Source organism: Psychrobacillus sp. NPDC093200, from assembly GCF_050280345.1.
Lineage (GTDB): Bacteria > Bacillota > Bacilli > Bacillales_A > Planococcaceae > Psychrobacillus > Psychrobacillus faecigallinarum.
Map to the genome: position 1 here is coordinate 1 of NZ_JBNNVC010000005.1, position 56480 is coordinate 56480.

Sequence of the window (56480 nt, forward strand, 5' to 3'; positions counted from 1 at the left end):
CAGCGTTCGTCCTGAGCCAGGATCAAACTCTCCATAATAGAGAACTTAAAAAGCTCATTTTGTTTTGCTGGCATCATCATTAAATGATGTCAAAATTGTTTTGCATCAACATAACCGAAGTTATTTGATGCTTTATGTCTTAACGTTTTGCATGTTCAGTTTTCAATGTTCATATAATGTATTTTGTCGTTTTGTTTTGGCGACCTTTGTATCTTACCATCGTTTAAACATGAATGTCAACACTTAATCATAAAATTTATTAAAACAAATTGAAAAGGTGTGTGTTTCTTTGAAAACAAAGCTTTTAATAACCATCTCCTCTGTACTGTTATTCATGCTTTTACTCTTTATGCCCAATACTTATTCTACTCTTCTTCCCGTCTTTCAAGTGACAGAAAAACCAAGCGTTATCTCCAAGGGTACCTATGGAAACACTGTCACTATAGATCTGACATTTGGCAGAGAGGATGTAGAAGCATTAGTAAAAGATTTAAAAGCACCTTATCCTCATTTTTTTATTAGCATTGAATGGATCGAGCGCTCTGAGCCGATTGTTAAATTGATGCAAGACAAAAAAATTCCTATTAGCCTGTTAGGGAAAGAGGGTTTACAGTATACCGAGGACCGCAGTCTCTTTAAAAAAGAAGTAGATAGATTTGAAAAAGCGATTGGTGAGAAGCCTAATTGGTTTAGAACTTCTGATTATGAGTTTCCAATGGAGCTTCAGAAGGATGCTTGGAAGGAGGAAATAAATCTGCTGGGATCTTCTTTAGTTTTAGGAGATAGCATTCCTAAGCTTGGTAAAGGAGATATACTTACCGTTCCCTTACACCAAGAGGAACGAATCGACACGGTCCAACTTGCAAAATATTTAAAATCTCAACCTTTTGTTACTATTGAACAAAATATATTTAATTTAAAAATGAAAACAAAAAGCATTCCTGATTAAAGAAAACTGCTCCGACTAATTAGTCAGAGCAGTTTTCTTATTTACCCTTCACAACTGTTGCTGCTTCTCTTCTCGCTTTTCTGCGAGCTTCAAGTTTTAAACGATCTTCATCAGATTTAGCGTTGTACTTCGGTAAGGCCAACAATTGGTATGCATTAACTGCAAGTATGGGAAACAATAATAAAGTAACCCAGCTATCTACTTTGTCAGCATTAACCATTAAGACTGGAAGCCACTCTAACGTGGAAACTACTATCATAAAGAATACAGCCGAAATTAGCGCATGCTTTTTTGTTTTATTTGCTTTTATTATACCCACAACTACAGCCGTTATTATTAAAATTGCCAACAAGATTCCGTATAACCAAACTTGTCCCGTCGTTTCAGCATTTGGACGAAAGCGGAACATTATCAAATCGAATATCACAAACGCAATAATTAATAATTGTACCCAATTCCATAGTGTTAGGGTTCTAAATATATTTACGCCCATTTGATGAATGGTTAAATAAGCGAAGAATCCCATTTGGGCAATTACACTAATAGTGAAACCCATTACTACCATAAAAACAAATGCAGCAATAAATTCACTCCATTGTCCTGCTTCAAAATATTTTGCAAAGGCATCATCCCAACGGATGAACAAACCTAAAACTCCTGTAATGAGGCCGCCGATAATCATTGAATTAAGAAAGAATTTAAACCAATTTCGAATTGTCACAGCAAGATTTCCTCCATCTACTCTATTTCCTCTTACGATTGTATCAACGATTTGGGAAAAAATCTATTTCTTCATAAATGCAATACATATTTCTATTTTAAATGTGAACAATAATTGAAAGGATGGTGAGGCTTAAATGAAATATTTTGCCCTATTATTATTGAGTATTGGGCTCCTAGCTGGTTGTAGTGAATCTTCTAGCACTCCTTCATATGAAGAAAACAAAAAAATGTTAATCGATGCATTGCAGACTGAGGACGGGAAGAAAGCTATACGCACCCTTTTAGAGGATCCTCAATTTCAAGAAATGCTTGTAATAGACAGTGAACAAGTAAAAAAATCGGTCGAAGAGACTATGCTTTCTAAGCAAGCGGAGGATTTTTGGAAGGAACTTTATCAGGACCCTAAATTTTCTGAGACTATGGCAAAGAGTATGCTGAAACAACAAGAAGATTTGATGAAAAAAATGATGAAGGATTCAGAATACCTTAAGGACTTAGAGAGTTTCTTTGGTTCTGCTGAGATGAAAAAGGAATTAGAAAAAACACTAAAATCAAGTGATATGCGTAAAGAGATCCAAAAGGTTGTAGAAGAAACTATTCAAAGTCCAACGCTACAAACAAAATGGCAGAAGCTAGTAGAAGAAGCGGGCGCCTCAAAAGAGGAAAGTGGCGGTGGCTCTAAGGAAGAGGAAAGCAAGAAAGAGGAAGAAAAATAAGGCCGCTCCTATTAGGAAACGGCCTTTTTTTTTTATGCTTTTTCTATAATTTTTTCAGCGATATCCAAATATATTTTGCCCGTCTCATGGGTTTCAGAATATACGGAAGGAGCAAAATCGATATCATTCCAGTCAGGCTGACCAAGAGGAATCTGACCTAGAAGCTCTGTGCGAAGTTCTTCCGCAAGTTTAGGGCCTCCGCCTTTACCAAAAACGAACTCCTTCTCACCAGTAGACTTAGATTCGTACCATGACATATTTTCAATAACTCCTAAAATCTCGTGATCCGTTTGTAAAGCCATAGCACCCGCACGAGCTGCTACGAAAGCTGCTGTTGGATGCGGTGTAGTGACAACGATTTCTTTAGAGGCAGGCAGCATTTGATGAATGTCTAATGCCACGTCTCCTGTACCTGGTGGTAAATCTAATAGCAAGAAGTCTAACTCTCCCCACTCTACATCTTTAAAGAATTGGTCCAAAACTTTCCCTAACATTGGTCCGCGCCAAACTACAGGAGTGTTGTTTTCAACAAAGAATCCCATTGATATTACTTTAACTCCTTTGCGCTCTACTGGAATAATACGATCTTCTTTGATTTGAGGAACGTCTTTTACTCCCATCATATCCGGTACGCTAAAGCCGTAAATATCTGCGTCTACTAAAGCAACCTTTTTCCCTAATCGAGCAAGGGCCACAGCCAAGTTCACGGATACCGTAGATTTACCTACGCCTCCTTTACCAGATGCGATAGAGATAATCTTCACTTTACTGTTTGGAGAAAGAATATCCTCGCTATCGCTCTCTTTTCCTTTTCCGCGGAACTGCTCTAATACTTCCTTAGGAAGCTCTTCAAAACGAATACCAACCGTGTTGGCACCAGCATTTTTCAATATTTCTACTACTTTAGTTTGTAACTGCATTTGCTCCGCTGAGTTAATCTTTGCAATTGCCAATTTAACACTAACATGATTTTTCTCTTCCTTTATCGAAACTTGAGAGATACCATTCGTTTCTTCAAGAGTTCTATGTAAAAACGGATCGTTTAATTCCCCAAGTAATGTACGAACTTGTTTCTCATTAATCATTGTGCAGACACTCCCCTTTAGTTAACTATTCGCAATATAGTATACCATATACGAGTGTCTACAATCCCTTCATCGGCTCAATAAACGCTTTCTTCTACGAATACTCTAATTCCATTTGCGATAGCATTTACCATATCATTTTGATATTTGTCCGATGTAAGCAATTCTCTTTCATCTGTATTGCTTATGAAACCAGTTTCCACTAAAACTGCTGGTGCTTTTGCTTTCTTTAAGATATAGACTTGCTTGATAGCGAGTGCCTCTCTTTCAGTATTGCCAATATTGCTTTTAATGGATGATTGGATGGATTTAGCTAGTAGCTGTCCGCCCTCGTGTCCATCTGCGTGATAAAAAACTTGAGCGCCTCTCCATCTTTCCTCAGGAACAGCGTTGACATGCATACTAATGACCATATCCGGCTCAGAGTTATTCATAATCTCTTCTCTTAGCAATAAATCTGCACGTTTTCTCGCACGAGTTGTCGGGTAATCCTCATCAGGTAAATGCTCTGCCACAGCATCCCCCTCTTTTGTGCGTGTCATAACAACCGTTGCCCCTTGAGACTTTAAAATTTTTTCTAGTTTAAGAGACATAGATAGAGTTATATCTCTTTCCACTACTTCCCCATAACTCGCCCCGCCATCTATCCCTCCATGCCCTGGGTCGATGACAACCTTTACCCCACTTAATGGTTCTGGCAGGAAAAAACCAACATCACTTGCTCTTGTGCTGTAAGTTACCGCTAGTAGAGTGACAAAAAACAAAACACCGATTATTAGCCATTTTTTCAGGTTAATCGCTCCTTTTTCACTCATTATACGTAAGAGGGACAAAGAGTATGATTAGATTCTAGGCTTCATTTTAGAACTTATAAAAAATGATGGGACAGATAAAATAGTAATGAAAGATATGATAAAGAATACTGCTGCTCCACTTCCTACATTATCTAATAATATTCCTCCCAAACTTGGGCCTATAATTCTTCCAACAGATTTTACACCTGTAAGAGCAAAATAAGTCCCTTTTTCATGATCCTCACACATACTATCAATATGTATATCTACCATTGTAAAAACCAGTACTTCTCCTGCTGTAAAGATAATCATCGCTACAATTAACACAATAATATTTGGACTTTGCCCGAAAATTAGTAATCCAATAGATAACATTCCACTTCCAATCATTAGTGATGAAGTGGTACTGATCCGCTCTCCTAGCTTATAAACAAAGTATTGTATGATTAAAACCGTTATTGCATTTGTCGTAATCAACCATGAAAAATATGTAACTGCAAGCTCCGCGTCAAATGTCTTACCTAAGTACTGACTAAAAGTCGAATCAAACTGACTATATCCAAAGGTTATAAAAATCAAGGCAAGCACAAAAATACTGAAAGCATAATCTTTTTTAAATACATGGAAAGACTGAAAAATAGATGATTTGGAAGAACTAGCTGCAGGTTTCTCCATCGGATACTTCTTGAATAACACCATAAACGTAATAATATTTACTAGAAAGATAAAACCGACACCGAAAAATATATTCTCAAGCCCGAACCGCTGAAAATAGACGGAAGTGAGCGGTGCTACAGCAGCAGAGATATTAATCAAAAAATATCGTATATTAAAGATTAATCTTCTATTCTCTGGTTCTGTGTAAAGACTTAATAGTACACGATAGGTTGGCTCAACTATTGATTGACTCATCCCTAGTAAAACCGCAAAAACAATAAACCCTGCATATTGATCGATAAATGGAAAATAAATATAGCAGGCTAGATATCCGCTTAAACCAGTTAAGATAACTTTGTTTTTTGGAAATTTATCAATATAGGGACCTACAAAAAAACTCATGAGAAGACCAGAAAAAGCCAAGGTGGATAATATAGCTCCTATCTGCACACCCGAATAGTCAAACTCATTTAACAAAAACAAAGTAAGATAGGGAATTACCAAAAACGTCCCAAACCTCGCTAAAAAAATGCTTACCAAAATGGTAGAAGTAACTACATTAAATTTCTTTCTCATCTCAACCCTACTTCTCTCTATTTTTCATATACATATAAGCAAACCTGCTTATCGCTTAATATTATTTCTCTTTCTAGCTGCATACCTATTTTTTCTGCTACCTTTCTAGACGCTAAATTTGGCTTTTGAATAAGCGATATAAACCTTCCCACTCCTAGCTGGTTTAGACCTCTTTGTAACAAAGTCTCCGCAGCCTCACTCGCATAACGATTTCCCCAATACTCTCTAGCAATCCAATAGCCAATTTCTAATTCCTCTTGTCCCTCAATTAATTGTGGAACAATACCAGCATGGCCAATTGTCACTCCATCTTCCTTACGTACCAATAACTTTAACCCATACTCGTTGTTTTGCTCATAATGTTGAAAAATCCACTGTAAAAAATTTAAGGTTTCCTTACGATTCCTTGTCTTCCCGTTCCCTATAAATTCTGTCATTCTTTCGTCTGAAAGCATGGAATATAAAAAGTCTAAGTCAGCCTCTGTATAGAAACGAAAATCTAATCTTTCTGAAGAAAACATTCTCCCACCCCACTTTATGTATAATTGCTTACTTAATATACACTTACGCAATTTATGCTACAATCCCTTTTTCGGTAGAAGATAAATAATTCTTAATAATTTGTCATTAAATAAGATGTCCAGGTAATTATTTTTTTCAAAAAATAATAAGGTAGATTAGAGTCTAAGACCCAATCTACCTTTAGCTAACCCATTCTTTTTGCTAAGTAATACTGTTTACTATCCTTCGTAGGAAAATCATCGACGATACCAATTACTTCATAACCAAACTTTTGATAAAAATCAGGTGCTTGAAAGCTAAAGGTATCTAATTGTATAAGCCTACAGTTATGCTCTATCGCAAACTCTTCTATTTTAGTTAGCAATTCTTTTCCGTAACCTTGACCTCTCAAAGACTCATCCACCCATAGGAAATCAATATGAAGATGATACCAAAAAATTGTACCCGTAATTCCTCCGAGAATCTTTTGGTTTTCATCACGCAGTACGAAACTGATTTGTTTTTTCGGGTGTTTCACTTCCTCAGGAATATTAGCCATATTATGCTCAATAACCTTTTGTCGTATATAATCACTATCCACCTGATTCCATTGCTGTGTTATTTTCAAGCCCGACACTCTCCTATCCCTATTTTTTCCTTTACTATTATAACTTAAATACCTTTTAATACCATCTGTTATTTTTAAATTAGTTACGTTAGTATATACGGCATTTCAATTAGTTTTTTGAAATAAAAGAATCCCTTCTTTGACATCTAGAAAGGATTAATAACTAAAAGTGAGAATGTTTGAATAAAAATAAAAAAACTCCCAACCATAAAGGTTGAGAGTCTTTGTAATCTTGTAAGATTAACGTTTTGAGAACTGAGGTGCACGACGAGCGCCTTTAAGTCCTGGTTTTTTACGTTCTTTCATACGTGGGTCACGTGTTAAGAATCCTGCAGATTTTAAAGCCGGACGGAAATCAGGATCTACTGTAAGTAGAGCACGTGCAATACCGTGACGGATTGCTCCTGCTTGACCTGTGAATCCACCACCATTAACGTTTACATGAACATCATAGCTACCTAGAGTTTGAGTAGTTACTAATGGTTGTTTAATGATTTCACGTAAAGTTTCGTATGGTACGTAATCTTCTACGTCACGTTTGTTGATAACGATTTTTCCTTCGCCTGGTACTAAACGTACGCGTGCTACTGAGCTTTTACGGCGACCAGTGCCGATATATTGAACTTGTGCCAAGTGTATGTCCTCCTCTTAATTATTATCCGCGAAGCTCATAAGCTTCTGGTTGTTGTGCTGCATGTGGATGTTCTGCTCCAGCGTAAACGTGAAGTTTTCCGAACATTTGACGACCTAAAGTGTTTTTAGGAAGCATTCCTTTGATCGCTAATTCGATCATTTTTGTTGGGTACTTAGTACGCATTTCTAAAGCAGTACGTTGTTTAAGTCCACCAGCAAATTGAGTGTGACGGTAGTAAATTTTGTCATTTAACTTGTTCCCAGTTAAATGAATTTTTTCTGCATTGATGATGATCACGTGATCACCAGTGTCAACGTTCGGTGTGAAAGTTGGTTTGTTTTTTCCACGTAAAATAGCTGCTACTTCAGAAGCAAGACGACCAAGAGTTTGGCCTTCAGCGTCGATAACTAACCATTTACGTTCTACTTCGTGACCTTTAGCCATGAATGTTGTACGCATGTATTTTGTCCTCCTAATTCAATCATAATCGATCTATAATTTTCTATATCCTCATACCAATAAGTTTCGGGGCTTATATTGTGGGGTTAATGAAAATACCATACATCATCATAACCCACACACTGTTAATAGTCAAGTATTTTCCCATAAACACCTGGAAAAGTTGCTACATCATGAATACTCTACTTTTTCTAGATATAAACCGTGTGCTGGCGCGGTTTTACCAGCATTTTTTCTATCGCAAGATTGAAGAATTCCTGGTAGCTCGTCCACATTTTTTTTTCCTATTGCAACTTCCCATAAAGTACCTGCAATAATTCGAACCATGTTATATAAAAAACCATTACCGCTGATAACCATATGCAGCTGATTAGAGTCTTCTTTCCATTCAAAATCTATTGACCTTACTGTTCTGACAAAGTCTTTTATACTAGTTTTAGATGCACAGAAGCTAGAGAAATCATGCGTCCCTAAAAGGTGTACGGAAGCTTCCTTCATCAAATTTACGTTAGGCTTATATCTATCCACATGGACAGTATAATTACGCTCAAATGGGCTCTGAATCTCATTTAGCGTCCATTTGTATCGATAAGTTTTGCCCTCCGCATGATATCTTGCATGAAAGTCTGCAGCAACTTCTTCTACGGAATGTATTCGGATATCCTTTGGAAGTTGAACATTTAAAGCAGTTCTCCAGCGATCCATAGGTAAGTTGAAGTGACTATCAAAATGAATTACCTGACCTGTCGCATGCACCCCTGCATCCGTACGACCACTTGCTACTACCTTCACTAGTTCACCTTTATGGATTGTTTGTAGAACTCGTTCAAGCTCTAGCTGTACTGTTCTTTTTCCCGGTTGAACCTGATAACCAGAAAATTGACTTCCATCATAGCTGATGATAGCTCTTAAACGCATACCGTTACCTCCCATTACTGTCTAAAATAAACAAGTATAACTGCTAAGAGGACAAGTACAACTAGAATTGCCGTATCCTTTTTCCTCCACTCTAGCTTGCGATATCTTGTTCTACCTTCGCCACCTTTATAGCCGCGAACCTCCATAGCTGTCGCCAAATCCTCAGCTCGTTTAAAAGCACTCACAAATAGCGGAATCAGCAACGGCACAATAGCATTCATTCGCTCTTTCATACTTCCTGAAGTCATATCCGACCCTCTGGCCATCTGCGCTTTCATAATCTTATCAGTTTCATCCATAAGTGTTGGGATGAACCTTAAGGAGATTGACATCATAAGCGCTAATTCATGCACTGGGAGCTTCCATTTCTTTAAGGGGTTCAGAAGTATCTCTAAAGCATCAGTAATCGATATAGGCGTTGTAGTGAGCGTTAAAATGGATGTTAGTATAACGAGTACGAAGAAACGGATAGATATGAATATCCCCTGCTTCAAACCCTCCTCATAAATTTTTATAAACTTCCATTCAAAAATAAGAGCGCCCTCTCGAGTGAAAATTATATGCAATAAGAATGTAAAGATTATCAAAAAAACGACAGGTTTTAAACCATTGATTAGAAAGTATAATCTTATTTTTGACATACGGATTATTAAAAAAGTAAATAACACCAATATTCCATATGTGATCCAATTATTCGCGATGAAAACCACGGCGATAAATAAGAAAACAAAGATTAATTTAGCTCTGGCATCTAAGCGGTGAATTAATGAATCCCCAGGTATGTAACGACCAAAAATCATTTTTTCTAACATTCGTCCTCACACCCCTTTTTTAACAGGTGCGCCATTTCTTTCGCCAATACTTCCTCTGTTAAACAGAGAATCGGTAGCCTTCTGCCCATCATATGTTCTAATTTCCTTTGAAATTTTACTGTTTGTGGCAGCTCCAACTGATAATCTTTTAAACGAGTTTCATTTTCAAAAACCTCTTCCGGAGTGCCTTGCAACACACATTTCCCTCTATACATGATTGCTATTCGATCTGCGTATCTAGCTGCATCTTCCATGCTGTGCGTCACGAGGATAGTCGTTATTCCCTTCTCTTGATGAATGCGATAAAAGAGGTCCATGATTTCCTTACGACCCCTTGGATCTAAACCAGCGGTCGGCTCATCCAGTACTAGGACTTCTGGGTTCATAGCTAGAACTCCTGCTATAGCGACGCGTCTCATTTGGCCACCAGATAAGTCAAATGGAGATTTTTCCATGACCTCTTCAGGTAATCCTAGTAGCTTAACCAATTCTACTGCACGTGCCTTAGCTTCAGCCTCTGGTACACCATAGTTCATAGGACCAAACATAATGTCCTTGAGTACTGTTTCGTCAAACAACTGATGCTCTGGAAATTGAAACACTATGCCTACTTTTTGGCGCACTGCACGTAATTGTTTATTTTTCTTTTTACCTTGGACCTCTATCTCTCCTATCCTAACGGTACCTTCCGTAGGCTTTAATAAGGCATTCAAATGCTGCAACACAGTAGACTTTCCTGAGCCAGTGTGCCCTATAATAGCTTGATAAGAGCCAGAAGGTATATTCAAATCCACATCAAACAAGGCTTTTTTTTCAAAAGGGGTATCTTTTGCATAAGCATAGCTTACTTGTTGAAGTGTGATGTCCATAAATCGTTCACCAACTCTTCTTCTGACATATGTTCTGCGATTAGGGATATCCCTTGAGCTTTTATAAGCTTGGACATTTTCATCGCAAATGGCAAATCTAAACCTAAGTCCACTAATTCTTGCCCACGCTCGAAAATACCTTTTGGAGTATCCTCTACATATTTCTCACCCTGATTCATCATAATAACTCTATCTGCAAGCAAGGTTTCCTCTAAATCATGCGTTATGGAGATAACCGTCAGATCCGTTTCTTCTCTTAGCTGACGAACCGTTGACAGCACCTCTTCCTTCCCTTGCGGATCTAGCATGGAGGTTGCTTCATCTAACAATAAAATGCGTGGCTGCATCGCAATAGCACCCGCTATAGCCACCCTTTGCTTTTGGCCACCTGACAGATGATGTGGCTCGCTATTCATAAAATCCTGCATATTGACCTTTGCTAATGATCGTCGTACTCGTTCTACCATTTCCTCAAAGGGGATCCCATTATTCTCTAGGGCAAATGCTACATCGTCCTGGACAGTAGCCCCAACGAATTGGTTATCGGGGTTTTGAAATACCATGCCCATTTTCGATCTAGTTTCCCAAAGATTTTCCATCGTTAACGTCTCACCAAAAATACGCACCTTTCCCTTCTGAGGAAATAGAAGACCATTCATTAATCGGGCTAACGTGGATTTACCAGATCCATTGTGACCTACAATAGCAACCCATTCGCTTTCACCTATAGAAAATGACACATTATGTATTGCGGGTTTGATATTAGTATTTTCTTCGGAATAGGTATATGTTACATCCTGTAAGGAAATAATTTCTGCTTTCATGCCCTTAACCTCCCTTAACTAAACTCTGCTCAGCTTAACTCCATATTAACAAATTTATAGACAAATTAAAAAAGCGCGCACCTCATTTGGAGAAATGCGCTCTTCTATAACTTATTTCTAGACTGGTTGCTCAAGACCAGTCAGAAAATGAGGTGCGTAGAGCTAGACGAGACGCTACTAATGAAAGTCCGCTCATCATAACACTCAGCTTTTATAATGTCGTATAAATCTGTTTGAAAAAAGAAGAGGGTGGTAGCAACACCAACATCCCTCTTCAGCTTTGAATTTTAACTTAGCAATCGAATAAACGACTGATCCATTAAATTAAACTAACTCAATTACTACAACTGGTGCTCCGTCTCCGCGACGAGGTCCAACTTTCATAATACGAGTATAACCGCCTTGGCGATCTGCATAACGTGGTGCTACATCATCAAACAATTTTTGCAAAGCAAAAGTTGTTGATTCTTCGCCTTCTTCATCAGTAGTAGTAACTACTTCACGACGAATGTATGCAGCTGCTTGACGACGAGCGTGCAAGTCTCCGCGTTTACCTAAAGTGATCATTTTTTCAACAACAGAACGTAATTCTTTTGCACGTGCTTCAGTTGTTTGAAGACGCTCATGAATAATTAGGTCAGTTGTTAAGTCACGTAACATCGCCTTACGTTGAGAACTTGTACGTCCAAGTTTTCTGTAACCCATGGATGTTTCCCTCCTTTGGTGAATAGTTCATATCTAGCTATATCAAAAATCGCTTAGTCTTCTTTACGTAATCCTAAGCCAAGCTCATCTAACTTAGCTCTTACTTCTTCTAAAGATTTACGTCCAAGGTTTCTTACTTTCATCATATCGTCTTCTGACTTGCTAGCAAGTTCAAGTACTGTATTAATACCTGCACGCTTCAAGCAGTTATAAGAACGAACAGAAAGATCAAGTTCTTCAATAGTCATCTCTAAAACTTTTTCTTTTTGATCTTCTTCTTTTTCGACCATGATTTCCGCAGTTTGTGCCTCATCTGTCATCCCTACAAAAATGTTCAAGTGCTCTGTTAGTATTTTTGCTCCAAGCGAAATCGCCTCTTTTGGACCGGTGCTGCCATCTGTCCACACATCAAGAGTTAATTTATCGTAGTTAGACATTTGTCCAACACGAGTGTTTTCCACTTGAAAATTAACGCGTGAAACTGGAGTATAAATAGAGTCGATCGGGATTACGCCGATAGGAAGATCCTCACGTTTGTTTTGATCAGCAGGAGTGTAGCCACGGCCTCGCCCTGCGTACATACGCATACGGAAATGACCATTTTTGCCGATTGTAGCAATATAAAGCTCCGGATTTAAAATCTCCACGTCACTGTCATGAGTAATGTCAGCTGCTGTAATAGTTCCTTCTCCTTTTACATCTATCTCTATGACTTTTTCTTCATCAGAGTAGATTTTAAGAGCTAGTTTTTTCACATTCATAATAATAGATGCTACATCTTCCACTACGCCTTCAATAGTTGAAAACTCGTGTAAAACGCCATCAATTTGAATAGAAGTAACTGCGGCTCCTGGTAAAGAAGACAGAAGGATACGACGTAAAGAATTGCCCAAAGTATTTCCATAGCCACGTTCAAGCGGTTCTACAACAAATTTACCAAACTTGGCATTTTCGCTGATTTCTACACTTTCAATCTTTGGTTTTTCAATTTCGATCATTCCAATTTACCCTCCCTCAAAACATCGAATGTATAGGTTCTTTCCATCATGAATTCGATCGTTTAACTGATTGCTGTGTTGCACAACCTCAGTCTGTACAATAAATGATGTTCTCAAACATATTGAGGATCACCTATTAAACGCGACGACGTTTTGGTGGACGGCAACCATTATGTGGTACTGGTGTTACGTCTTTAATTGCTGTAACTTCTAGACCTGCAGCTTGAAGTGCGCGGATTGCCGCTTCACGACCAGCACCAGGACCTTTAACAGTTACTTCTAAAGTTTTTAAACCATGTTCCATTGAAGTTTTAGCAGCAGTTTCAGCAGCCATTTGTGCAGCGAATGGAGTAGATTTACGAGAACCTCTGAATCCAAGAGCTCCAGCACTTGACCAAGAAAGTGCGTTACCTTGCATGTCTGTTATAGTCACAATAGTGTTGTTAAATGTTGAGCGAATGTGAGCAATACCGGATTCGATATTCTTTTTCACACGACGCTTACGTGTTTGTTGTTTACGTGCCATGTTAAGAAGAAACCTCCTTTACCGATTATTTTTTCTTGTTAGCTACTGTTTTACGTGGACCTTTACGAGTACGTGCATTGTTCTTCGTATTTTGTCCGCGTACTGGTAAGCCGCGACGATGACGGATTCCTCGGAATGAACCGATTTCCATCAGACGTTTAATGTTTAGTGATACTTCACGACGAAGGTCACCTTCTACTTTGTATACACCGATTTGTTCACGGATTTTGTTTAGCTCGTCTTCAGTAAGATCACGAACGCGAGTCTCTTCAGAGATACCAGCTTCCGCTAATACTTTTTGTGACGTAGTTTTACCAATTCCGAAAATGTATGTTAATGCAATAACAACGCGTTTATCGCGTGGAATGTCAACACCAGCAATACGTGCCATATGTGTCGTGCACCTCCTTCTTATTATCCTTGTCTTTGTTTGTGTTTAGGATTTTCACAGATTACCATTACTTTACCGCGTCGGCGAATTACTTTACATTTTTCGCAGATCGGCTTCACAGATGGTCTCACTTTCATCTAACCCAACCTCCTTAGTAGTCCGGAGTGCAAAAGATTATTTAAAACGGTACGTGATACGACCGCGAGTTAAATCGTAAGGAGAAAGTTCAATTGTGACTTTATCTCCAGGTAAAATGCGGATAAAGTGCATACGAATTTTACCCGATACATGCGCAAGTATCGTATGACCGTTTTCTAATTCTACCTTAAACATCGCGTTTGGCAAAGTCTCAACAACTGTTCCTTCGACTTCAATTACATCATCTTTCGCCATCAACCCTGTCTCCCTTCTATATACAAATCAGGTTCTCATCAATATTCAAACGTAATTTGCTGTAGTATAGCCTCAAAATGAACGAAACTATTCGTTTTAAGCATATGTTTGGAAATCATGAGAGATGTTCGAAAGACACTCGTAAGGTTTCGTTTTAACGCAATCCACCGAGTAGACTGACTGGTAGAAACCTGTCTCCCTCATGTCAACATGTTCGTACGAATGTGTTGGATGAGTTCCATAGTACCCGTTCGATTAATGCTTTCCACGAAACCCATTATACCCTTTCAGAAATCAAAATGCACGTGGACTAGGGGGTCCTCGCTGTTAACACATTTCAAGTTCATCCAGTTCGTATACCGGGCGCAATATGCTTTTGCAGCTCTCGAAAAAAACGTTTACGTTCTTTGCATACTACCCGGATATTCAGTCGTCTGCGACGGGCACCGGGCTCTTAGATGCGGTTGCCCTGTAACAGAGCATCGATGTCAGCGAAGACTACTTTAATATCTTGCTGGCCATCTAAATTACTTAAAACACCTTTGTTCTGATAAAAATCAAGCAAAGGTTGTGTTTGCTTCATATTTACTTCCAGACGGTTTGTCACCGTTTCGGGATTATCGTCCGCACGCTGATAAAGCTCTCCTCCATCTTTGTCACAAACACCATCTTTAGCAGGTGGGTTGAAAACAAGATGATAAGCAGTGCCGCACTCTTTACAAATACGACGACCTGTTAGACGTTTAATCAATTCTTCTTGTTCTACTTGAATATTAAGCACATGCTCAATAGATTTCCCTAGATCCGAAAGTAAAGCATCTAAAGCTTCAGCTTGAGGAACTGTACGTGGGAAACCATCTAATAGGAATCCTTGATCGCAATCTGGTTTACTTAATCTTTCACGAACAATACCAATCGTAACTTCATCGGGTACTAATGCACCTTGATCCATAAACGATTTTGCTTTTAAACCAAGCTCCGTGCCTTCTTTAATAGCTGCACGAAACATGTCGCCTGTAGAAATATGAGGGATTGCGTACTTCTCAACAATTTTATCTGCTTGTGTACCTTTACCGGCACCAGGCAGACCCATTAAAACGATATTCATACGGAAATGCCCCCCAGGACTATTTGTTGATTTTTAGGAACTCTAACCGTTCCTAAAAACCGACATTATTTCATAAAGCCTTTATAGTGACGTTTAACTAATTGCGATTCTAATTGTTTCATTGTTTCAAGGGCTACCCCAACAATGATTAGCAGACTTGTTCCGCCAATTTGTATAGATTGTGGTAAACCAGCAAACTTTACAAATAATAATGGCATAATAGAGATTACTGCTAAGAAAATAGCACCTACAAATGTTAAACGGTATAAGACGCTTGTTAAGTAATTTTGTGTGTTTATCCCCGGACGGATACCTGGAATATACGCACCTTGCTTTTTCAAGTTGTCTGCTACATTTTCCGGGTTCACCTGAATGAACGCATAGAAATATGTAAAGGCAGCTATCAAAGCAACATAAATGATCATACCTACTGGCTGAGTGTAATCTAACATATTTCTAATAAATTCTGTCGTTTTGTTCTCACCAAAGAACAAAATGATAGACTGCGGAGCCATAAGGAACGCAGATGCAAAGATTACTGGGATAACTCCCGCAGCATTAACTTTTAAAGGTAAATGTGTTTGTTGACCTCCAGTTTGAGAAGAGCCCGCAACACGTTTTGCATATTGAATAGGAATTTTACGCAACGCTTGTTGAACGTAAATAACTCCTACTGTAACAGCAATGATTGCCAATAAAAGCAAGATAATAATCACGATGTTGATGAATAAAGCATCACCAGCATCTTGAATTTGTTGAGCATACAATTGGTTTATACCGTTTGGAATAGCTGCAACAATCCCTGCGAAGATAATCACGGAAATACCATTACCCACGCCTTTAGAGGTGATTTGCTCACCTAACCACATTAAGAATGCAGTACCTGCAGTTAATACGATTGCGATGGTTAAGTAGGTCATGATTCCTTCATCTTTTATCAAAGAACCGCTATACATTTGGTTAAACCCATATGACATAGCAATCGCTTGTATAAAAGCTAAAACAATTGTGAAGTAACGAGTAAATTGAGCAAGCTTCCGTCTTCCGACTTCACCTTGTTTTGCCCACTCTGTAAACTTCGGAACAACGTCCATTTGTAACAACTGAACGATGATTGATGCTGTAATATATGGCATGATACCCATTGCTAAAATAGAGAAGTTAGCAAGTGCTCCACCACCAAATGTATTTAAGAAACCAATCAAACCTAATTCATCGGTTTGCTTTAACGCATCTGCATTAACGTGAGGTACTGGAACAAATGTCCCAATACGAAACACGATTAGCATCAATAAGGTAAAAATGATTTTATTTCGAATATCTCTCACACGCATAAAGTTGGAGATTGTCTGAAACATTAAACCACCTCAGTTTGTCCGCCAGCATTCTCGATTGCTTCTTTTGCTGTCGCAGAGAATTTGTGAGCTTTTACTGATAGTTTCTTCTCAAGAGTTCCATTACCTAAGATCTTAATACCAGATTTTTCACTACTCACAACACCTGTTTCAATCAATAGAGCAGGTGTAACTTCTGTGCCTTCTTCGAAACGATTTAATGTGTCAAGGTTCACAATTGCATATTCTTTACGGTTGATGTTAGTAAATCCACGTTTTGGTAAACGACGGAATAAAGGGTTTTGACCCCCTTCAAATCCTGGACGTACTCCTCCGCCTGAACGAGAATTCTGACCTTTATGACCTCTACCTGCAGTTTTACCGTTACCAGAACCGATACCACGACCTACGCGGTTACGTGTAGAGCGAGATCCTTCTGCTGGTTTTAACTCATGAAGTTTCATATGGTGGCACCTCCTTATTCTTAAAATAAACCTTAAATTTCTTTCAAAGTTACTAAGTGAGCTACTTTGCCAACCATTCCGCGGATAGCGGCGTTGTCTTGGTGCTCAACTGTTTGATGAAGTTTACGTAATCCAAGAGCTTCTGCTGTTTTGCGTTGATTTGGTTTTGCACCAATCAAGCTTTTAGTAAGGGTGATTTCTAATTTAGTTGCCATTGTAATTTCCCCCCTTATCCTAACAGTTCTTCTACTGATTTACCACGTAATTTAGCAACGTCCTCAGCACGTTTTAGTTGATTTAAACCTTGTACTGTAGCACGAACCATGTTAATTGGTGTGTTAGATCCAAGTGATTTCGAAAGAATATCAGTAATACCAGCTAATTCAAGAACCGCACGAACCGGTCCTCCAGCGATAACTCCAGTACCTGGTGCTGCTGGTTTAACTAGAATAGATCCAGCTCCAAAGCGACCAATTACTTGGTGAGGAGTAGTTCCGCCAACTCTTGGTACTTCAATTAGGTTTTTCTTCGCATCTTCAACTGCTTTACGGATAGCATCTGGAACCTCTTGAGCTTTCCCAGTACCAAATCCTACATGTCCGTTTTTGTCTCCAACTACTACTAATGCAGTAAAACGGAAACGACGTCCACCTTTTACAACTTTAGCAACACGATTAATTGTTACTACGCGTTCTTCAAGTTCAAGTTTGTTTGGGTCAATACCACGCATGAAATATGTCCCTCCTTCTTCTTAAAATTCTAAGCCGTTTTCACGTGCAGCTTCAGCTAACGCTTTAACACGTCCATGATATAAGTAACCGCCACGGTCGAATACAACAGATTTAATGTTCTTTTCAGTAGCGCGTTTAGCGATTGTTTCTCCGATCAATTTAGCAGCTTCAACGTTTCCAGCTGTGCCATTGAAATCTTTGTCCATAGTTGATGCACTTACGATTGTTACACCTTGTGCATCATCAATAAGTTGAGCGTATAAGTGTTTATTAGAACGGAATACATTTAAACGAGGACGTTCAGTAGTACCCGTGATTTTTGTACGAACACGTGCATGACGTTTCTTACGAACTTGATTTTTGTCTTGTTTCGTAATCACAGTAGTCACTCCTTTCTAATGCGCAATGCATTATTTACCTGTTTTACCTTCTTTGCGGCGTACAACTTCACCTTCATAGCGAATACCTTTACCTTTATAAGGCTCAGGTGGGCGAACTTGACGGATGTTAGATGCTAATGCACCAACGCGTTCTTTGTTAATACCGCGAACGATAACTTTTGTATTAGAAGGAACTTCAACTTCAAGTCCATCTTCAGGAGTGAATTCAACTGGATGAGAGTACCCTACGTTAAGTACAAGTTTCTTACCTTGTAATTGTGCACGGTAACCAACCCCAACTAATTCAAGTCCACGTGCAAATCCTTCAGAAACACCAGTAATCATGTTTGCTAATAAAGCACGAGTTGTGCCATGGATTGTACGGTGTTCTTTAGAATCTGAAGGACGAACTAAAGTAATAATATTACCTTCTTGTTCAATCTTGATATCTTGGTTAAAAGAATTTGTTAATTCACCTTTTGGTCCTTTAACGACTACTGAGTTATCAGCGCTAACTGTAACAGTAACGTTAGCAGGAACCTCTATTGGTTTTTTACCTACTCGAGACATTTTGTTGCACCTCCATTCGTTTGTTGATTATTACCAAACGTAAGCTACGATTTCTCCGCCAACTTGTTTAGCGCGAGCTTCTTTATCTGTTAATAAACCATTTGAAGTAGAAACTAAAGCAATTCCTAAACCGTTCAATACTTTAGGCACTTCGTTTGTTTTAGCGTAAACGCGTAGACCAGGTTTTGAAATACGTTTCAAACCAGTGATAACGCGCTCGTCGTTTTGACCATATTTTAAGAAGATACGGATGATTCCTTGTTTGCTATCTTCTACATATTCAACGTCACGGATGAAACCTTCGCGTTTTAAAATTTCAGCGATTTCCTTTTTCAAGTTTGAAGCAGGAATTTCTAATTTCTCGTGACGAACCATGTTAGCATTACGAATGCGTGTTAGCATATCTGCAATTGGATCTGACATTGTCATTACATTTACCTCCTTCCCAGTTATAGGGGATTACCAGCTTGCTTTTTTAACGCCAGGAATTTGTCCCTTGTATGCAAGTTCACGGAAACAAATACGGCAAAGCTTAAATTTACGATATACAGAGTGCGGACGTCCACAACGCTCACAGCGTGTGTATTCTTGCACTTTGAACTTTGGCGTACGTTGTTGTTTAACGATCATTGATTTTTTAGCCACGTTTTCGCCTCCCTTATTTTACTTTTGGAATGGCATACCGAACTGTGTTAATAACTCACGAGCTTCTTCGTCAGAGTTCGCAGTTGTTACAATTACGATGTCCATACCGCGTACTTTCGAAACTTTATCATAATCGATTTCAGGGAAGATTAATTGCTCTTTTACTCCTAAAGTGTAGTTACCGCGACCGTCAAATGCTTTTTTAGAAACACCACGGAAGTCACGTACACGTGGAAGAGAGATAGAGATTAATTTATCCAAAAAGTCATACATACGCTCTCCGCGTAATGTAACTTTTGCACCGATTGGCATACCTTCACGTAGACGGAATCCAGCGATCGATTTTTTAGCTTTCGTAACTACAGGTTTTTGACCTGAAATAATTTGTAATTCTTCAACAGCAGCATCAAGTGCTTTTGTATTAGATACAGCATCACCCACACCCATGTTGATAACAATTTTATCAACTTTAGGAACTTGCATTACTGAACTATATTCAAACTTGCTCATTAGAGCAGGAGAAACTTCCTTAAGATACTTTTCTTTTAGGCGGTTCATGTGTGTACCTCCTTTCTCTTTACTTATTTAATAATTTCACCAGATTTTTTCGCAACACGAACTTTTTTGCCATCTTCTACTTTATAACCTACGCGAGTCGGCTCGCCAGTTTTTGGGTCGATTAACATAACATTCGATACGTGAATTGCAGCCTCACGGCTCTCAATTCCTCCTTGCGGATTAGCTTGGTTTGGCTTCATGTGTTTTTTGATGATGTTGACACCTTCAACTAAAACACGGTCTTTCTTCGGATAAGCTGTAAGGATAACGCCTGTTTTCCCTTTGTCTTTACCCGAGATCACCATTACTTTGTCGCCTTTTTTAACATGCATTCTTGTCGCACCTCCTTGATTGGCACTTTCATGATAATTAAAGAACTTCTGGAGCTAAAGATACGATTTTCATGAAGTTGCTGTCACGTAGTTCACGCGCAACAGGTCCGAAAATACGAGTTCCACGCGGTCCTTTATCGTCTTTGATAATAACGCATGCATTCTCATCAAATTTGATATAAGTTCCGTCTTTACGGCGTACGCCGCTTTTAGTGCGAACGATAACTGCTTTAACTACGTCACCCTTCTTGACAACGCCACCTGGTGTTGCTTTCTTAACTGTACATACGACGATATCGCCGATATTAGCAGTCTTACGTCCAGTACCACCAAGTACTTTTATTGTTAAAACTTCACGTGCACCTGAGTTGTCTGCAACTTTCATACGAGTTTCTTGTTGGATCACTTAGGTTACCTCCCTCCGGAATTAATTAGTTCCGAAATTTATTATTAGATAATAACCGCTTTTTCTACAACTTCCAGTAAACGGAAACGTTTTGTAGCTGATAGCGGACGAGTTTCCATGATACGGACGATATCGCCGATTTGGGCTTCGTTTTGCTCATCATGAGCCTTAAATTTCTTAGAATATTTTACACGCTTACCGTATAATTTGTGTTTTTTATGAGTCTCAACTAAAACAGTAATAGTTTTTTCCATTTTGTCAGAAACTACACGGCCAGTGTATACTTTGCGTTGATTACGCTCAGTCATGCCTGAAAACCTCCTTTATCAGTTGTTTGCACTGATTTCTCTTTCGCGAATCACAGTTTTCATACGTGCAATCGCCTTACGAACTTCACGAATGCGAGCTGTGTTTTCTAATTGACCAGTCGCCAATTGGAAGCGAAGGTTGAAAAGCTCTTCTTTCAGTGATTTTACCTTTTGTTCAATTTCTGCAGTAGTAAGTTCACGGATGTCATTAGCTTTCATTAGATTCACCACCAATTTCTTGACGTTTAACTATCTTACATTTAATAGGAAGCTTATGAGATGCTAAGCGTAAAGCTTCGCGAGCTACCTCTTCAGATACGCCAGCAATTTCAAACATAATTTTCCCTGGTTTAACTACAGCTACCCAACCTTCAGGAGCACCTTTACCGGATCCCATACGAACCTCTAGAGGCTTTTTCGTATAAGGTTTATGTGGGAAGATTTTAATCCATACTTTACCGCCACGTTTCATGTAACGTGTCATTGCAATACGAGCTGATTCAATTTGACGACTTGTAATCCAGCTAGCTTCAGTTGCTTGTAAACCAAACTCACCGAATGCTATTTCTTTACCGCCTTTTGCTTCACCACGCATTTTCCCACGGTGTTCGCGACGATATTTAACGCGTTTAGGCATTAACATATTATTTGCCTCCTTCCTCAGAGTTCTTCTTAACTGGAAGGACTTCACCACGATAGATCCATACTTTAACGCCTAACTTACCGTAAGTAGTGTCAGCTTCAGCATGTGCATAATCGATATCTGCACGTAATGTATGAAGTGGTACAGTTCCTTCGCTGTAATGTTCAGCACGCGCAATGTCAGCGCCGCCTAAGCGTCCAGATACTTGAGTTTTAATACCTTTAGCGCCAGCACGCATTGTGCGTTGAATTGCTTGTTTTTGAGCACGACGGAAAGATACGCGGCCTTCTAATTGGCGTGCAATACTTTCAGCTACTAATTTAGCATCAAGGTCAGCTCTTTTAATTTCTACGATGTTGATGTGTACACGCTTGCCAGTGATATCGTTCAAGTGTTTACGAAGTGCTTCGACTTCAGTACCACCTTTACCGATTACCATTCCTGGTTTCGCAGTGTGAATAGTGATGTTAACACGTTTAGCAGCACGTTCGATTTCTACAGTAGAAACTGAAGCATCTTTTAAACGAGTTTCGATATACTTACGAATTTTTAAATCTTCATGAAGTAAGTTTGCATAGTCTTTACCAGCGTACCATTTTGACTCCCAGTCACGAATGATCCCAACTCGCATTCCTATTGGATGAACTTTTTGACCCACGAATTATCCCTCCTTCTTCTCAGATACCACTACAGTAATGTGGCTTGTACGTTTGTTGATAGCACTTGCACGACCCATCGCACGTGGACGGAAACGTTTCAATGTTGGACCTTCATCAACAAATACTTCAGAAACAACTAGGTTGTTAATATCTAAATCATAATTGTGCTCAGCGTTTGCAATAGCAGATTTTAATACTTTCTCAACAACAGGAGATGCTGCTTTAGGAGTAAGTTGTAAAATTGCAACTGCTTCACCGACTTGCTTACCTCTGATTAAATCAACGACTAATCTTACCTTACGAGGAGCAATGCGCACTGTTTTAGCAATAGCTTTTGCTTGTGACATTTGAATGACCTCCTCTCAAATTAGCGTCTTGTTTTCTTATCATCTGCACCATGACTTTTATAAGCGCGTGTTGGTGCAAACTCGCCTAGTTTATGACCTACCATATCTTCAGTCACGTATACCGGTACATGTTTACGTCCGTCATATACTGCGATTGTTAATCCGATAAAAGTAGGGAAAATTGTTGAACGGCGAGACCAAGTCTTAATCACTTGTTTTTTCTCAGAGTCCTTTTGTGCATCGACCTTTTTCAATAAATGATCGTCTGCGAAAGGTCCTTTTTTCAAGCTACGACCCATGCTGAAACCTCCCTCTGTGATTGCACCACGGCTCGTTCTTTGAACCGTAGTAAAACCACTTTATTTTTTACGACGACGAATAATAAGTTTGTCGGATTTGTTTTTCTTGCTACGAGTTTTGTATCCAAGAGTTGGTTTACCCCATGGAGACATTGGAGACTTACGTCCGATTGGAGTACGTCCTTCACCACCACCGTGTGGATGGTCGTTAGGGTTCATTACAGATCCACGTACAGTTGGGCGTTTACCTAACCAACGATTACGACCTGCTTTACCGATGTTTACAAGTTCATGTTGTTCATTTCCTACTTCACCAACAGTAGCGCGGCAAACACCTAGGATTAAACGAACTTCACCAGATTGTAAACGTACGATAACGTACTTACCTTCTTTACCTAATAATTGAGCAGATGTACCAGCAGAACGAACTAACTGACCACCTTTACCAGGTTTCATTTCGATGTTATGGATAGTAGTACCCATTGGAATGTTTTGCAATGGAAGTGCGTTACCTACTTTAATATCCGCTTCTGGACCTGACACGATTGTCATTCCAACTTCTAAGCCTTTAGGAGCTAGGATATAGCGTTTTTCCCCATCAGCATAATTTAGTAATGCGATGTTTGCAGAACGGTTTGGATCATATTCAATAGTAGCAACACGTGCTGGAATACCGTCTTTGTTTCGTTTGAAATCAATTACGCGGTATTGGCGTTTGTGTCCACCACCATGATGACGAACAGTAATTTTACCTTGATTGTTACGGCCGCCTTTACGCTTAACAGGAGCAAGAAGTGATTTCTCAGGCTTGTTCGTTGTGATTTCAGCGTAGTCAAGTGAAGTCATGTTACGACGTCCGTTTGTCGTTGGTTTATACTTTCTAATCGCCATTTTATTCCCTCCTTCTTGATTATTAATTCCTTGTTAAAGGATTAAATTTCGAATAACTCGATTTCTTTGCTGTCTGTAGTTAATGTAACAATCGCTTTACGACGTTTGTTAGTATAACCGCCAAATTTACCTACGCGTTTGAATTTACCTTTGTAGTTCATGATGTTAACTTTTTCAACATCTACTCCAAAGATTTCTTCAACTGCATATTTAACTTGTGTTTTGTTAGCGCGAGTGTCCACTTCGAAAGTGTACTTTTTATCTGCCATTACTTCAGAAGAACGCTCGGTAATGACCGGACGTTTAATAATATCACGTGCTTCCATTAACCAAGCACCTCCTCTACTTTTTCTACTGCAGCTTTAGTCATCACTAATTTATCGTGACCAACTAAATCTAATACGTTAATGCCTGTTGCAGACACAACTGTGATTCCAGGGATGTTACGAGCAGCTAATGCTACGTTTTCATCTAAATCAGCAGTTACTACTAACGCTTTTTTATTGATTGAAAGGTTAGATAACACTTTCACAAATTCTTTTGTTTTTGGAGCATCAAATGCTAACCCTTCAAGTACTACGATGCTTTCTTCACGCACTTTAGATGAAAGAGCTGAAAGAAGAGCTAAACGACGTACTTTCTTAGGTAATTTATAGCTATAGCTACGTGGAACTGGACCAAATACAGTACCACCGCCACGCCATTGTGGAGAGCGGATCGAACCTTGACGAGCACGACCTGTTCCTTTTTGCTTCCATGGTTTACGACCACCACCAGCTACTTCAGAACGATTTTTCACTTTGTGATTACCTTGACGAAGTGAAGCACGTTGAGAAATGATAGCTTCAAATAGCACAGATTCGTTTGGTTCAATTCCAAAAACTTTATCGTTTAACTCGATTTCCCCAACAGAAGATCCTGCTTGATTGAATAAAGATACTTTTGTCATTCCTGTTTCCTCCTTTCTTCAGAGAATTATTTCGATTTAATAGCAGCCTTAACAACTACTAATGATTTACGAGAACCAGGAACATTACCTTTTACTAATAATAGGTTACGTTCAGCATCCACTCTTACGATTTGTAAGTTTTGGATTGTTACTGTGTGTCCACCCATTTGACCAGGTAATTTCTTTTGTTTGAATACACGGTTCGGAGCAACTGGCCCCATTGAACCTGGACGACGGTGATAACGAGATCCATGGGCCATTGGTCCACGAGATTGTCCGTGGCGTTTAATAACACCTTGGAAACCTTTACCTTTAGTAATACCTGTTACATCAATTACATCGCCTTCTGCAAAACTTTCTACGTTGACTTCTTGACCAACCTCGTAATTAGCTGTATCCAAGCCGCGGAATTCGCGGATGAAGCGCTTAGGAGCGGTGCTAGCTTTAGCTACGTGTCCTTTAGCAGGTTTGTTAGAAAGCTTTTCGCGCTTATCTTCAAAACCTAACTGAATCGCTTCGTAACCGTCTGTTTCTGCAGTTTTCTTTTGAAGTACTACGTTTGGAGTAGCTTCAATAACTGTTACAGGGATTAAGTCACCGTTCTCAGCAAATACTTGCGTCATACCGATTTTTCTACCTAAGATTCCTTTGGTCATCCGTCACACCTCCTATAATAATTAGTTGTTTTTTATCTTTTACCATTAAAGTTTGATTTCAATATCAACGCCAGATGGTAAATCAAGCTTCATTAACGCATCAACAGTTTGTGGTGTTGGGTTAACGATATCGATAAGACGTTTATGCGTACGCATTTCGAATTGCTCACGAGAATCTTTATACTTATGAACAGCACGAAGAATCGTATACACAGATCTTTCAGTCGGAAGTGGAATCGGACCCGATACACTTGCACCTGAACGTTTAGCAGTTTCTACAATTTTCTCAGCAGATTGATCCAGGATTCTGTGATCATACGCTTTTAAACGAATACGAATTTTTTGTTTTGCCATTATTTTCCCTCCTTTTCGCCTATTTTCTAGACATTCTCCACGAAAATTTTCCGTACACTCGCCATGGCAAAGCGGCCGGGTGTGTCGGTAACCTCTCGTTTCATCGCAGTCAAAGACCAACATTCAACATTATATACAATAAAAAAAGAATATGCAAGTCTTTTTCTTGAATTCTTTTTATATGCTTCAACTATTTATATATTCATTTAAACTATGCGTTTTTTTAGCCGTTTTCTAGTATATAAAATTCTTATTTAAATTACAAATGAAATGAATGGTAGAAATTCCTCCGATAAGAAAAGTGATAGCTCCATTGTCTTCCTCTATAATTATTGTGAAATGTCATCTATTATTATCTTTCCCTATATAAAAAGAGCCCCAGAGGAGCTCTTTCTCTATAGTACATATACTACTGCAATCCAGCCAAAAATTATTAACGGTATATTGTAGCAAATGAATGTCGGTACTACTGTATCCCAAATATGATTATGTTGTCCGTCAACGCTTAAACCAGCTGTTGGTCCAAGTGTGGAATCAGATGCCGGCGAACCCGCATCCCCCAATGCACCTGCAGTCCCTATTAAAGCTATAGTAGCTAAGGGGCTTAATCCTAACTCTAATGCTAAAGGAACAAAGATCGCTGCGATTATTGGAATGGTGGCAAAGGAAGAGCCAATTCCCAAAGTTACGATTAAACCAATTACTAACATAATCAACACAGCCAAGCTGACATTACCCTTTAATAATTCTGCAGATGCCTCTACTAAACTTTCTACATGACCAGTTGAACTGATGACAGCTGCAAATCCGTTTGCTGTGATCATAACAAACCCTACGAATGCCATCATACGCATACCTTCTGTTAATAGCTGGTCAGCTTCCTTCCATTTTAAAGCACCTGTTACATAAAGTATTGTGATTCCAGCTAGAGCCCCTGCTATCATTGAGTCGGTTGCGATTTGTGCATACAATGCCGCAATCAACGAAATAATTGTGAAGAACACGCTGCTTTTTTTAACGTTTAGTTGCAATCCTTCTACTTTAACTTCTTCTAGACGGTATTGTCTTGGCTTTCTATATAAAACAAACGCCATAACAAGCCCTACAACCATTCCTAAGGCTGGTATTGCCATCGCGCGAGGAATATCCTCTAAAGCAACTGTAAGACCAGATAGCTCCATCTGTGTTGCCACAATTTGTTGATAAATCGCCCCGAAACCATATGGTAAGAACATATAAGGGGTAATTAACCCAAATGCCAAAATACATGCAATCAATCTACGGTCTATTTGGAGCATATTTAATACTTTTAAAATAGGTGGAACTAATAATGGAATAAATGCGATATGAATCGGTATTAAGTTCTGAGAGAAAATAGCCATCATCAATAGCAACAAGAATACTAATACCTTAGCTAAACCCGTCTTTTGGGAATCCCCTTCCCTTCTGACAACCTTGAGAATCGCCGCCACTAATAACTCTGGTATGCCTGTCTTCGATATGGCAACCGCAAAGCCTCCTAAGAGCCCATAGCTAAGCGCTATTGTTGCTCCTGCACCTAATCCTCCAGTAAACGCTTCTATCGTTTCTGTGACCGATAAGCCGGCTGTAAGCCCACCTACCAATGCACCTATGATTAATGAAAACACTACATTTATACGAAGTAAACTCAGAATTAACATAACAGCAACTGCTATCAAAACTGCATTCATTTAAAACACTCACTTTCACACACTAGATTGCTAATATGATAGAAGTTTATATTTAATCCATTTAAAAGTCAATAAGAAAAACTCTTTGTTATAAAACAAAGAGTTTTCTGTATACAAACTATAGTGATTCATTGACTACTTTTTTATAGTATCCGACCGTAAGGATAGCAAATACAGAGTAAAGAATAATATAGACTCCCATCGTTATGAGTAAAGGAGCTACTAGTTCTGTACCAAATAACATCCAGCCCGATTTAACAGCAAAATAGCTATGCGCTAAACCAATGATTAAAGGAAATCCAAAGTTGAATAATTGCTTTCGATAGATTCCTCTCATTAGTTCATTTGTTGTAAATCCGATTTTACGAAGAATAGTATAAGATTCTCTTTCTTCATCGGCCTCCGACATTTGTTTGAAGTATAAAATACTACCTGTAGTCACTAGGAAGGCTAATCCAAGAAAACCTGTAATAAATATAACTAGACCAAACATATCTAGCGTAGAAGAGCGATACATTTCCTGCGAGTCAACCTGAAAGTGTTCACTGTAACCTTCACTATTTGTTGCTTCATTATAACCGTCATTCGTAGTAGACTCGTAAATAGACTGTGCTTCTTTTTGATTGGAGGAATCTTTTATATTAATACCTACTTGTTTTTCCCAAATAGTATTTTGACCAATTATACTATCCTTAGCGAGCTGTTCAAACTGCTGATCCGTTACTATAAAAGATACTCCTGCACCCGTAAGTGTATAAACAAGAGGAGACTCTTCCTTGACTTCTTTTATATGTAAAGAGATATCACCTTCAGAAGTCGTTATGCTTACCGGTTTATCACTCTCTATCTTTACAAATTCAGACATCATACTACTATAGCCACTCACATAGCCCTCACCCTCCTCTAAAGAAAGCTGTGGCCATATTTTTTGTGCATCACTAAGTTTCAGCAGTTGATAGAATCCTTTGGTATTCATCTCCATACCAGCTGGAATTCCTGCTTCGTAGAGCTCAGCAGTCTCCACTTCTGCATTCAGTAAATCGATTTCGGTTTGATTATAACTAATTCCCTTGTTATCTAGTTCCTCTAAAAATGCTTCACCATGTTCATTTAACAATATAAAATCAAAAGGAACATTCCGTTCTGCCATAGATCCTGCTGAATAGTAAGAGATATAAGATAAACAAAGTATTGCTAAAGCAGTTGCCGATATAACAGTAATTGTCGTTAAGGACATCGCATTTGCTTTCATTCTGTGCATGATTGGTGTTAATGAAAGAACATCTTCAATTGATAAATGACCTTTTTTTCGCTTTCTTGCTAAGTTCATAAGAAATGCAACTGAAAAACGGAAGACTAAGAATGTACCAAAAATGGTCGAACCTAAGATCGATAGCATTTTAATGAGTAGCATATTTGCGTTCTCCGAATATACCTCAAACAAGGAGGTAGATAAATAGTAACCATATCCAATCATTAATAATCCTAAAAGTCCAAGGAACATTTGGAAACCACTAAATTTCTTTATTTTCTCCTCTGCAATAGCGGTAGAATGGAAAAGCGTAATTAAAGAAACTCTTCTAATAGTAAACGTCGTTTGTATCAGGACTACTATGAGCAACACTAAAAATACTAAAACTGTCATTTGTAAAGCCTCTACTGAAAAGGTAAGGTCTACTAAAACATCCTTTTCCAGCACCTTCAATAAAATCATTGCAAATATCCGAGACGTTAGGAATCCAATGATTACCCCTAAACTAAGAGCACCAATCCAAAGTATAGTGTTTTCCAATGCTAACAATCTTGTTACTAAACTTTTCGACATACCAATAAGCTGATATAAACCTATTTCCTTACTTCTTCTCTTCATAAATAAGCGATTAGCATACAAAACAAAGAAAACAACTACAAATAACAACAAGTAAGAAGCGGCCTTTAAGCCTGCAGTAACTTTAACGCCTACCGATATTTCCACTATGCTTGGATTATATTGAAGCGTGACGAAAGAAAAATAAAGTGTGACACTAAAGATTAAAGCAAAGAAGTATAAGTAGTAATGCTTAATATTCTTTTTCATACTACGGAAAACTAGCTGACTAAGCGTCATAACCATCACCACCAAGCACACCTTGCGTATTCATAATCTCCTGAAAGAACTGTCCGCGATTATTTTCCCCTTTATATAGCTCTGTATATAACTGACCATCCTTTAAAAACAATACACGCGAGCAAAAACTTGCTGCCACCGGATCATGTGTCACCATCATGATAGTAACTTTCTTATCCTTATTAATTTTTTCCATATTAGTAAGTAATGCGCTTGCTGCTTTAGAATCTAGTGCCCCTGTAGGTTCATCCGCAAATACAATGGTTGGATTCCCAATTAAAGCTCTTCCCGCAGAAGTTCTTTGTTTTTGCCCCCCTGATATCTCATTTGGATACTTATGAATAATATCTTCTATTCCTAGAGTCCTTATAATTTCTTGAAAACGATCTTCAGCCTCTTTTTTCGTTACCTTACTAATCGATAAAGGGAGCAGAATATTTTCTTTTACAGTTAGCGTATCCAATAAATTATAATCTTGAAAAATGAAACCTAATTGTTCTCTTCTAAAATTAGATAACTGTTTTTCCTTCATTCTACGCAAGTTATTTCCTGCTATTTCAATAACCCCTTCTGTCGCTTGATCTATAGAAGCTAGTACATTAAGAAGCGTAGTTTTTCCAGAACCGGATGGTCCCATTATTCCTACAAACTCACCTTCTTGAACCTCTAAATCAATTCCCTTTAAAACTTCCTGCGCTGTAGATTTTTTTCCATATACTTTTTTTATTTTACGACCGCTTAATATGATCATGGATTTTCCTCCTATACCTTATTAACCTTATTTTAAAATGTTTTCTTCCTTTAATCGTTCGATTAACATGACGAATAAATAAAGTAGATGACAATTTTGTCACCTACCTAAGATGTTGGACATTTCATTTTTCAAGGGAAATTGAAGTATAAAGGAGGTTCCTTCATTAACCTTAGATTGAACACTAATTTTTATACCTAGTTTGTCTGCAGCATTTTTGGCTAGGTATAGCCCCATTCCTGTTGAGGCATTCGTTTCACGTCCCGTTGTACCTGTGAAGGCCCTGTTAAATATTCGTGGTAAATCTGCTTGTCTAATACCACAACCAAAGTCTTGAATTGTTAGAAGTTGATGACCGACTGAATCTTTATGTAAAAACAATCGAATAATGCTGTTCTCTTCACTGTACTTAACACCATTTGATATTATTTGTCTTAATATAAATGCCAACCACTTTTGATCAGTTAGGACAGTTTTTTGAAGATCATCTATGTCAAAACCAATATTCTTTTGAATACACCATCCCTGCAGTTCTTTTATCTCCTGATAAACTACCTTTTTTAAGTTTACCTGCTCAATAATATAATCCTTTTCCAATGAGGATAGTCTCGTGTGATGCAGCTGCTGATCTAGCAATAGATGAATTCTAAGCCATTCTAATTCTAGCTTTCTTTGCATTTTAGAATCCTCTAAGGAGTCAATCATTAGCTTCATACTTGTTAATGGAGTTTTCACTTCATGAATCCATGAAACAATTTGGTCATCTTCCTCTAAGTGTTTAACCTTTAAATCATTTAGTTCGTCTATTCCTATCCTAAAGCAATCCTCTAATACCTCAGTTACTTTCTTTTCAAAGCTAGAACCGCCTTCTGGAAACACTTCTTGGAGTCGATCAAACCTTGATTCCACTCCAAGGTTCTCTTGTAGACTTTTTATATACTGTGTTTCTTTTCTAAATCGCCATACTAGAAACAATAAAAAAGCAATTGCATTTATCATATTTATATAAAATAAGGAGACATCCTTAAAGGCAACATCAAGAGTTAATATAATGTTCAACCAAACCTGGAGGGTAAGAAAGAATATAATCCACGATATTCTTTCTTTGATAAATGTCAGCAACATGTTTATCCCTCCTTTGAAATGGCCATATAACCTAATCCCTTTTTGGTTTGGATGACATCAGTCAAACCAATCTCTTCTAATTTTAAACGCAGACGATTCACGTTAACGGATAAAGTATTATCATTAACAAATCTCTCGTCATCCCATAATTTTCTCATTAATTCATCGCGCGATACAATCTTGTCTACAGATTGCAATAAAACCCGCAAAATAAATAATTCGTTTTTAGTTAATTCTACCGAGAGGTCGTTCCTTAAGAGAACACCTTTTGAAAAATCTACGGTCGCTCCGTTCCACCTTGTCATTTCATTTTGCTCTTCCCCATAATCATAGGTTCTTCGAAGTATTGCCTGAACCTTCGCAAGTAAAACATCCATATGAAAGGGTTTTTGTACGAAATCATCTGCACCAATTTGCATTGCCATGATCATATCCATTGGATGATCCCGAGAAGATAGAAATATAATCGGTACTTTAGAAACTGCCCTTATTTGCCTACACCAATGAAATCCATCATAAGCCGGAAGCTGAATATCTACTATAACTAACTGTGGAGCTTCTTGTATGAAATCATCCATTACATGCTGAAAAGTTGATGGGCCTGTAACTTCTAATGCCCATTGTTTAAAACGATCCTGTATCATCTCGAATATTGACATGTCATCTTCAATTAAAAATACTTTTACGCTCAATGGAACCACCCCTTTAAAATTAGTTTACCATTTTTAAGCACAAAAAAATCCACCTCGTCGTCACGAGATGGATTTTATAATTTAATTATAGATTACTTAGTGATAGTAGCAACTACACCAGCGCCTACAGTACGTCCACCCTCACGGATAGAGAATTTAGTACCTTCTTCGATAGCGATTGGAGAGATTAGAGATACAGTCATTTCGATGTTATCTCCAGGCATAACCATTTCTACGCCTTCTGGTAAGTTACAAACACCAGTTACATCAGTTGTACGGAAGTAGAACTGAGGACGGTAGTTTGAGAAGAATGGAGTATGACGTCCACCCTCTTCTTTAGAAAGAACATAAACTTCAGCTTTGAAGTCTGTGTGTGGAGTGATTGAACCTGGTTTAGCTAAAACTTGACCACGTTGGATCTCTTCACGAGAAACCCCACGAAGAAGAGCACCGATGTTGTCTCCAGCTTCTGCATAGTCAAGAAGTTTACGGAACATTTCAACTCCAGTTACAGTAGTTGATTTTGCTTCTTCAGTAATACCGATGATGTCTACAACGTCACCGATTTTAACTTGTCCACGCTCAACACGTCCTGTAGCAACTGTACCACGACCAGTGATTGAGAATACATCCTCAACTGGCATCATGAATGGTTTGTCAGTTTGACGTTCTGGTGTTGGGATATAGCTATCTACAGCGTCCATTAATTCAACGATTTTTTCTTCCCATTCTGGCTCTCCTTCAAGAGCTTTAAGAGCAGAACCTTTGATTACTGGAATGTCGTCGCCTGGGAAATCGTATTCAGAAAGAAGGTCACGAACTTCCATTTCAACTAATTCAAGTAATTCTTCGTCGTCTACCATATCACATTTATTCATGAATACAACTAGGTATGGAACACCTACTTGTTTAGATAAAAGAATGTGTTCACGAGTTTGTGGCATTGGGCCATCAGCAGCAGATACTACTAGGATCCCGCCGTCCATTTGAGCTGCACCTGTGATCATGTTTTTAACATAGTCAGCATGTCCTGGGCAGTCTACGTGAGCGTAGTGACGAGTTTCTGTTTCATATTCAACGTGAGAAGTGTTGATTGTGATTCCGCGCTCTTTTTCTTCAGGAGCGTTATCGATGTCAGCGTATGATTTAGCTACTCCACCCATTTTTTTAGAAAGAACTGTAGCGATTGCAGCAGTTAAAGTTGTTTTACCATGGTCAACGTGTCCGATTGTACCAACGTTAGCATGTGTTTTGGAACGGTCAAATTTTTCTTTAGCCATTAGAGAAATCCTCCTCAGTAATTGTTTGTTTTTTTTATGATAAAAGATAGGGACAAGTAGTCCCTATATTTCATACACTACAAGAAAGTTATACTTGAATCAAGATGAAAATTCAATTATTCACCTTTGTGTTTTTTGATAATTTCTTCAGCAATTGATTTTGGAACATCTTCATAGTGATCAAATACCATCGAGAATACTCCACGACCTTGTGTATTTGAACGTAATGATGTTGCATATCCAAACATTTCAGCAAGTGGAACCATTGCACGTACTACCTGTGCGTTACCACGAGCGTCCATACCTTCAACGCGTCCACGACGAGATGTGATATCACCCATGATGTCTCCTAAATATTCTTCAGGAATAACAACTTCTACCTTCATGATTGGTTCAAGAAGTGCTGGGTTTACTTTAGAAACAGCATTTTTCAATGCCATAGATGCTGCGATTTTAAATGCCATCTCATTCGAGTCAACATCATGATATGATCCGTCGAATAATTTAGCTTTAATATCGATTAATGGGAATCCAGCGATTACACCGTTGTCAAGTGAGTCACGAAGACCTGCTTCAACAGCTGGGATATATTCACGTGGTACAACCCCACCAACGATAGCATTTTCAAACTCAAAGCCTTTTCCTTCTTCGTTTGGAGAGAACTCGATCCAAACGTGTCCGAATTGACCACGTCCACCAGATTGGCGAACGAATTTACCTTCAACTTGTGCCGATGAACGGAAAGTTTCACGGTAAGATACTTGTGGAGCACCTACGTTAGCTTCTACTTTGAATTCACGACGCATACGGTCTACTAGAATATCAAGGTGAAGTTCACCCATACCAGCGATGATTACTTGACCAGTTTCTTGGTCAGTATGTACGCGGAATGTTGGATCTTCTTCAGCTAATTTTTGTAGGGCTTGACCCATTTTATCTTGGTCAGCTTTAGTTTTTGGTTCAACAGATAGTGAGATAACTGGCTCTGGGAATTCCATAGATTCTAGAATTACTAGAGATTTTTCATCACATAATGTATCACCAGTTGTTGTATCTTTTAAGCCTACTGCTGCAGCGATATCTCCAGCGTAAACTTGTGAGATCTCTTCACGAGAGTTAGCATGCATTTGTAGGATACGACCTACACGCTCACGCTTACCTTTAGTAGAGTTTTGAACGTATGAACCAGATTGAAGAGTACCAGAATACACGCGGAAGAAAGTTAATTTACCAACGTAAGGGTCAGTCATAACTTTAAACGCTAATGCAGAGAATGGTTCAGAATCGTCAGAGTGACGTTCTACTTCTTCTTCGCTATCAGGATCGATACCTTTCATAGCTGGAATATCAAGTGGTGATGGAAGGTAAGCAACTACTGCATCAAGAACTTTTTGAACACCTTTGTTTTTGAAAGCAGTACCACATACTACTGGATAGAATTCTACGTTAAGGGTACCTTTACGGATACCAGCAACTAATTCTTCAGTTGTAATTTCTTCTCCACCAAGATATTTTTCCATTAAATCTTCATCAAGCTCAGCTACCGCTTCAACTAATTTTTCACGGTATTCTTCAGCTTGTGCTTTATATTCTTCTGGAATTTCAACTTCTTGGATATCAGTACCTAAGTCGTTTCCGTATACAGTAGCTTTCATTGTCACTAGGTCAATGATACCGCTGAATTCATCTTCAGCACCAATTGGTAACTGAATTGGATGAGCGTTAGCTTGTAGACGGTCACGAAGAGTTCCTACAGAATATAAGAAGTCCGCACCTGTTTTATCCATTTTGTTTACAAAAACAATACGTGGTACGCCATAAGTTGTAGCTTGACGCCATACTGTTTCAGTTTGTGGTTCAACACCAGATTGAGCATCTAGTACTGTAACCGCACCATCAAGTACACGAAGTGAACGTTCAACTTCAACTGTGAAGTCTACGTGTCCAGGTGTATCGATAATGTTTACACGGTGATTATCCCAAGCAGCTGTTGTCGCAGCAGAAGTGATAGTGATACCACGTTCTTGCTCTTGCTCCATCCAGTCCATTTGTGAAGCACCCTCATGAGTTTCCCCAATTTTGTGGATTTTACCAGTGTAGTATAGAATACGCTCCGTAGTAGTCGTTTTACCAGCATCGATGTGAGCCATGATACCGATATTACGTGTTTTTTCTAAGGAGAACTCTCTAGCCATATTGTATTTCTCCTTCCAATTTCGGATTAGAGTATGATTGTATTAAAATCTTACCAACGATAGTGAGCAAATGCTTTGTTAGCTTCCGCCATTTTATGCATATCTTCACGTTTCTTAACAGAAGCACCTGTGTTGTTAGATGCATCAAGAATTTCATTAGCTAAACGCTCTTCCATAGTTTTTTCTCCACGAAGACGTGAATAGTTTACTAGGTAGCGAAGACCTAAAGTATAACGACGGTCAGGACGTACTTCAACCGGTACTTGGTAGTTAGCACCACCAACACGACGAGCACGAACTTCAAGAACTGGCATAATGTTGCTTAATGCAGCTTCAAATACTTCTAATGCATCTTTACCAGAACGTTCTTTTACAAGATCAAACGCTCCGTATAGAATTTTTTGAGAAGTACCTCTTTTACCATCAATCATCATTTTATTGATTAAACGAGTTACTAGTTTCGAATTATAAATTGGATCTGGTAACACGTCACGTTTGGAAACAGGACCTTTACGAGGCATGTGTTTTCCTCCTTTCGACGAATGTCAAATTATTAAATAAATTATTTTTTAACTTTAGGGCGTTTTGCACCGTATAATGAACGGCTTTGCATACGACCATTAACTCCAGCTGTATCAAGAGCACCACGTACGATATGGTAACGTACCCCTGGTAAATCTTTTACACGTCCTCCGCGGATAAGTACAACACTATGTTCTTGTAGGTTGTGACCTTCTCCTGGAATATAAGCAGTAACCTCTAACGTATTTGTTAAACGTACACGCGCATATTTACGAAGTGCTGAGTTTGGTTTTTTCGGCGTCATAGTACCAACACGAGTACAAACCCCACGCTTTTGAGGCGAGTTAAGATTTGTAGCTGATTTTTTAAAGCTGTTATAGCCTTTTCCTAATGCTGGAGACTTAGATTTAGTGATGTTGGATTTACGAGGCTTACGGACCAATTGGTTAATTGTAGGCATCGATTATTCCTCCCTTCATTTGTTCTTTTAATACCACACATCCAGGTGGTTCATTTTTTGGGTAAAAACAAAGTCTTTGTGTATTACACAAAAACTGTTACACAGTAATCGCCACAACGGCAGCGCTTAAACGCAAACCACAGGCTCTACCAAGCTCTAATTTAGACTCGACATAGGTTATTGGAACATCATTTTCTTGTGCTATCTGACGTGCTAATTCAATGATTCTCAATTCTACATCCAGTGCAATATATAATTCTTTGACAAGCCCTTTTTTCATTGCTTTTACTGCTTGCTTTGTACCAATGATCGTTTTGTCTGCTTGTTTTACTTTTTCATAAGACATTTACACATCCTCCAAAGCTACAAGTCCGATAACTATCAACCTTAAATATATTATCATTCCTTGAAAAAGGTGTCAAGGCTTAACAATAAAATATTAGGGAGAAATATAAATAGTTCTCCCTAATATAAGTTATTCTGCGTTTACTGTTTCTTTTTCAGCATCGGCTTCGTTTGTAGTTATTTGAATTTGACGGTAACGTTGCATACCAGTACCAGCAGGAACTAGTTTCCCAATAATTACGTTTTCTTTCAATCCAAGTAGCTCATCACGTTTTCCTTTAATCGCTGCATCAGTTAAGACACGAGTCGTTTCTTGGAAGGATGCCGCTGATAAGAATGATTCTGTTTCAAGAGAAGCTTTTGTGATACCAAGGATAACTGGGCGACAAGTTGCAGGGATTTTACCTTGTAAAACTGCTTCTTTATTCGCTTCAGCAAATTGGTGGATATCTAAAAGTGAACCAGGTAGCAAGTCAGTTTCTCCTGCTTCAATTACGCGCACTTTGCGAAGCATTTGGCGAACCATTACTTCGATATGTTTATCCCCAATTTCTACCCCTTGCATACGATAAACTTTTTGTACTTCTTTTAATAAGTACTCTTGAACAGTAGAAACATCTTTTACTTTTAACAATTCTTTAGGGTCTACAGAACCTTCCGTTAATACCTGACCACGTTGAATAACGTCATTTGCTATTACTTTTAGACGTGCATTGTATGGAGCTAGATATTTACGTGTTTCTACATTACCTTGAATTGTAATTTCTTTTTGTCCTTCTCTAATTTCGTCGATTTCAGTAACGGTACCAGAAATCTCAGAAATAACCGCTTGCCCTTTTGGATTACGAGCTTCAAAAATCTCTTGAATACGTGGAAGACCTTGTGTAATATCATCACCGGCAACCCCACCTGTATGGAATGTACGCATTGTTAACTGTGTACCAGGTTCTCCGATAGACTGAGCTGCGATAATACCTACCGCTTCCCCTACTTCTACCGTATCTCCAGTTGCTAAGTTCAAGCCGTAACATTTTTTACATACACCATGTTTTGTATTACAAGTAAATGCTGAGCGGATAGTCAATTGAGTAATTCCAGCTTCTTCGATAAGACGTGCGATATCTTGAGTAATCAAGCCATCTCTTTCTAATATTACTTTTCCTGTTTCCGGATGGAAGATTGTTTTCTTCGTGTGACGTCCAACAATACGTTCGCCAAACTCTTCAATTACTTCCGTACCTTCCATAAGAGAGCCTATTAGTAAGCCACGGTCTGTTCCACAGTCATCTTCACGTACGATTACATCTTGAGCTACGTCAACAAGTCGACGAGTCAGGTAACCTGAATCGGCTGTTTTAAGAGCTGTATCGGCAAGACCTTTACGAGCACCATGTGTTGAGATGAAGTATTCAAGTACTGTTAACCCTTCACGGAACGATGATTTAATCGGAAGTTCGATAATTCGTCCAGCCGGATTGGCCATCAGCCCACGCATACCAGCAAGCTGAGTGAAGTTGGACGCGTTACCACGGGCACCAGAGTCACTCATCATGAAGATTGGGTTCATGTTATCAAGTGATTTCATCAGTTTTTCTTGAATAACTTCTTTCGCTCTACTCCAGTGTCCAATAACGCTTGCATAACGTTCTTCCTCTGTTATTAGACCTCGACGGAATTGTTTCATTACTTTATCTACTTTACCTTGTGCTTCTTCAAGAATTTCACCTTTATCTGGAAGTACGACGATATCAGAGATACCGATTGTAATACCAGCTTTAGTTGAATATTTAAATCCAAGTGATTTCATACGGTCAAGCATTTTAGATGTTTCTGTAATATGGAAACGTTTAAATACTTCTGCGATGATATTTCCAAGGATTTTCTTCTTGAATGGTTGAACAAGATCCGTAGATTCAATATGTTTTTTCACGTCTGTCGTAGTAGAGATGAAATATTTTTCAGGTGTTTCTATTTGTAAATTGTAATCCGTTGGTTCGTTAATATACGGGAACGTTTCAGGAAGTATTTCGTTGAAGATTACTTTACCTACAGTAGTCAACAACAACATCTTGTTTTGTTCTTCCGTAAATGTTGGATTTTTCAATGAAGATGCAGCTATGGCAATACGAGTATGCAAATGTACATGACCTGTATTATATGCAATTAGCACCTCTTCTGGACCGTAGAATGTAGAACCTTCTCCCGTTGCGCCTTTACGCTCAAGTGTTAAGTAATAGTTACCTAGTACCATATCTTGAGATGGCGTAACAACTGGTTTTCCATCTTTCGGGTTCAAAATGTTTTGTGCAGCAAGCATTAGTAGACGTGCTTCCGCTTGAGCTTCTGCTGATAAAGGTACGTGAACAGCCATTTGGTCACCATCAAAGTCAGCGTTATATGCTGTACATACAAGAGGGTGAAGACGAATTGCACGACCTTCTACTAATGTTGGTTCAAACGCTTGGATACCTAAACGGTGAAGAGTAGGTGCGCGGTTTAGTAAAACCGGATGCTCCTTGATTACATCTTCTAATACATCCCAAACTTCTGGATGCATACGTTCAATTTTGCGTTTTGCACTCTTAATGTTATGCGCCAAACCACGTTCAACTAGTTCTTTCATAACAAATGGTTTGAATAATTCAATTGCCATTTCTTTTGGAAGACCACATTGGTACATTTTTAGGTTTGGTCCTACTACGATAACGGAACGACCAGAATAGTCTACACGTTTACCAAGTAAGTTTTGACGGAAACGACCTTGTTTCCCTTTAAGCATATGTGAGAGTGACTTTAATGGACGGTTACCTGGTCCTGTTACTGGACGGCCACGACGACCATTATCAATCAATGCATCAACTGCTTCTTGAAGCATACGTTTTTCGTTTTGAACAATGATGCTAGGAGCACCTAAGTCCAATAGACGTTTTAAACGGTTATTACGGTTGATTACACGACGGTATAAATCATTTAAATCAGATGTAGCAAAGCGTCCGCCGTCTAATTGAACCATTGGACGTAATTCTGGTGGAATAACCGGAAGTACATCTAAGATCATCCAATCAGGCTTGTTGCCAGAGTTACGGAAAGATTCTACTACTTCTAAACGTTTAATCGCGCGTGTACGACGTTGACCTTGTGCTGTTTTTAACTCTTCTTTTAAGTTCTCAGTTTCACTTTCTAGATCTATCTCTTGTAATAGACGCTTAATAGCCTCTGCACCCATAGCAGCTTGGAACTTACTACCAAACTTATCTCGGTATGCACGGTATTCTTTTTCAGAAAGTAATTGTTTCTTTTCAAGAGGTGTATCCGCTGGTTCAATTACAACGTAAGAAGCAAAATAAATTACTTCCTCTAGTGATCTTGGAGACATATCCAAAATCAGCCCCATACGGCTTGGAATACCTTTGAAATACCAAATATGTGATACAGGAGCTGCCAATTCAATGTGACCCATACGCTCACGACGTACTTTCGAACGCGTAACCTCTACTCCACATCGATCACAAACTACGCCTTTATAGCGAACACGTTTGTATTTACCACAATGACATTCCCAGTCTTTTGTAGGACCGAAAATACGCTCACAGAATAACCCATCTTTTTCAGGTTTTAGTGTACGATAGTTAATTGTTTCAGGTTTTTTTACTTCTCCATAAGACCATGAACGGATTTTATCTGGTGAAGCTAAACCAATTTTCATATACTCAAAATTATTAACGTCTATCAAGGAGCCTACCTCCCTTTAGTCTTGAGTCTTTAGAAAGACCTTCCAAGTAGCTCTGCATAATGCAATTTAATACGGAAATACGGACAGGCATCACCTGTCCGATTTTTTATCTAATCAATTATTCCTGCTTGACCTTACTCTAAGTTTCCAACTGGCTCTTCTTCATTAGCTAGTGGTAATAAACCAAGTGCATCAGCTGCCGGAATATCGTCATCTTCATCTAAATCACGAAGTTCAATTTCTTCTTCGTCAATTGTTAACATCTTAACGTCCATACCTAAACTTTGTAGTTCTTTAATCAATACTTTGAATGATTCAGGAACGCCTGGCTCAGGAACACTTTCACCTTTTACGATGGCTTCATATGTTTTCACACGTCCAACCACGTCATCGGATTTAACCGTTAAGATTTCTTGTAATGTATAAGCAGCACCATATGCTTCTAGTGCCCATACTTCCATCTCACCAAAACGTTGTCCACCGAATTGCGCTTTACCACCAAGAGGCTGTTGCGTAACAAGAGAATAAGGTCCTGTTGAACGAGCATGAAGCTTGTCATCAACCATGTGGGCAAGTTTGATCATATACATAACCCCTACTGAAACGCGGTTATCAAATGGTTCACCTGAACGACCATCATAAAGTGTCGTTTTACCATCACGGTTCAAGCCTGCTTCTTCCATCGTGTTCCATACATCTTCCTCGTTGGCACCATCAAATACAGGTGAAGCCATGTGAACACCAAGAAGTCTAGAAGCCATACCTAAGTGAAGCTCTAGTACTTGCCCAATATTCATACGAGAAGGTACCCCTAGTGGATTTAACATAATGTCCACTGGTGTTCCGTCTGGAAGGAAAGGCATATCTTCTTCCGGAAGAATACGAGAGATTACCCCTTTGTTACCATGTCGTCCGGCCATTTTATCCCCTACAGAGATTTTACGTTTTTGAACGATATAAGCACGTACTAGTTGGTTAACACCAGGTGATAGTTCATCCCCATCTTCACGATTGAAGACTTTTACATCTAATACAATTCCGCCTGCACCATGAGGTACACGTAGAGATGTATCGCGAACTTCACGAGCTTTTTCTCCGAAAATAGCGTGAAGTAGACGTTCTTCAGCAGTAAGTTCTGTAACTCCTTTAGGCGTTACTTTACCTACTAAAATATCTCCGTCTCTAACTTCAGCACCGACACGGATAATTCCACGGTCATCTAAGTTACGTAAAGCATCTTCTCCGACGTTAGGAATGTCTCTCGTAATTTCCTCTGGCCCAAGTTTCGTATCACGTGATTCTGATTCGTATTCTTCAATATGCACAGAAGTATAGACATCATCTTTCACAAGACGCTCACTCATGATTACAGCATCCTCGTAGTTATATCCATCCCATGTCATGAAGGCAACTAGTACGTTACGTCCTAGCGCAAGCTCTCCTTGTTCCATAGATGGACCGTCTGCAAGGATATCTAAAGGTTTAACACGGTCTCCAACCTTAACGATTGGACGTTGGTTAATAGATGTACCATGGTTAGAACGTTCGAATTTGTGAACTTTATAAGTTGTTAAATCACCTTTAACTTCTTTTCCATCCACTTCTTCAATGCGACGAACGCGAATCTCTTTCGCTTCTACATGTTCTACGATCCCGTGATACTTAGCAATAACAGCGGCACCTGAATCACGTGCATTGACATGCTCCATACCAGTTCCGACAAACGGAGCTTCTGGGTTTAAAAGAGGAACAGCTTGACGTTGCATGTTCGCTCCCATTAGGGCACGGTTAGAGTCATCGTTTTCTAAGAATGGAATACATGCTGTAGCAGCAGAAACTACTTGTTTCGGTGATACGTCCATGTAGTCAATTTGATCTCTTCTAAATACCGTGTTGTCACCACGGAAACGGCCAACTACTTCTTCGTTTACGAATGCACCGTCGTCAGAAAGTGGAGAGTTAGCTTGCGCAACAACATAGTTGTCCTCTTCATCTGCTGTTAGGTAATCGATACGTGAAGTTACAAGACCAGTTTCAGGGTCAACTCGACGGTAAGGAGTTTCGATAAATCCAAATTTATTTACTTTCGCAAAACTGGAAAGTGAGTTAATTAAACCAATGTTAGGTCCCTCAGGAGTTTCAATTGGACACATACGACCATAGTGAGAGTAGTGAACGTCACGAACCTCGAAGCCTGCACGCTCACGCGTTAAACCACCGGGTCCTAAAGCAGAAAGACGACGTTTATGAGTTAACTCTGCAAGTGGATTTGTTTGGTCCATGAACTGAGATAATTGAGAACTACCAAAGAATTCCTTGATAGATGCAATTACTGGACGAATATTTATCAGCTGTTGTGGAACAATTGCTTGTGTATCGTTTATTGACATACGCTCACGAACTACACGCTCCATACGAGAAAGACCAATACGGAATTGGTTTTGTAATAACTCTCCAACTGAACGTAAACGACGGTTACCTAGATGGTCAATATCATCCGTGTTTCCAACGTTGAATAATAGGTTAAAGAAATAACCAATAGATGACACGATATCTGCTGGCGTAATGTTTTTAACTTCGGTTTCCACATACGCATTACTAATTACATTTATCTCTTTTTGCTCGTCATCATTTGGTGCATAAATTTTAATCGATTGAACCGTAATATCGTCTTCTAAAACTCCTCCAACTTGAGAGAATGTTTTAAATCCAATTCCATTTTCCAAATGAGGGATCAGTCTGTCTAATACACGACGATCGATCAGTGTACCAGCTTCAACTAAAATTTCACCTGTTTCTGGATCCACTAACGTTTCCGCTACTGTTTGGTTAAACAAACGATTTTTTATGTGTAATTTTTTGTTCATTTTGTAACGACCAACATTTGCTAAATCATAGCGTTTTGGGTCAAAGAAGCGAGAGTATAGCAGGCTCTTTGCACTTTCCACAGTTGGTGGCTCGCCTGGACGTAAGCGCTCATAGATTTCTAATAACGCTTTTTCAGTAGTTTCTGTGTTGTCCTTTTCTAGCGTGTTACGTAAATACTCATTGTCACCGAGTAAATCAATGATTTCTTGATCTGAACCGAATCCTAAAGCGCGAAGTAAAACAGTTACTGGTAATTTACGAGTTCTGTCAATTCGAACGTACACTACGTCCTTTGCATCAATCTCGTATTCAAGCCATGCACCACGGTTTGGAATAACAGTAGCACCAAAACCTTTTTTACCATTTTTGTCTGTTTTGTCATGGAAGTAAACACTTGGTGAACGGACTAACTGAGATACGATTACTCGCTCAGCACCATTAATAACGAAAGTACCAGTTTCTGTCATGAGTGGGAAATCACCCATAAAGACATCTTGTTCTTTCACTTCATCCGTTTCTTTGTTGTGGAGACGTACTTTTACGCGAAGTGGTGCTGCGTATGTTGCGTCACGTTCTTTAGATTCATCGACTGAATATTTTGGATCATTCAAACTATAGTCGACAAACTCCAATGATAGATTGCCTGTAAAATCCTCGATAGGTGAAATATCCTTAAACATTTCACGCAAACCTTCTTCAAGGAACCATTCATAAGATGCTGTTTGAATCTCAATAAGATTCGGTAATTCTAGCACCTCACTAATACGCGCAAAACTTCTACGCTGGCGGTGTTGTCCGTACTGAACTAGTTGACCTGTCAACTCATTCACCCCTCAATAAAGCGATAATAGGTCTTTTCGATATAGACATTTTGGTGTATGATATCGAAAGACAAAAAGAAAACGAGTTCTTAATAAGAGCTCATTTTTGATTCACCAAACTTTTTCTCGGCCAGTATACCCATAAAGCATAGCTTTTATACAAAAGGCCATAAGTCCTCAAAATAATATTTTTGCATTTTATTATAATATCATAGCGATTTTGTCAAGTCAATCTTTTGTACCCTTTATAATCCAATAACCTTTTTCTTTGTTCACAACTTCCACTTGACCAAAAATCTCTTCTAAAAAACTAAAAGTAGATGGTGCCCCTTGTTTCTTTTGAATGACAACCCACAATTCTCCCCCTGAAACTAATTTATCAAAGGAATCTTTATAGAAACGAAATATAGTCTCTTTTCCAGCGCGAATGGGTGGATTAGTTATAATAGCCGCAAAGTTTGCAGTTTCCACTGCTGACAACCCATCACTTTCATAGATTCGCACATTTTGTACCCCGTTAGCAGCCGCATTTTTTACTGCAAGTTGGATTGCACGCGTGTTAACATCTACTAAATGAACTGTTCTTTCTTCATTTGCTTTTGCAATGGCAAGCCCAATCGGACCATAGCCACAACCAACATCCAAGAAGTCTCCCTCTTGATCTGGCGCTTTGAAAGCATCGATTAATACACGGGAGCCAAAATCTACTTCGCTCTTACTAAAAACACCAGCATCTGTTTCAAATCGAAAATTATGGCCTAGCAATTTAAAGTTCCAATGTTGAGGCTTACTTTCCGTTTGAGGTTTTCTAGAATAATAATGTTCAGACACCGTTTAACCCTCCATCATACATACGAAGAAAAGCTCGTCGTTTAAAGACGAGCTTTTTCCCCGAGTTGTACCAAAAATTACTTAACTTCTACGTTTGCTCCAACTTCTTCAAGTTGTGCTTTCATAGCTTCTGCATCTTCTTTAGATACGCCTTCTTTAAGTGCTTTTGGAGCGTTGTCAACTACTTCTTTAGCTTCTTTCAAGCCAAGACCAGTGATTTCGCGAACTACTTTGATTACTTTAATTTTTTGGTCTCCTGCAGATGCAAGGATAACGTCAAATTCAGTTTTTTCTTCAGCAGCAGCAGCACCGCCACCAGCAGCTACAGCTACAGGTGCAGCAGCAGTAACACCAAATTCTTCTTCAATTGCTTTTACTAAGTCGTTTAATTCAAGAACTGTCATTGATTTGATAGCTTCTAAGATTTGCTCGTTGTTCATTTTATTTTCCTCCTATTATTGGATATGTTTTAGGCTATTAGCCGATTTTTGTGCAAAGTTCCATAAGGAATTATGCGCCTTGCTCTTCTTTTTGTTCTGCAACAGCTTTTGTTGCAAGTGCGAAATTGCGCACTGGAGCTTGAAGTACAGATAAAAGCATAGATAGTAGTCCTTCGCGTGATGGAAGTTCTGCTAAAGCTTTTACATCTTCTGCTGAAGATACGTTTCCTTCGATGATCCCTGCTTTAATTTCTAATTGTTCGTTCTTTTTAGCAAAATCATTAATGATTTTTGCTGGAGCAACTACGTCTTCGTTAGAGAATGCAACAGCATTTGGTCCAACTAAGAATTCGTTAATTGCATCAACTCCAGCGATTTCAGTCGCACGACGTGTAAGTGAGTTTTTATAAACTTTGAACTCAACGCCAGCTTCACGAAGTTGTTTACGTAATTCTGTAACTTGAGCAACATTTAAACCACGGTAGTCTACTACAACTACTGAAGCAGCAGCTTTAAATTTCTCTGCAATGTCGTCTACAATCACTTTTTTCGTTTCAATTGCTTTGCTCATCTTGGCACCTCCTATAAGAATTGGGCCATTTATACCGACAAAAGAAAAGCCTCTGATCTACGGATAGACACAGAGGCAGAAAGTCATCATCTAATTAGAATCTGAATTTACGTGTCCTCGGTAGGATATTAAGCGACAAGTCGCTCCTACTGTCTTCGGTACAAATGTATATTTCACAACAAAAGTCATCTTAACAGATAGACTATTAGGTTGTCAATTATTATTTTACTGATGAAGCATCAACTTTAATAGCTGGACCCATAGTAGTTGTAACATTTACAGACTTCATGTAAATACCTTTTGAAGCAGCAGGCTTAGCTTTTTGAACTACTTCAAATACAGACATAAAGTTTTCTACTAATTTGTCGTCTTCGAAAGATACTTTTCCGATTGGAGCGTGAATGATCCCTGCTTTGTCAGCACGGTATTCTACTTTACCAGCTTTGATTTCTTCGATAGCTTTAGTTACATCAAATGTAACAGTACCAGTTTTAGGGTTTGGCATTAAACCTTTTGGTCCAAGTACGCGACCGATTTTACCAACTTCACCCATCATGTCAGGAGTAGCTACGATTACATCGAAGTCAAACCATCCTTGTTGGATTTTGTTGATGTATTCCACATCACCTGCATAGTCTGCACCAGCAGCTTCAGCTTCTTTAAGTTTTTCACCTTTAGCGAAAACTAATACGCGTTGAGTTTTACCAGTTCCGTTTGGAAGAACTACTGCCCCACGGATTTGTTGGTCGTTTTTACGAGTATCGATTCCTAGACGGAAAGCAACTTCAACTGTTGCGTCGAAATTAACTGTGCTAGTTTTTTTAGCAAGCTCGATTGCTTCTTTAGCTGAATACAATGTATTTTTGTCAACTAATTTAGCAGCTTCTTGTAACTTTTTACCTTTGTTAGCCATTTAAAATGTCCTCCTTGATAGTGGTTTTAGCGGAATAAACCTCCCACGTGTAAAGGTTGCAGTTATTCTTAGGAACAACTACAACCTTCCAAAAAAACAATTGCGTCATATCAAAATCACATTAAGTATTAGTCTTCGATCGTAATACCCATGCTACGTGCTGTACCTTCAACCATCAACATAGCTGTTTCAACAGATGCAGCGTTTAGATCTGGCATTTTTTGTTCAGCGATTTCGCGAACTTTATCACGTTTAACTGTCGCCACTTTAACGCGGTTTGGTTCACCTGATCCAGATTGAATTCCTGCTGCTACTTTAAGTAACACTGCTGCCGGCGGAGTTTTTGTAATGAAAGTAAATGAACGGTCTTCAAATACAGAAATTTCAACCGGAATGATTAGACCTGCTTGATCAGCAGTACGTGCGTTGAACTCCTTACAGAATCCCATGATGTTAACACCCGCTTGTCCTAATGCAGGACCAACCGGTGGCGCTGGATTTGCTTTACCAGCAGGAATTTGTAATTTTACAACTTTAATCACTTTTTTAGCCACGAGACACACCTCCTTAAGTCCGTGATGTGGTAATTGGGTTGCCCCTCCCACTCAAATATCTGTCTCTCAGCTCTGCGCTGATAACATTTAGAAAATTCATGCAGACTTTTTTTCAGTCTGACCTTTGAAATGATACCACTTATCCATTTTTTTAGCAAGTAATAAATTATACTTTGATTACTTGTTCGAAATCTAGTTCCATATTTGTTTCGCGCCCAAACATATCGATAGAAACAGTCACTTTGCCTTTTTCGGCTTCAATAGCTTCTACTTTACCTTGGAAATGCGCAAATGGTCCTTCTAATACTTCTACCAATTCTCCGATTGAGAAGTCTACTTCAACTTTGCGATCATTCATACCCATTTGTTTTAACATGGATTGAACTTCTTCTGGAGCAAGAGGAGTTGGTTTTGTACCGCCGCCTGATGAACCAAGGAAGCCAGTAACACCAGGTGTGTTTCTCACTACATACCAAGCATCGTCTGTCATGATTAACTCAACAAAAACATATCCTGGGAATGTTTTTCTAGTTACTACGCGTTTTTTTCCATCTTTGAAATCTGTTTCTTCTTGTTCAGGGATGAACACTCGGAATATCTTATCAGACATCCCCATTGTTTCTACTCGTTTTTCTAAATTTGCTTTTACTTTATTTTCATACCCAGAGTACGTATGAACAACATACCAATTTTTTTCCATAGTGTCGGGACTTAAGCGTCCTTCCCTCCTTTTCTAAGACAAATGAAAAAACCCGTTCGTTGACTAAGACGGGCTATTTTCAAATATTTACATGCTACAAACCTATAACTCCAAGTACCAACGGAACAATTCAGAAATTCCTAAGTCTACTACTGCAAAGAATACAGCCATAACCACTACTGTTGCAAGCACAATGATTGTATAGCGTGTTAACTCTTTACGTTTTGGCCAGCTTACTTTTCTCATTTCTGATACTACGTTTTTAAAAAAACCACCAATATTAGCCATTTTAGCTAAACCTCCACATGGAAAATCTATCTTACTTCTATACTCATATCGTTTGTTTGTGTACTGTATGAGCATTACAATGCGTGCAATACTTTTTTCTTTCTATGCGAACAGAACCGGTATCTTTAGATGCAGGGACTGTATAATTGCGGTTACCACATTCTACGCAACTCAAGACAATTTTCTTAGTCATTTTCTCACCTTTTCGGCGTATAAGTCTTTTTCAAGATTATCACCTTCGCCATACCATGTCAACAAAATCCCAAATTATGCATAATTACTTCCAATTTCCATATAACGCTCCAGTTTACGTTTTACTCGCTGTAACGCGTTGTCTATAGATTTAACGTGACGATTCAATTCTTCAGAAATTTCTTGGTAGGACTGCCCATCTAAATACAAGGCAAGCACTTGCTGCTCTAGTTCACTTAATATCTCTCCCATTTTACCTTCAATGTAATCATAATTCTCTCTATTTATGATTAATTCTTCAGGATCGTCTACAACTGAGCCAGCAATCATATCCATTAGTGTTCGATCTGATTCTTCATCATAGATAGGCTTGTCCAAGGAAATATAAGAATTAAGCGGGATATGTTTTTGCCTAGTAGCTGTTTTAATAGCAGTAATAATCTGTCTAGTTATACAGAGTTCAGCAAAAGCTCGAAAAGATGAAAGCTTCTCTTCTCTAAAATCTCGAATCGCCTTATATAAACCAATCATTCCTTCTTGCAGAATATCTTCTCTATCAGCACCTATTAAAAAATAGGATCTACCTTTCATTCTTACAAATGATCGGTATTTCGTTATCAAATAATCTAGCGCTTCAGTGTTTCCTTGATGAACCATCTCTACAAGCTCTTCATCTAGTAAACTATCCAATTGTTGTAGATCCAGCTCTGTTTTTTCCAATGAAGTCACCTCAGCTAAATTAGACATATTTACCATCAGTATACAGGAAGCAAATTTATAGCGTCAATGAATCATTTCATTCCTCTTCGCCATTTTTCGAAAATTTCCGCTACTTCCTCCGATAAAATAATTGTCGAAGTTGGCTTATTCTCTTGGATATTCTTCACTTTTTTCGTAATATTCGAGGAAATAGAAAGCATTTCAATTTCTAGTTCTCTAGCAGATTTTCTTAGCGCACCTTGTCCAAATATGACCCTTTGTTCTGTCATATCAGAGGTGGCTACATAGATTTGCACTCGCCTTCCACTTAGCTCTCGGGTTAGCTTTTCAATCCGTTCGTCTGCTGTTTCATTTTCTCTCGTATAGATAATTTCAACATCATACTGCATCTTTTTGTTTTCTATACCCGGTACTAAGTGAGCATCAAACACAACTATTACTCGAATACCGGTAAATGCTTTATACTCCGCCATTTGCTCGATTAGTCTATCTCTAGCATCTAGTAATTTATCTTTTTTTAGTTTTCTTAACTCGCTCCATGCGCCGATGATGTTATAACCATCGACAAGTAGAATTTGCATAATCCTATCCTTTGAGCGGGTTTCTTACGCGCAATACTTCATAAAGAAGTATCGACGCAGCAACTGACGCATTCAAGCTAGTTACATGACCAACCATCGGCAAATGGTAAAGAAAGTCGCATTTATCTTTTAACAATCGGCTCATCCCTTTTCCTTCACTGCCAATTATTAGAGCTAGTGGCAGTGTGGCATCCATATTTCTATAGTCTGTAGATTTGGCAGCATCTGTACCTGCAATCCATACCCCACGCTCCTTGAGCTCGTCCACTGTTTGCGCCAAATTTCCTGCACGATAAACCGGTATATGCTCAATAGCACCTGTAGATGCTTTTGCTACGACTGCAGTCAAACCAACCGCTCTTCGCTTCGGAATGATAATACCATGCGCTCCTACCGCATCTGCAGTTCGCATAATGGACCCTAGGTTATGTGGATCTTCAATTTCATCCAAAATAATAAAGAGAGGATCCTCTTTTTTACTCGCAGCTAGATTAAACAAATCGTCTAATTCCGCATATTTATAGGCAGCAACAGATGCAACAATTCCTTGATGATTTGCATCGGTTAAATTATCCAGTTTTTTCTTTGGTACGAACTGAACAATAATGCCAGCCTCCTTTGCCAGTTGAATAATTTCCGTCACTCCACTTTTTTGGATGCCTTCCGCTATCCACACTTTGTTCATATCTCTTCCTGAACGTAATGCCTCTACTACAGGGTTTTTACCAGCAATAATTTCTCCTGTTTGTTCTGTTTGATCAGCCATTATTTTTTCTCTCCTTTCTGTCCATCAATAAAGTCAATGGAAAAATTCAGGACCTCTTGCAGGCGTTCTGCTTGTTCACTTAAGTATAAGCTTCCAATAACTGCTTCAAACGCGGTACTATAATGATACGTTAAAACGTCTGTATTTTTAGGGACAGTTCCAGATTTGGCATTTCTGCCTCTTCTTAAAACAGCCTCCTCTTCCTCTGTCAAAAATTTAGTGTTTAACATTTCTTTCACTATCATCGCTTGCGCCTTGGCAGATACATACTTTGTTCCTTCCTTATGCAGGATATTCGGTCTTACACGCCCCGAGCGGATGAGGTGTTCGCGCACAACTTGCTCGAACACCGCATCTCCCATATAAGCTAAGGCCAAGGAATTAAGTTGCTTTACGTCAGATACTTTAAAGTTTAACAAAAGGTCACCCTCTCTTCCATCGGATACCTTGGGCAGTATCTTCCAAAATAATATTCATTTCTTTTAGTTGATCTCTAATTTCATCTGCACGAACAAAATTGCGATCTTTTCTCGCTTGATTTCGTTCTTCGATAAGAGCATCGATTTCCTCATCCAGGACCTCTGACTCCTTAGAAAGGGTAATTCCAAGAACTGCTGTTAAGGAATCTAAAATCGAAATAAATTGCTTTAGCACTGATTCAGATGTTTGCTTCTCTAACAAATATGTGTTCGCTAATTTAGATAGCTCAAATAATGCAGCTATTCCATTTGCCGTATTAAAATCGTCATCCATCGCTACTTCAAATTGCTGTTTTACTTCCTCTATTTTGTGCATCCACACGTCATGCTGATCACCTAAATCCGCTGTTGTTTTTAAGCGATGAAGAACATTTTCATACGAGGTACGGATACGTTCCAAACCTGCCTCCGCTTGCTCCACAAGTTCCTGTGAGTAATTAATAGGGTTACGATAATGAACACTAAGCATAAAGAAACGCAATATTTGTGGGTCAATTTGCTTGCGGATATCATTCACCAATACGAAGTTGCCGAGCGATTTAGACATTTTTTCGTTGTCTATATTGATATAACCGTTATGCATCCAATATCTTGCAAATGTCTTGCCGGTTCTAGCCTCGGATTGGGCAATCTCATTTTCATGGTGAGGGAAAGTTAAATCCTGCCCTCCTGCGTGAATATCAATCGTGTCTCCTAAAATTTCACGAGCCATAACAGAACATTCAATATGCCATCCCGGACGACCTTGACCCCATGGGCTTTCCCAGAATATCTCACCCGGCTTTGCAGCTTTCCAAAGAGCAAAATCTAATGCATCCTCTTTCTTTTCACCTCTCTGAATACGAGCCCCTACTTTTAAGTCATCCACCGATTGATGGGAGAGCTTTCCGTAACCCTCGAACTTTCTTGTACGATAATAGACATCACCTTGTGATTCATAAGCATAGCCTTTTTCTACTAATACCTTTATAAAATCAATGATTTCCACCATGTGATCCGTTACACGAGGATGGGAATCTGCTTTTGAGCATCCTAAAGCTTCTACATCTGCAAAATATGCATCGATAAAGCGACTAGTCAATTCGGATACATCTTCTCCAAGTTCATTTGCAGCTTTAATAATTTTGTCATCTACATCTGTAAAGTTTGATACGAATGTTACGTCATATCCACGATACTGTAAATATTTGCGTACAGTATCATATACAATAACTGGTCGAGCATTTCCAATGTGAATATAGTTATATACAGTTGGACCACATACATACATTTTTACCTTTCCTTCTTCTATTGGCACAAAAGGCTCTTTTTCACGTTTTAATGAATTAAATATTTGAATTGTCATGACGATTAGCTCTCTCCTTTTCCTCTGTCAGTCGATCAATTTCTTGCTGCAGCAACACAATCTTACCTTCCATCTCCTTACAGCGATCAGTGAACGGATCCGGTAAATCTTGATGGTCTAAGTTTCTCTTTACCTTTTTGCCATCCTGAATAACGACTACGCCTGGTATTCCAACTACCGTCGAGTTCTCTGGAACATCCTTTAAGACTACAGAGCCTGCTCCAACCTTACTGTTATTGCCAATTGTAATGGAACCCAATACTTTAGCTCCAGTAGCTACTAAGACATTATTTTTAAGTGTAGGGTGTCTTTTTCCTTTTTCTTTTCCCGTCCCACCTAAAGTTACTCCTTGATATATGGTACAATCGTCACCTATTTCACATGTTTCTCCAATAACAACACCTGAACCATGATCAATAAAGAAGCGTCTGCCAATTACTGCTCCAGGATGAATTTCTACACCTGTAAAGAATCTGCTTATTTGGGATATTAGCCTTGCAAGAAAGTACCATTTCTTTTTATAAAAGGCATGGGCGATCCGATGACTCCAGATTGCATGTAAACCGGCATATGTTAAAACAACCTCTAGCTTGCTGGTCGCGGCTGGGTCCTGCTCAAATACCACTTCTATATCTTCTTTCATACGCTCAAACATTAAAATCACTCCTTTTTTCCACAAAAAAAGTCTCTGTCTATAAATATAGACAGAGACGCTCATTCGCGCGGTTCCACTCTGATTGGAAAGATACACATACTCTTTCCCGCTTCACATCTTTAACGCAGATGATACGTCCAGCCTACTCATAGTTCGGCATGGCGCTCTGAGGTGCATTTCCATAACTCATTGGTTCAGACCACTTTCAGCCGGTGATGGTCCTCTCTAAAGAACTTGCGTTACGTACTTCTCCTCTTCTTAGCTTTCTTATTTCGTTCAAGAATTGTACACTCATTTTCACACCTTGCAGTGGAAAAGTCAATTTTATTGTTTTGCGTATTTAGAAACTCTAGCTATTACTTTTTCTTTTCCTATTAAGCTGATCGCATCTGCTAATTCTGGACCATGCGTCTGACCAGTTGTTACGACACGGATAGGCATAAATAGGTTTTTTCCTTTATGTCCAGTTTCCTTTTGGACCGCTTTAATAGACGCTTTAATCTCAGCTGCCTCAAAAGTATCTAAGCTCTCTAGCTGTGCTTTAAATGCAGTCATGACTTCCGGAACTTGTTCGCCAGTCAAAACTTCTAGAGCTTCTTCATTATATGCAACGTCGTCGTTGAAGAACAATGATGACAATTCAATAATTTCTGCTCCAAAACTCATTTGATCGTGATAGAGGGCTATTAAATTAGTTGCCCATAATTGTTGCTCCTCTGACAATTCTGCAGGAAGAAGACCCTCTTTTTGCAGATGTGGCAAGGCAAGCTCTACTACTTTTTCAAGTGGTAGCTGTTTAATATATTGATTATTCATCCATGTTAATTTTTGCTTATCAAACATAGATGGTGATTTTGAAAGACGAGTCACGTCAAATAGCTTGATGAATTCTTCCTTAGAGAAAATCTCTTCCTCTCCTTCAGGAGACCATCCTAATAGAGCAAAGAAGTTAAACATAGCTTCTGGAAGATAACCTAGGTCTTTATATTGTGCAACAAATTGAATAATCGATTCATCACGTTTTGATAATTTCTTACGACTCTCATTAATGATTAAAGTCATATGACCATATTGTGGATACTCCCAGCCAAATACATCAAACACCATTAATTGTTTTGGAGTATTTGATAAATGCTCTTCTCCTCGGAATACATGTGAAATTTCCATTAAGTGATCATCTAATACTACTGCGTAGTTATACGTTGGGATGCCATTAGCTTTTACAAGTACCCAGTCTCCAACGTCTTTCGATTCAAAGGAAACAGATCCACGAACTAAATCTTCAAACGTATACGTTACATTTTCAGGCACACGCATACGGATAGTATAAGGCATTCCAGCCGCTTCCTTCTCTTGCACTTCTTCTTTAGATAAATGTCTGCATTTTCCGTTATACATCGGTGCAGCCACACCATTTTCTTTTTGTTTCTCACGGTCAGCTTCTAATTCCTCTGAAGTACAGAAGCATTTATAAGCATGTCCTTTTTCTAGCATTTCTTCCGCATATTTTGTGTAAATATCTAAACGCTCCATTTGTCGATAAGGCGCATAAGGTCCACCGATATCTACAGATTCGTCGTATTCCATTCCTAACCACTTTAAGTTATCCAGCTGCGATAATTCTCCGCCTTCAATATTACGCTCAATATCTGTGTCTTCTATACGGACAATAAATTTCCCGTTATGGTGGCGAGCAAATAAATAATTGAATAATGCTGTACGTGCCCCTCCAATATGGAGATTTCCTGTAGGACTTGGTGCATAGCGTACGCGAACTTCTTGTGTCATTATAAATCCTCCTAGTTATCTTGCGTTTAAATTAAACCTTCGTCTGGAAAGTGGAATCAATCAGTTTTTAAGGCAAGGCATATCTTTACTTTTGCCTGTCTGCTAAAGTAGTAAACTTTATCTATTCTACCACTGCCAGTAGTTTTTTTAAAGTTAGTCTTTTTTCAATAAAAGGATGGTAGCTAAAGATGCAATTCCTTCCTCTCGTCCAGTAAATCCTAACTTTTCAGTAGTCGTCGCCTTCACGTTGACTTGTGACACATCAGCTTGCAAAAGCTCTGCAACTTTGGCGCGGATTTCCTCAATGTAAGGAGCCATTTTAGGCTTCTGAGCAATAATAGTGCAATCTACATTTCCAAGCTTGTAGCCTCGCGCATCTACTAGCTTCCATATATGCTCGAGTAATTTAGCGGAATCTGCATCTTTAAAATCGGGATCGGTGTCAGGGAAATGTCTGCCAATATCTCCCTCTCCAATAGCTCCTAGCGCTGCATCTGTAATTGTATGAAGCAATACATCCGCATCCGAGTGACCAATTAGCCCTCTTTCATAGGGTATCGTGATTCCTCCTATTATTAATGGGCGATTGTCTGCAAATTCATGTACGTCAAAGCCTTGTCCAATTCTTAACAATTTATTGTTCCTCCTGCTTTCGTTTATTTAAAATTACTTCTCCAAAAAGGAGATCCTCTTGAGTGGTAACCTTTACGTTATCATAGGTGCTCTCCACGATGTGAACCTTTTCACCTTGTCTTTCTACCAACATGGCCTCGTCTGTTCCTAAAAAGGACTCTAGCTCTGCCATTCTTTCGGCTTTTTCCAATATGTTATATTGAAAAGCCTGTGGAGTCTGGATGATCCATAGGCTCTCTCGTTCAACCGTTTCCTGTATTATACCATTTTGAACTTTTTTCATCGTATCTTTGGCACGAACTGCTGCTACAGCGGCTCCAAATTTTTCTGCGGCCTGTACTAGACGATGGATAACGTCTTGATGGATGAAAGGTCTAGCAGCGTCATGTACTAACACAACTTCTTTAGAGGGACTTGCCTTCAAGCCTGCATACACACTGTGCTGCCTTTCTGCTCCTCCTTCAGTTATTGCCGCAACCTTTTGAATAGAATATTGCAGAAGAAGCTGCTCTATATATGATTGTTCATCTTTTTTTACCGCTAAAACAATATGAGCACATTGGGGATCTCGTTCAAATACGCGGAGGGTATGTATTAGTACAGGTATATTTTTTAATTCTA

72 protein-coding genes and 2 other annotated features (1 of these 74 running past the window's edge) are annotated in these 56480 nt (G+C 38.9%); of the genes, 2 read left to right on the top strand and 70 right to left on the bottom strand.

Annotated features, from left to right (window positions below; genetic code table 11):
• The first annotated feature begins 289 nt into the window (after positions 1-289).
• A complete protein-coding gene (locus tag ACQKNZ_RS16740) occupies positions 290-949 on the top strand; it encodes a hypothetical protein (protein WP_154312077.1) in 660 nt (219 codons plus the stop codon).
• Between the two features lie 37 nt (positions 950-986).
• On the opposite strand, the gene ACQKNZ_RS16745 is transcribed toward ACQKNZ_RS16740, so the two are convergent.
• Positions 987-1670, bottom strand: coding sequence for a KinB-signaling pathway activation protein (locus ACQKNZ_RS16745; RefSeq protein WP_427660792.1), 684 nt, complete (start codon positions 1668-1670; stop codon positions 987-989).
• A gap of 160 nt (positions 1671-1830) precedes the next feature.
• Here ACQKNZ_RS16745 and gerD point away from each other — a divergent pair, with 160 nt between their 5' ends.
• The gene (gene gerD, locus ACQKNZ_RS16750; RefSeq protein WP_427660794.1) at positions 1831-2388 is read left to right on the top strand and encodes a spore germination lipoprotein GerD; all 558 of its coding nucleotides are present in this window, start codon (positions 1831-1833) and stop codon (positions 2386-2388) included.
• Positions 2389-2420: 32 nt separating this feature from the next.
• On the opposite strand, the gene ACQKNZ_RS16755 is transcribed toward gerD, so the two are convergent.
• The 69 genes from ACQKNZ_RS16755 to ispD form a co-directional block, all read right to left on the bottom strand.
• The gene (locus tag ACQKNZ_RS16755; RefSeq protein ID WP_144541032.1) at positions 2421-3473 is read right to left on the bottom strand and encodes an Mrp/NBP35 family ATP-binding protein; all 1053 of its coding nucleotides are present in this window, start codon (positions 3471-3473) and stop codon (positions 2421-2423) included.
• A gap of 77 nt (positions 3474-3550) precedes the next feature.
• Positions 3551-4264 (bottom strand): N-acetylmuramoyl-L-alanine amidase, encoded by a 714-nt coding sequence (locus ACQKNZ_RS16760; protein WP_427660965.1) that lies wholly within the window; start codon positions 4262-4264, stop codon positions 3551-3553.
• 51 nt (positions 4265-4315) lie between these two features.
• Complete coding sequence (locus tag ACQKNZ_RS16765; RefSeq protein WP_154312075.1) at positions 4316-5500, bottom strand: MFS transporter; 1185 nt, start codon at positions 5498-5500, stop codon at positions 4316-4318.
• Between the two features lie 17 nt (positions 5501-5517).
• On the bottom strand, positions 5518-6021 hold the full coding sequence (locus tag ACQKNZ_RS16770; RefSeq protein ID WP_427660797.1) for a GNAT family N-acetyltransferase: 504 nt from the start codon (positions 6019-6021) through the stop codon (positions 5518-5520).
• Between the two features lie 185 nt (positions 6022-6206).
• Positions 6207-6629 carry a GNAT family N-acetyltransferase gene (locus ACQKNZ_RS16775; protein ID WP_144541026.1) on the bottom strand — a complete coding sequence of 141 codons (423 nt, stop codon included), beginning with the start codon at positions 6627-6629 and terminating at the stop codon, positions 6207-6209.
• A gap of 240 nt (positions 6630-6869) precedes the next feature.
• Positions 6870-7262: a 30S ribosomal protein S9 gene (gene rpsI, locus ACQKNZ_RS16780; RefSeq protein WP_144512714.1), complete on the bottom strand. Its 393-nt coding sequence runs from the start codon at positions 7260-7262 to the stop codon at positions 6870-6872.
• A 22-nt stretch (positions 7263-7284) separates the two neighbouring features.
• Positions 7285-7722 (bottom strand): 50S ribosomal protein L13, encoded by a 438-nt coding sequence (rplM, locus tag ACQKNZ_RS16785; protein WP_144541024.1) that lies wholly within the window; start codon positions 7720-7722, stop codon positions 7285-7287.
• Positions 7723-7893: 171 nt separating this feature from the next.
• Positions 7894-8640, bottom strand: coding sequence for a tRNA pseudouridine(38-40) synthase TruA (gene truA / locus ACQKNZ_RS16790; protein ID WP_144541022.1), 747 nt, complete (start codon positions 8638-8640; stop codon positions 7894-7896).
• Positions 8641-8654: 14 nt separating this feature from the next.
• A complete protein-coding gene (locus tag ACQKNZ_RS16795; protein WP_144541020.1) occupies positions 8655-9452 on the bottom strand; it encodes an energy-coupling factor transporter transmembrane component T family protein in 798 nt (265 codons plus the stop codon).
• Complete coding sequence (locus tag ACQKNZ_RS16800; RefSeq protein ID WP_154312074.1) at positions 9446-10321, bottom strand: energy-coupling factor ABC transporter ATP-binding protein; 876 nt, start codon at positions 10319-10321, stop codon at positions 9446-9448. Before ACQKNZ_RS16800 ends, ACQKNZ_RS16795 begins: the two co-directional genes overlap by 7 nt.
• On the bottom strand, positions 10297-11145 hold the full coding sequence (locus ACQKNZ_RS16805; protein ID WP_151112054.1) for an energy-coupling factor ABC transporter ATP-binding protein: 849 nt from the start codon (positions 11143-11145) through the stop codon (positions 10297-10299). Before ACQKNZ_RS16805 ends, ACQKNZ_RS16800 begins: the two co-directional genes overlap by 25 nt.
• Before the next feature lie 324 nt (positions 11146-11469).
• Positions 11470-11850 carry a 50S ribosomal protein L17 gene (rplQ, locus tag ACQKNZ_RS16810; protein ID WP_144541014.1) on the bottom strand — a complete coding sequence of 127 codons (381 nt, stop codon included), beginning with the start codon at positions 11848-11850 and terminating at the stop codon, positions 11470-11472.
• A 53-nt stretch (positions 11851-11903) separates the two neighbouring features.
• Positions 11904-12848, bottom strand: a complete 945-nt coding sequence (locus ACQKNZ_RS16815) for a DNA-directed RNA polymerase subunit alpha (RefSeq protein WP_144541012.1) — start codon at positions 12846-12848, stop codon at positions 11904-11906.
• 136 nt (positions 12849-12984) lie between these two features.
• A complete protein-coding gene (rpsK, locus tag ACQKNZ_RS16820) occupies positions 12985-13374 on the bottom strand; it encodes a 30S ribosomal protein S11 (RefSeq protein WP_053591340.1) in 390 nt (129 codons plus the stop codon).
• 25 nt (positions 13375-13399) lie between these two features.
• Positions 13400-13765, bottom strand: coding sequence for a 30S ribosomal protein S13 (rpsM, locus tag ACQKNZ_RS16825; protein ID WP_090567879.1), 366 nt, complete (start codon positions 13763-13765; stop codon positions 13400-13402).
• Between the two features lie 23 nt (positions 13766-13788).
• Positions 13789-13902 carry a 50S ribosomal protein L36 gene (gene rpmJ / locus ACQKNZ_RS16830; RefSeq protein WP_003247619.1) on the bottom strand — a complete coding sequence of 38 codons (114 nt, stop codon included), beginning with the start codon at positions 13900-13902 and terminating at the stop codon, positions 13789-13791.
• A 37-nt stretch (positions 13903-13939) separates the two neighbouring features.
• Positions 13940-14158, bottom strand: a complete 219-nt coding sequence (gene infA, locus ACQKNZ_RS16835; RefSeq protein WP_016429904.1) for a translation initiation factor IF-1 — start codon at positions 14156-14158, stop codon at positions 13940-13942.
• A 454-nt stretch (positions 14159-14612) separates the two neighbouring features.
• The gene (locus ACQKNZ_RS16840; protein WP_144541010.1) at positions 14613-15266 is read right to left on the bottom strand and encodes an adenylate kinase; all 654 of its coding nucleotides are present in this window, start codon (positions 15264-15266) and stop codon (positions 14613-14615) included.
• Between the two features lie 65 nt (positions 15267-15331).
• Positions 15332-16624 carry a preprotein translocase subunit SecY gene (secY, locus tag ACQKNZ_RS16845; protein ID WP_144541008.1) on the bottom strand — a complete coding sequence of 431 codons (1293 nt, stop codon included), beginning with the start codon at positions 16622-16624 and terminating at the stop codon, positions 15332-15334.
• Positions 16624-17064: a 50S ribosomal protein L15 gene (rplO, locus tag ACQKNZ_RS16850; RefSeq protein WP_144541006.1), complete on the bottom strand. Its 441-nt coding sequence runs from the start codon at positions 17062-17064 to the stop codon at positions 16624-16626. Before rplO ends, secY begins: the two co-directional genes overlap by 1 nt.
• A 32-nt stretch (positions 17065-17096) precedes the next feature.
• Positions 17097-17279, bottom strand: coding sequence for a 50S ribosomal protein L30 (gene rpmD / locus ACQKNZ_RS16855; protein ID WP_144541003.1), 183 nt, complete (start codon positions 17277-17279; stop codon positions 17097-17099).
• Between the two features lie 14 nt (positions 17280-17293).
• Complete coding sequence (gene rpsE / locus ACQKNZ_RS16860) at positions 17294-17794, bottom strand: 30S ribosomal protein S5 (protein ID WP_144541001.1); 501 nt, start codon at positions 17792-17794, stop codon at positions 17294-17296.
• A 21-nt stretch (positions 17795-17815) separates the two neighbouring features.
• Entirely contained in the window at positions 17816-18175 is a 360-nt protein-coding gene (gene rplR / locus ACQKNZ_RS16865) for a 50S ribosomal protein L18 (RefSeq protein ID WP_144540999.1), read from the bottom strand.
• 30 nt (positions 18176-18205) lie between these two features.
• The gene (gene rplF / locus ACQKNZ_RS16870) at positions 18206-18745 is read right to left on the bottom strand and encodes a 50S ribosomal protein L6 (protein ID WP_427660806.1); all 540 of its coding nucleotides are present in this window, start codon (positions 18743-18745) and stop codon (positions 18206-18208) included.
• A 30-nt stretch (positions 18746-18775) separates the two neighbouring features.
• On the bottom strand, positions 18776-19174 hold the full coding sequence (rpsH, locus tag ACQKNZ_RS16875; protein WP_144540995.1) for a 30S ribosomal protein S8: 399 nt from the start codon (positions 19172-19174) through the stop codon (positions 18776-18778).
• Between the two features lie 30 nt (positions 19175-19204).
• Positions 19205-19390, bottom strand: a complete 186-nt coding sequence (rpsN, locus tag ACQKNZ_RS16880; protein ID WP_053591330.1) for a 30S ribosomal protein S14 — start codon at positions 19388-19390, stop codon at positions 19205-19207.
• An 18-nt stretch (positions 19391-19408) separates the two neighbouring features.
• Positions 19409-19948, bottom strand: a complete 540-nt coding sequence (rplE, locus tag ACQKNZ_RS16885; protein WP_144540993.1) for a 50S ribosomal protein L5 — start codon at positions 19946-19948, stop codon at positions 19409-19411.
• A 23-nt stretch (positions 19949-19971) separates the two neighbouring features.
• On the bottom strand, positions 19972-20280 hold the full coding sequence (rplX, locus tag ACQKNZ_RS16890; protein ID WP_144540991.1) for a 50S ribosomal protein L24: 309 nt from the start codon (positions 20278-20280) through the stop codon (positions 19972-19974).
• Between the two features lie 37 nt (positions 20281-20317).
• A complete protein-coding gene (rplN, locus tag ACQKNZ_RS16895; protein ID WP_053591327.1) occupies positions 20318-20686 on the bottom strand; it encodes a 50S ribosomal protein L14 in 369 nt (122 codons plus the stop codon).
• A 44-nt stretch (positions 20687-20730) separates the two neighbouring features.
• A complete protein-coding gene (gene rpsQ / locus ACQKNZ_RS16900; RefSeq protein ID WP_144540989.1) occupies positions 20731-20994 on the bottom strand; it encodes a 30S ribosomal protein S17 in 264 nt (87 codons plus the stop codon).
• Between the two features lie 18 nt (positions 20995-21012).
• Entirely contained in the window at positions 21013-21213 is a 201-nt protein-coding gene (gene rpmC / locus ACQKNZ_RS16905) for a 50S ribosomal protein L29 (RefSeq protein WP_053591325.1), read from the bottom strand.
• On the bottom strand, positions 21203-21637 hold the full coding sequence (gene rplP / locus ACQKNZ_RS16910; protein ID WP_144540987.1) for a 50S ribosomal protein L16: 435 nt from the start codon (positions 21635-21637) through the stop codon (positions 21203-21205). Before rplP ends, rpmC begins: the two co-directional genes overlap by 11 nt.
• Position 21638: 1 nt before the next feature.
• A complete protein-coding gene (gene rpsC / locus ACQKNZ_RS16915) occupies positions 21639-22295 on the bottom strand; it encodes a 30S ribosomal protein S3 (RefSeq protein ID WP_144540985.1) in 657 nt (218 codons plus the stop codon).
• 3 nt (positions 22296-22298) lie between these two features.
• Entirely contained in the window at positions 22299-22643 is a 345-nt protein-coding gene (rplV, locus tag ACQKNZ_RS16920; protein ID WP_144540983.1) for a 50S ribosomal protein L22, read from the bottom strand.
• Between the two features lie 20 nt (positions 22644-22663).
• On the bottom strand, positions 22664-22942 hold the full coding sequence (rpsS, locus tag ACQKNZ_RS16925; RefSeq protein ID WP_090567829.1) for a 30S ribosomal protein S19: 279 nt from the start codon (positions 22940-22942) through the stop codon (positions 22664-22666).
• 60 nt (positions 22943-23002) lie between these two features.
• Positions 23003-23833, bottom strand: coding sequence for a 50S ribosomal protein L2 (gene rplB, locus ACQKNZ_RS16930; protein WP_144540982.1), 831 nt, complete (start codon positions 23831-23833; stop codon positions 23003-23005).
• A gap of 41 nt (positions 23834-23874) precedes the next feature.
• Complete coding sequence (rplW, locus tag ACQKNZ_RS16935; protein ID WP_144540980.1) at positions 23875-24159, bottom strand: 50S ribosomal protein L23; 285 nt, start codon at positions 24157-24159, stop codon at positions 23875-23877.
• Positions 24159-24782 carry a 50S ribosomal protein L4 gene (gene rplD, locus ACQKNZ_RS16940; RefSeq protein ID WP_144540978.1) on the bottom strand — a complete coding sequence of 208 codons (624 nt, stop codon included), beginning with the start codon at positions 24780-24782 and terminating at the stop codon, positions 24159-24161. The genes rplW and rplD overlap by 1 nt, the downstream gene beginning before the upstream one ends.
• A gap of 26 nt (positions 24783-24808) precedes the next feature.
• The gene (gene rplC, locus ACQKNZ_RS16945) at positions 24809-25438 is read right to left on the bottom strand and encodes a 50S ribosomal protein L3 (protein ID WP_144540976.1); all 630 of its coding nucleotides are present in this window, start codon (positions 25436-25438) and stop codon (positions 24809-24811) included.
• 45 nt (positions 25439-25483) lie between these two features.
• Positions 25484-25792, bottom strand: a complete 309-nt coding sequence (rpsJ, locus tag ACQKNZ_RS16950) for a 30S ribosomal protein S10 (RefSeq protein ID WP_042478628.1) — start codon at positions 25790-25792, stop codon at positions 25484-25486.
• A 395-nt stretch (positions 25793-26187) separates the two neighbouring features.
• Positions 26188-27504, bottom strand: coding sequence for a Na+/H+ antiporter family protein (locus ACQKNZ_RS16955; protein WP_427660814.1), 1317 nt, complete (start codon positions 27502-27504; stop codon positions 26188-26190).
• Positions 27505-27622: 118 nt separating this feature from the next.
• Positions 27623-29611, bottom strand: a complete 1989-nt coding sequence (locus tag ACQKNZ_RS16960; protein ID WP_154312070.1) for an FtsX-like permease family protein — start codon at positions 29609-29611, stop codon at positions 27623-27625.
• Positions 29601-30362: an ABC transporter ATP-binding protein gene (locus tag ACQKNZ_RS16965; RefSeq protein ID WP_144540970.1), complete on the bottom strand. Its 762-nt coding sequence runs from the start codon at positions 30360-30362 to the stop codon at positions 29601-29603. Before ACQKNZ_RS16965 ends, ACQKNZ_RS16960 begins: the two co-directional genes overlap by 11 nt.
• A 99-nt stretch (positions 30363-30461) precedes the next feature.
• Complete coding sequence (locus ACQKNZ_RS16970; protein ID WP_427660817.1) at positions 30462-31487, bottom strand: sensor histidine kinase; 1026 nt, start codon at positions 31485-31487, stop codon at positions 30462-30464.
• 2 nt (positions 31488-31489) lie between these two features.
• Complete coding sequence (locus ACQKNZ_RS16975) at positions 31490-32179, bottom strand: response regulator (RefSeq protein ID WP_427660819.1); 690 nt, start codon at positions 32177-32179, stop codon at positions 31490-31492.
• Positions 32180-32271: 92 nt separating this feature from the next.
• Positions 32272-33459: an elongation factor Tu gene (gene tuf / locus ACQKNZ_RS16980; RefSeq protein ID WP_144540964.1), complete on the bottom strand. Its 1188-nt coding sequence runs from the start codon at positions 33457-33459 to the stop codon at positions 32272-32274.
• Positions 33460-33575: 116 nt separating this feature from the next.
• Positions 33576-35654: an elongation factor G gene (gene fusA, locus ACQKNZ_RS16985; protein ID WP_154312067.1), complete on the bottom strand. Its 2079-nt coding sequence runs from the start codon at positions 35652-35654 to the stop codon at positions 33576-33578.
• A gap of 50 nt (positions 35655-35704) precedes the next feature.
• Positions 35705-36175 carry a 30S ribosomal protein S7 gene (gene rpsG, locus ACQKNZ_RS16990; RefSeq protein ID WP_144540960.1) on the bottom strand — a complete coding sequence of 157 codons (471 nt, stop codon included), beginning with the start codon at positions 36173-36175 and terminating at the stop codon, positions 35705-35707.
• A gap of 41 nt (positions 36176-36216) precedes the next feature.
• Positions 36217-36636, bottom strand: a complete 420-nt coding sequence (gene rpsL / locus ACQKNZ_RS16995) for a 30S ribosomal protein S12 (protein WP_144540957.1) — start codon at positions 36634-36636, stop codon at positions 36217-36219.
• 97 nt (positions 36637-36733) lie between these two features.
• Positions 36734-36982, bottom strand: coding sequence for a ribosomal L7Ae/L30e/S12e/Gadd45 family protein (locus tag ACQKNZ_RS17000; RefSeq protein WP_151112048.1), 249 nt, complete (start codon positions 36980-36982; stop codon positions 36734-36736).
• Between the two features lie 129 nt (positions 36983-37111).
• Positions 37112-40714, bottom strand: coding sequence for a DNA-directed RNA polymerase subunit beta' (gene rpoC / locus ACQKNZ_RS17005; RefSeq protein WP_154312066.1), 3603 nt, complete (start codon positions 40712-40714; stop codon positions 37112-37114).
• Positions 40715-40848: 134 nt separating this feature from the next.
• On the bottom strand, positions 40849-44403 hold the full coding sequence (gene rpoB, locus ACQKNZ_RS17010) for a DNA-directed RNA polymerase subunit beta (protein ID WP_144540951.1): 3555 nt from the start codon (positions 44401-44403) through the stop codon (positions 40849-40851).
• 228 nt (positions 44404-44631) lie between these two features.
• Positions 44632-45234, bottom strand: a complete 603-nt coding sequence (locus ACQKNZ_RS17015) for a class I SAM-dependent methyltransferase (RefSeq protein WP_427660823.1) — start codon at positions 45232-45234, stop codon at positions 44632-44634.
• A 77-nt stretch (positions 45235-45311) separates the two neighbouring features.
• Positions 45312-45674: a 50S ribosomal protein L7/L12 gene (rplL, locus tag ACQKNZ_RS17020; protein WP_144540947.1), complete on the bottom strand. Its 363-nt coding sequence runs from the start codon at positions 45672-45674 to the stop codon at positions 45312-45314.
• 70 nt (positions 45675-45744) lie between these two features.
• Positions 45745-46245, bottom strand: coding sequence for a 50S ribosomal protein L10 (gene rplJ, locus ACQKNZ_RS17025; RefSeq protein WP_144540945.1), 501 nt, complete (start codon positions 46243-46245; stop codon positions 45745-45747).
• A gap of 33 nt (positions 46246-46278) precedes the next feature.
• Positions 46279-46422: a sequence feature (ribosomal protein L10 leader region), on the bottom strand.
• A gap of 43 nt (positions 46423-46465) precedes the next feature.
• Positions 46466-47158 carry a 50S ribosomal protein L1 gene (gene rplA, locus ACQKNZ_RS17030; RefSeq protein WP_144540943.1) on the bottom strand — a complete coding sequence of 231 codons (693 nt, stop codon included), beginning with the start codon at positions 47156-47158 and terminating at the stop codon, positions 46466-46468.
• A 128-nt stretch (positions 47159-47286) separates the two neighbouring features.
• Complete coding sequence (gene rplK, locus ACQKNZ_RS17035) at positions 47287-47712, bottom strand: 50S ribosomal protein L11 (RefSeq protein ID WP_144541048.1); 426 nt, start codon at positions 47710-47712, stop codon at positions 47287-47289.
• Between the two features lie 166 nt (positions 47713-47878).
• Positions 47879-48412, bottom strand: coding sequence for a transcription termination/antitermination protein NusG (gene nusG / locus ACQKNZ_RS17040; protein ID WP_144540941.1), 534 nt, complete (start codon positions 48410-48412; stop codon positions 47879-47881).
• A 102-nt stretch (positions 48413-48514) separates the two neighbouring features.
• Entirely contained in the window at positions 48515-48700 is a 186-nt protein-coding gene (gene secE / locus ACQKNZ_RS17045; protein ID WP_144540939.1) for a preprotein translocase subunit SecE, read from the bottom strand.
• A 43-nt stretch (positions 48701-48743) separates the two neighbouring features.
• Positions 48744-48893 (bottom strand): 50S ribosomal protein L33, encoded by a 150-nt coding sequence (rpmG, locus tag ACQKNZ_RS17050; RefSeq protein ID WP_144540937.1) that lies wholly within the window; start codon positions 48891-48893, stop codon positions 48744-48746.
• Positions 48894-48967: 74 nt separating this feature from the next.
• The gene (sigH, locus tag ACQKNZ_RS17055; protein WP_144541046.1) at positions 48968-49639 is read right to left on the bottom strand and encodes an RNA polymerase sporulation sigma factor SigH; all 672 of its coding nucleotides are present in this window, start codon (positions 49637-49639) and stop codon (positions 48968-48970) included.
• 44 nt (positions 49640-49683) lie between these two features.
• Positions 49684-50193 carry an NYN domain-containing protein gene (locus ACQKNZ_RS17060; RefSeq protein ID WP_144540935.1) on the bottom strand — a complete coding sequence of 170 codons (510 nt, stop codon included), beginning with the start codon at positions 50191-50193 and terminating at the stop codon, positions 49684-49686.
• 4 nt (positions 50194-50197) lie between these two features.
• Positions 50198-50959 carry a 23S rRNA (guanosine(2251)-2'-O)-methyltransferase RlmB gene (rlmB, locus tag ACQKNZ_RS17065; RefSeq protein ID WP_151112042.1) on the bottom strand — a complete coding sequence of 254 codons (762 nt, stop codon included), beginning with the start codon at positions 50957-50959 and terminating at the stop codon, positions 50198-50200.
• Complete coding sequence (locus tag ACQKNZ_RS17070; RefSeq protein ID WP_151113819.1) at positions 50959-51321, bottom strand: Mini-ribonuclease 3; 363 nt, start codon at positions 51319-51321, stop codon at positions 50959-50961. Before ACQKNZ_RS17070 ends, rlmB begins: the two co-directional genes overlap by 1 nt.
• Before the next feature lie 61 nt (positions 51322-51382).
• Positions 51383-52783, bottom strand: a complete 1401-nt coding sequence (gene cysS, locus ACQKNZ_RS17075; protein ID WP_144540931.1) for a cysteine--tRNA ligase — start codon at positions 52781-52783, stop codon at positions 51383-51385.
• On the bottom strand, positions 52764-53438 hold the full coding sequence (cysE, locus tag ACQKNZ_RS17080) for a serine O-acetyltransferase (RefSeq protein ID WP_154312064.1): 675 nt from the start codon (positions 53436-53438) through the stop codon (positions 52764-52766). Before cysE ends, cysS begins: the two co-directional genes overlap by 20 nt.
• Before the next feature lie 48 nt (positions 53439-53486).
• Positions 53487-53707, bottom strand: a binding site (T-box leader).
• 55 nt (positions 53708-53762) lie between these two features.
• Positions 53763-55226: a glutamate--tRNA ligase gene (gltX, locus tag ACQKNZ_RS17085; protein ID WP_427660828.1), complete on the bottom strand. Its 1464-nt coding sequence runs from the start codon at positions 55224-55226 to the stop codon at positions 53763-53765.
• A gap of 153 nt (positions 55227-55379) precedes the next feature.
• The gene (ispF, locus tag ACQKNZ_RS17090; RefSeq protein WP_144540925.1) at positions 55380-55859 is read right to left on the bottom strand and encodes a 2-C-methyl-D-erythritol 2,4-cyclodiphosphate synthase; all 480 of its coding nucleotides are present in this window, start codon (positions 55857-55859) and stop codon (positions 55380-55382) included.
• Position 55860: 1 nt separating this feature from the next.
• A protein-coding gene (gene ispD, locus ACQKNZ_RS17095) for a 2-C-methyl-D-erythritol 4-phosphate cytidylyltransferase (RefSeq protein WP_151112034.1) crosses the window boundary here: on the bottom strand, positions 55861-56480 show its 3' portion. The gene runs 73 nt beyond the window's last position; the window shows 620 of its 693 coding nt (coding positions 74-693); its start codon lies off the right edge, out of view; its stop codon occupies positions 55861-55863.

Excerpts from the sequence above, each read along its gene's own strand:
- rpsQ (WP_144540989.1), bottom strand. The coding sequence starts at position 20,994 with ATGACTGAGCGTAATCAACGCAAAGTATACACTGGCCGTGTAGTTTCT.
- rplC (WP_144540976.1), bottom strand. The coding sequence starts at position 25,438 with ATGACCAAAGGAATCTTAGGTAGAAAAATCGGTATGACGCAAGTATTT.
- rplL (WP_144540947.1), bottom strand. The coding sequence starts at position 45,674 with ATGAACAACGAGCAAATCTTAGAAGCTATCAAATCAATGACAGTTCTT.
- rplJ (WP_144540945.1), bottom strand. The coding sequence starts at position 46,245 with ATGAGCAAAGCAATTGAAACGAAAAAAGTGATTGTAGACGACATTGCA.
- rplB (WP_144540982.1), bottom strand. The coding sequence starts at position 23,833 with ATGGCGATTAGAAAGTATAAACCAACGACAAACGGACGTCGTAACATG.
- rplO (WP_144541006.1), bottom strand. The coding sequence starts at position 17,064 with ATGAAACTTCATGAGTTAAAACCAGCAGAAGGATCTCGCTCTACACGT.
- ACQKNZ_RS16765 (WP_154312075.1), bottom strand. The coding sequence starts at position 5,500 with ATGAGAAAGAAATTTAATGTAGTTACTTCTACCATTTTGGTAAGCATT.
- nusG (WP_144540941.1), bottom strand. The coding sequence starts at position 48,412 with ATGGAAAAAAATTGGTATGTTGTTCATACGTACTCTGGGTATGAAAAT.
- rpmD (WP_144541003.1), bottom strand. The coding sequence starts at position 17,279 with ATGGCAACTAAATTAGAAATCACCCTTACTAAAAGCTTGATTGGTGCA.
- rpmG (WP_144540937.1), bottom strand. The coding sequence starts at position 48,893 with ATGACTAAGAAAATTGTCTTGAGTTGCGTAGAATGTGGTAACCGCAAT.
- ACQKNZ_RS16955 (WP_427660814.1), bottom strand. The coding sequence starts at position 27,504 with ATGAATGCAGTTTTGATAGCAGTTGCTGTTATGTTAATTCTGAGTTTA.
- secE (WP_144540939.1), bottom strand. The coding sequence starts at position 48,700 with ATGGCTAATATTGGTGGTTTTTTTAAAAACGTAGTATCAGAAATGAGA.
- ACQKNZ_RS16965 (WP_144540970.1), bottom strand. The coding sequence starts at position 30,362 with ATGATCATATTAAGCGGTCGTAAAATAAAAAAAGTATATGGAAAAAAA.
- rpsK (WP_053591340.1), bottom strand. The coding sequence starts at position 13,374 with ATGGCACGTAAACAACAAACACGTAAGCGTCGTGTGAAAAAGAATATC.
- rpsJ (WP_042478628.1), bottom strand. The coding sequence starts at position 25,792 with ATGGCAAAACAAAAAATTCGTATTCGTTTAAAAGCGTATGATCACAGA.
- rpsG (WP_144540960.1), bottom strand. The coding sequence starts at position 36,175 with ATGCCTCGTAAAGGTCCTGTTTCCAAACGTGACGTGTTACCAGATCCA.
- ACQKNZ_RS16795 (WP_144541020.1), bottom strand. The coding sequence starts at position 9,452 with ATGTTAGAAAAAATGATTTTTGGTCGTTACATACCTGGGGATTCATTA.
- rpsH (WP_144540995.1), bottom strand. The coding sequence starts at position 19,174 with ATGACAATGTCAGATCCAATTGCAGATATGCTAACACGCATTCGTAAT.
- rpsE (WP_144541001.1), bottom strand. The coding sequence starts at position 17,794 with ATGCGTGGTATTGACCCAAACAAACTTGAACTTGAAGAACGCGTAGTA.
- rplX (WP_144540991.1), bottom strand. The coding sequence starts at position 20,280 with ATGCATGTTAAAAAAGGCGACAAAGTAATGGTGATCTCGGGTAAAGAC.
- ACQKNZ_RS16800 (WP_154312074.1), bottom strand. The coding sequence starts at position 10,321 with ATGGACATCACACTTCAACAAGTAAGCTATGCTTATGCAAAAGATACC.
- gltX (WP_427660828.1), bottom strand. The coding sequence starts at position 55,226 with ATGACACAAGAAGTTCGCGTACGCTATGCACCAAGTCCTACAGGAAAT.
- rplD (WP_144540978.1), bottom strand. The coding sequence starts at position 24,782 with ATGACAAAAGTATCTTTATTCAATCAAGCAGGATCTTCTGTTGGGGAA.
- ACQKNZ_RS17060 (WP_144540935.1), bottom strand. The coding sequence starts at position 50,193 with ATGCAAATTCTACTTGTCGATGGTTATAACATCATCGGCGCATGGAGC.
- sigH (WP_144541046.1), bottom strand. The coding sequence starts at position 49,639 with ATGTCTAATTTAGCTGAGGTGACTTCATTGGAAAAAACAGAGCTGGAT.
- cysE (WP_154312064.1), bottom strand. The coding sequence starts at position 53,438 with ATGTTTGAGCGTATGAAAGAAGATATAGAAGTGGTATTTGAGCAGGAC.
- truA (WP_144541022.1), bottom strand. The coding sequence starts at position 8,640 with ATGCGTTTAAGAGCTATCATCAGCTATGATGGAAGTCAATTTTCTGGT.
- ACQKNZ_RS17000 (WP_151112048.1), bottom strand. The coding sequence starts at position 36,982 with ATGTCTTATGAAAAAGTAAAACAAGCAGACAAAACGATCATTGGTACA.
- ACQKNZ_RS17070 (WP_151113819.1), bottom strand. The coding sequence starts at position 51,321 with ATGGGAGATGCGGTGTTCGAGCAAGTTGTGCGCGAACACCTCATCCGC.
- infA (WP_016429904.1), bottom strand. The coding sequence starts at position 14,158 with ATGGCGAAAGATGATGTAATTGAAGTCGAAGGAACAGTTGTTGAGACT.
- rpsM (WP_090567879.1), bottom strand. The coding sequence starts at position 13,765 with ATGGCACGTATTGCTGGTGTTGACATTCCACGCGATAAACGCGTTGTT.
- ACQKNZ_RS16960 (WP_154312070.1), bottom strand. The coding sequence starts at position 29,611 with ATGACGCTTAGTCAGCTAGTTTTCCGTAGTATGAAAAAGAATATTAAG.
- rplQ (WP_144541014.1), bottom strand. The coding sequence starts at position 11,850 with ATGGGTTACAGAAAACTTGGACGTACAAGTTCTCAACGTAAGGCGATG.
- rplE (WP_144540993.1), bottom strand. The coding sequence starts at position 19,948 with ATGAACCGCCTAAAAGAAAAGTATCTTAAGGAAGTTTCTCCTGCTCTA.
- fusA (WP_154312067.1), bottom strand. The coding sequence starts at position 35,654 with ATGGCTAGAGAGTTCTCCTTAGAAAAAACACGTAATATCGGTATCATG.
- ACQKNZ_RS16770 (WP_427660797.1), bottom strand. The coding sequence starts at position 6,021 with ATGTTTTCTTCAGAAAGATTAGATTTTCGTTTCTATACAGAGGCTGAC.
- rpmJ (WP_003247619.1), bottom strand. The coding sequence starts at position 13,902 with ATGAAAGTGAGACCATCTGTGAAGCCGATCTGCGAAAAATGTAAAGTA.
- tuf (WP_144540964.1), bottom strand. The coding sequence starts at position 33,459 with ATGGCTAAAGAAAAATTTGACCGTTCCAAAACACATGCTAACGTTGGT.
- ACQKNZ_RS16970 (WP_427660817.1), bottom strand. The coding sequence starts at position 31,487 with ATGTTGCTGACATTTATCAAAGAAAGAATATCGTGGATTATATTCTTT.
- rpsL (WP_144540957.1), bottom strand. The coding sequence starts at position 36,636 with ATGCCTACAATTAACCAATTGGTCCGTAAGCCTCGTAAATCCAACATC.
- rplF (WP_427660806.1), bottom strand. The coding sequence starts at position 18,745 with ATGTCTCGAGTAGGTAAAAAACCAATAGAGGTTCCTGCTAACGTTACT.
- rplW (WP_144540980.1), bottom strand. The coding sequence starts at position 24,159 with ATGGAAGCACGTGATATTATTAAACGTCCGGTCATTACCGAGCGTTCT.
- cysS (WP_144540931.1), bottom strand. The coding sequence starts at position 52,783 with ATGACAATTCAAATATTTAATTCATTAAAACGTGAAAAAGAGCCTTTT.
- rpsS (WP_090567829.1), bottom strand. The coding sequence starts at position 22,942 with ATGGGTCGTAGCTTGAAAAAAGGACCTTTCGCAGACGATCATTTATTG.
- ACQKNZ_RS16805 (WP_151112054.1), bottom strand. The coding sequence starts at position 11,145 with ATGAAAGCAGAAATTATTTCCTTACAGGATGTAACATATACCTATTCC.
- rplP (WP_144540987.1), bottom strand. The coding sequence starts at position 21,637 with ATGTTAATGCCTAAACGCGTTAAATATCGTCGCGAACACCGTGGGAAA.
- secY (WP_144541008.1), bottom strand. The coding sequence starts at position 16,624 with ATGTTTCAGACAATCTCCAACTTTATGCGTGTGAGAGATATTCGAAAT.
- rplM (WP_144541024.1), bottom strand. The coding sequence starts at position 7,722 with ATGCGTACAACATTCATGGCTAAAGGTCACGAAGTAGAACGTAAATGG.
- ACQKNZ_RS16815 (WP_144541012.1), bottom strand. The coding sequence starts at position 12,848 with ATGATCGAAATTGAAAAACCAAAGATTGAAAGTGTAGAAATCAGCGAA.
- rpmC (WP_053591325.1), bottom strand. The coding sequence starts at position 21,213 with ATGAAAGCTAATGACATCCGTGAACTTACTACTGCAGAAATTGAACAA.
- rlmB (WP_151112042.1), bottom strand. The coding sequence starts at position 50,959 with ATGGCTGATCAAACAGAACAAACAGGAGAAATTATTGCTGGTAAAAAC.
- ACQKNZ_RS16755 (WP_144541032.1), bottom strand. The coding sequence starts at position 3,473 with ATGATTAATGAGAAACAAGTTCGTACATTACTTGGGGAATTAAACGAT.
- ACQKNZ_RS16840 (WP_144541010.1), bottom strand. The coding sequence starts at position 15,266 with ATGAATATCGTTTTAATGGGTCTGCCTGGTGCCGGTAAAGGTACACAA.
- rplA (WP_144540943.1), bottom strand. The coding sequence starts at position 47,158 with ATGGCTAACAAAGGTAAAAAGTTACAAGAAGCTGCTAAATTAGTTGAC.
- rplV (WP_144540983.1), bottom strand. The coding sequence starts at position 22,643 with ATGTCACAAGCAAAAGCTATTGCTAAAACAGTGCGCATTGCTCCTCGT.